The sequence below is a fragment of the Amycolatopsis ultiminotia genome (genome assembly GCF_039536925.1).
GTDB classification, from domain to species: Bacteria; Actinomycetota; Actinomycetes; order Mycobacteriales; family Pseudonocardiaceae; genus Amycolatopsis; species Amycolatopsis ultiminotia.
Genome location: NZ_BAAAZN010000012.1, coordinates 55567 through 112617, shown reverse-complemented (window position 1 = coordinate 112617; position 57051 = coordinate 55567). Strand labels below are relative to the sequence as shown.

The following is a 57051-nucleotide window of genomic DNA, read 5'->3' as shown; positions in this document are numbered from 1 at the left end:
GAACCGACGGACTTGTCCATCTTGCCGGTGGTGAGGTGCTGCAGGAATCCGACCGCGCCGGGGCCACCGACCTCGATCCGCTTGAGCGGCGTCATATCGTACATCGCCACCGCGGTACGGGTTTTCCACGCTTCCACCGCGACGATCGGCGAGTGGAACATCGCCGACCACGCGTCCCGCGAAGGCGCCTGCCACTCCGGGGGCAGGTCCTTGACCAGCCGGGCGTTCGCCTCGTACCAATGCGGCCGTTCCCACGCGTGCGCTTCGAGGAAGAACGCGCCGAGTTCCTTCTGCCGCGCGTGGAACGGGCTCACCCGCACGTCTCGCGGGGACAGCCTCGGCTGTTGCGGGTGCCGTACGTCGTAGATCTCCACGAAGTTCTGCTGCGATGTCTCCGACACGTACGCATCGGTCGTCTCGATCTCGTCGAACCGATGCACGTCGCAGCCGTGCAGCTCGGTGTCGCTGCGCCCGTCGACCAGCAGCTGCGCGACAGCGCGTGCGACGCCTGCCGAGTGCGTCACCCAGACCGCCTCGGCGATCCAGAAGCCGGCCACCTCCGGCGATTCACCGACCAGCGGGCCGCCGTCCGGCGTGAACGAGAAGACCCCGTTGAAGCCGGTCTCGATCTTCGCTTCACGAAGCGCGGGAAGCAGCGTCCGGCTGTGCTCCCACGAAGGCAGGAAGTCCTCTTCGGTGAAGGGCAGCATCGAGGGCATCGCGTCGTCGGTGACGTCGCCGGTCTCGGGCAGTTCGGACAGGCTGGCCGGCATCGGCCGGTGGGCGTAGGACCCGATGCCGATGCAGTCGTTGTGCTCGCGGTAGTACAGATCGTTGTCCTGGTGCCGCAGGATCGGCAGGCGTGCCTCGACGAGGTCGTCGTTGCGGCCGACCAGCTCGGCGATCTGGCCGGTGCGCACGTACTGGTGCGCCAGCGGCAGCAGCGGCACCTTCATCCCGGCCATCGCACCGGCCTCGCGGCCCCAGAACCCGGCGCAGGACACCACGATGTCCGCGTCGATCAGGTCGCCCGCATCGGTGCGCACCCCGGTCACCCGGCCGCCTTCCTGCCGCACCTCGGTGACGCGGGTCAGACCGCGGAACTCCGCACCGCGTGCCTCGGCACGCTGGATGAGCGCCTCGACCGCACGGGAGGCCTTCGCCAGCCCGTCGGTCGGCGTGTGGAACCCGCCCAGCACCTGGTCGCGATCGAGCAGCGGGTGCAGTTCCGCGCACCGGTCCGGGCCGACCACCTCGCCGGGCACGCCCCACGAGGTGGCCCAGCCCTGTTTGCGGTGCAGATCGGCGAGCCGTTCCGGGGTCGTGGCGATCTCGAGGCCGCCGACCTGGTTGAAGCACCAGGCACCGGCCACGTCGAGGCTCTTCAGCTTCTCCATGGTGTAGGTGGCGAACGCGGTCATCGTCTTCGACGGGCCGGTCTGGTAGACGAGCCCCGGCGCGTGTGAGGTCGAGCCACCGGTCAGCGGCAGCGGCCCCTGGTCGAGGACGGTGAGCCGGGTCCAGCCGCGCGCGGTGAGCTCGTCGGCGAGGTTGGCGCCGACGATGCCGGCCCCGATGACGACGACGCGGGGGGTGGTGCTCATGACGCTTCTCTCCTCTTCGGACAGTCCGGGAACCGGGCTCAGCCGGCCGGGCGGTACTCCTGTGCCGCGTCGAGAATCCATTCGGCGAGATATCCGGCGAACGACGGGCGCACGAACAGCCGCAGGTCCTGCTCGCCGAGCGCGAGCAGCAGTACCGCGGTCTGGCCGAGCGCCGTCTGCGCGGCCGAACCCGACGGGAACGCCGAAGAGCGCAGATCCAGCGAGCAGCCGAAGGACAGCAGGTCGCGGGCACGGGCGCCGCGCAGCCGGATCCCGGTGCGTTGCGCGGAAACGTCCACCGCCGCGCCGTCGTAGGCGGACACGATCCAGCCCAGCTCGCGTTCCAGCTCGTGCCCGGCGCTGTCCTCCGCGGTCACCAGCCATTCGTCGGGGCCGAGCCAGATGAGCTGACCGTCGGTGGTGTGCGTCCAGGTGTTCGGCACCAGCGGCAACGCGGTGCCCAGCGCCCGGCCGAACGCGTCGGCGCCGGGGCCGGGCGCTTCGAGACGCACGTCCACGGCGGCCACCGGCGGTTCGGGGGTGACGACCAGTCCGGCGGCTTCCCTGGACAGCTCTGCCAGTGCCGGTGCCCAGGTCTCCAGCGGATGCGTGGGGTAGAGAACCTCAGCCATCGCGGCGCGCTCCTTCCGGGTCGACGAGAACGGTTTCGCCGATCTCGGCCTCCACCAGCACCCCGTCCACCGGGACGTGCACGAGGTCGCCGACGCGGGCACGGCCGTTGCGCACCAGCGCCAGCGCGAACGGGCGGCCCAGTGCCGCGCTGCGGTAGCTGGAGGTGACGTGCCCGAGCATCGGCACCGGCGGTTCGGGCAGCCGTCCGTCGTCGCGGCGTTCGACGATCTGCGACCCTTCCGGCAGCCGCGTCCTGCGGTCGGTCGGCAGCAGCGACACCAGCTGCTTGCGCAGCGGATTGTGGTTCTCCGGACGGGAGAACGACCGCTTGCCGACGAAGTCTTCCTTCTTCTTCGACACCACCCAGCTCATCCCGAGATCGTGCGGTGTGACCGTGCCGTCGGTGTCCTGCCCGATGATCGGGTAGCCCTTCTCCGCGCGCAGCACGTGCATCGTCTCGGTGCCGTACGGCGTGATGCCGTAGCGCTCCCCCGCCGCCAGCAGGCGCTTCCACAGTGCGGGCGCGTACCACGAGCCGACGTTGACCTCCCAGGCCAGTTCGCCGGAGAACGAAATCCGCGCCAGCCGCACCGGAACGCCGTCGAGGGTGGTGTCCTGCCAGGACATGAACGGGAATGCCTCGTTGGTGACATCGACGTCCGGGAAGACCTCGCCGATCACGGCACGCGAACGCGGACCGGCCACCGGGAAGACCGACCACTGCTCGGTGACCGAAGCGAGGTGCACGCGCAGCTGCGGCCATTCGGTCTGCAGCCACTCCTCCATCCACTCCAGTACCGGGGCCGCGCCACCGGTCGTGGTGGTGACGAGGAACCGGTTCTCCGCAAGGCGCAGCACCGTGCCGTCGTCGAAGACCATACCGTCGTTGTGGCACAGCACGCCGTAGCGGACCCGGCCGACCTTCAGCGTGCTCATCATGTTGGTGTAGAGCCGGTCGAGGAACACCGCGGAATCCGGGCCCTGCACGTCGATCTTGCCCAGTGTGGATCCGTCGAGGATGCCGACGCCGCCGCGGACCGCGGCACATTCGCGCAACACCGCGGCGTCCATGTCCTCCCCGGCGTACGGGTAGTACCGGGGCCGTTTCCACTGCCCCACGTCCTCGAACACCGCGCCTCGCGCCAGGTGCCACGGCTCCAGCGCCGTGATCCGCTCCGGGTCGAACAGCGTGCCACGCTCACGGCCGGCCAAGGCGGCGAACGCCACCGGCGTGTACGGCGGGCGGAAGGTCGTAGTGCCCATTTCGGCGATGTCGTTTCCGAGCAGTTCCGCGGTGATCCCCGAGGCGAGGACACCGGAGGTCTTGCCCTGGTCGTGCGCGGTGCCGATGGTCGTGTAGCGCTTGACGTGCTCCACCGACCGCATTCCGGCACCGACCGCGCGCTCGATGTCGGCCACGGTGGCGTCCCGCTGGATGTCCACGAACTGCCGCGAGCGGTCGCCCTCGGTCCGCCAGAGGATCTTCGTCGGTGCACCCGCCGGTTCCGGACCGCTCGCCGGAGCTTCGGCACCGGCGCCGTCGCGCAGCACACCCGGCAGATCGAAGGTTCCGTTGGCAGCGCCGATCACGGTGATCCCGGGCAGGGTGCCCGCGGGCCGGAACGCCCCGAGCGCCGGGTCGTAGGCGAGCGCGCCCTTGATGTGGCTGAACAGGTGCGCCGCCGGATTCCAGCCGCCGGAGACCAGCAGCAGGTCCGCGGGGATCCGGATCGCGCCGTCCGGGGTGCGCGCCAGCACCGCGCGCACCCGGTCGGTGCCCTCGGTTCCGGTGACCACAGTGGACCGAAGCACGGACACCCCCGCAGCAAGGCAACGGGATTCCCCCGAGGCCGGCAGCTGGGCACGCGCATCGGCCACGGTCACCGCCGCCCCGGCACCCGCGAGGTCGGCCGCGGCCGGATAGGCCGCGTCGTCGGTCGTGAAGACCACGACCTCGCGCCCGGCCAGCACGCCGTACCGGTGCAGGAAGTCTCGTGCGGCCGAGGCGAGCATGATGCCCGGCCGGTCGTTGTCCGCGAACACGATCGGCCGTTCGATCGCCCCGGTCGCGATGACCACCTTGAGCGCCCGGACCCGGTGCACCCGCTGGCGGGCCCGGTTCGCCGGAGCCGCCGTGCCGAGGTGATCGGTGCGCCGCTCGAGCGCGAGCACGAACCCGTCGTCGTAGTGGCCGAACGCGGTGGTCCGCTGCAGGTGCAGCACCTGCGGGTTCCCGGCGAGTTCGGCGACCACGTCCGCGACGAACTCGCGCGCGGGCCGCCCGTCGAGAAGCTCGGTCCCGGTGAGCGTGCCGCCGGGCTCCGCCCGGTCGTCGACGAGCACCACGCTCTCCCCCGCCCGTGCCGCACTGCGCGCCGCCAGCAGACCCGCCGGGCCCGCGCCCACGACGAGGGTGTCGGTGTGCGTGTGCTTGCGGTCGTACCGCGCCGGATCGGGCGCGGCGGCGAGCCAGCCCTGCCCGTCGAGCCCGTGCGCGACGAGCCCGTCGGTCAGCTCGACCACCGACGCCTGCAGCATCGGTTCCGGGAACGGCTTCTCGATCTGCACCAGTCCGGTCGGATCGTCGGTCCACGCCGCGCCGATGCCACGCGGCCTGCCGAGCTGCACGCTCGTCCCCACCAGGTGCACACCGTTGGCCAGCAACGCCGAAGCCAGCGTGTCGCCGGGGTGACCGGTGCAGGTCCGGCCGTCGAAGGTGAAGGTGAGCGTGCGGCCGCGGTCGATCCGGCCGTACCCCGCGACGCGGCTCATGCGGATACCTCCTGCTGGCTCGGCTCCGAACCGGTGGCGGGTACCGGCCCGCCGATGCGGTAGGTCGCGAGGAATTCGTAGGTCCGGGTGTCCCGCACGGCGTTGAACCACCTGCGACACCCCGTCGCGTGGCTCCAGCGCTCGGTGAAGGGACCCTTCGGGTTGTCGCGGTAGAAGACGAACTCGGCCCATTCCTCGTCGGACAGTGCGGCCGGGTTCTCCGGGTAGGCGACGTCGGCCTGGCCGCCGTAGTGGAATTCGACCTCCTCGCGGGGGCCGCACCACGGGCAGTGGATCAGTTGCATGGTTGTCCTCGCTCGGGTCAGTGCGCGACGGCGGCGGCGCCGTGCTCGTCCACGAGCGCGCCGGTCGCGAAGCGGTCAAGGGCGAATGGAGCCACATACGGGTGCGGGGTGCCGTCCGCGATCGTCTGCGCGTAGCACCAGCCGATGCCGGGCGTCGCCTTGAACCCGCCGGTCCCCCAGCCGGAATTGACGAACACGTTCTCGTACGGGGTGTGCCCGACGATCGGGCTCGCGTCCGGGGTGACGTCCACGATGCCGGCCCACGAGCGCAGCAGGTGCGCACGGGCGAAGACCGGGAACAGCTCCACCGCCGCGGCCATCTGCCGTTCGATGATGTGGAACGCGCCGCGCTGGCCGTACCCGTTGTAGGAGTCGACGCCCGCACCCATCACGAGCTCGCCCTTGTGCGCCTGGGAAACGTAGACGTGCACGGCGTTGGACATCACGATCGTCGGATGTACCGGGCGCAGCAGCTCGGACACCAGCGCCTGCAACGGATGCGACTGCAGCGGAGTGCGGACGCCGAGCATGTCCAGCAACACCGACGTGTGCCCGGCGGCGCACAACGCGACCGTGCCCGCGCCGATTTCCCCGCGGGTCGTGCGCACGCCGGTGACCCGGCCACCGTCCACAGTGAACCCGGTGACCTCGCAGTCCTGGATCAGGTCGATCCCTGCCTGGTCCGCACTGCGGGCGAATCCCCACGCGACGTAGTCGTGCTTCGCGATGCCCGCGCGCGGCTGATATGTCGCGCCCTGCACCGGATAGCGGATTTCGCCGGAGATGTTGACGATCGGGCAGATCTCCTTGACCTGCTCGGGGGTCACCCACTCCGCGTCGACCCCGTTGAGCTTGTTGGCCTCCACCCGCCGGACCGAATCACGCACGTCCTGTTCGGTGTGCGCGAGGTTGAGCACCCCGCGCTGGGAGAACAGGATGGGGTAGCCGAGATCCTCTTCCAGGCCTTCCCACAGTTTCAGCGAGTGTTCGTAGATCGCCGCCGACTCGTCCCACAGGTAGTTCGAGCGGATCAACGTGGTGTTGCGGGCCATGTTGCCGCCCGCGAGCCAGCCCTTCTCCAGCACCGCGACGTTCGTGATGCCGTGGTTCTTCGCGAGGTAGTGCGCAGTGGCGAGGCCGTGCCCGCCGCCGCCGACGATCACCACGTCGTAGGTCTTCTTCGGTTCGGGATTGCGCCACAGGAAGTCCGGGTGCTCCGGCAGGTGCGCGCCGGGCCTGCTCACGCGACCACCCCCGGGTAGAGCGGGTGCCGCTCGGCCAGCGCCGTGACCCGCGTGGCGAGCTTGTCCAGTTCGTCCTCGCCCGCTGCCGGACGCAGCGCGAGCGCGATCACGTCGGCGACTTCCTCGAAATCGGCCTCGGTGAACCCGCGCGCGGCCAGCGCGGGTGTGCCGATCCGGATGCCGGACGACACCACCGGCGGCCGTGGGTCGAACGGGACGGCGTTGCGGTTGACCGTGATTCCCACCCGGTGCAGCCGGTCCTCGGCCTGCCGTCCGTCCAATGCGGACTCCCGCAGGTCCACCAGGACCAGGTGCACGTCGGTACCGCCGGAGACGAGGCCGACGTGGTCCTCCGGCAGCAGCCGGTCGGCGAGGATCCGCGCGCCGGCCAGGGTGCGCTCCTGGCGCTCCCGGAATTCCGGTTCGCCGGCGAGCTTGAACGCCACCGCCTTCGCCGCGATCACGTGTTCCAGCGGACCGCCCTGCAATCCGGGGAACACGCCGGAGTTCAGCTTCTTGCCCAGCTCCGCCTCGGCCAGCACCACGCCGCCACGCGGACCGCCGAGCGTCTTGTGCGTGGTGGAGGTGACCACGTGCGCGTACGGCACCGGGGATTCGTGCAGCCCGGCCGCCACCAGACCGGCGAAGTGCGCCATGTCCACCATCAGGTAGGCACCGACCTCGTCGGCGATCCGCCGGAAGTGCGCGAAGTCCAGCTGCCGCGGGTAGGCCGACCAGCCGGCGATGATCAGCTGCGGCCGGTGCTCGCGCGCGAGCCGCTCGACCTCGTCCATGTCGACCAGGTGATCGCTTTCCCGCACGTGATAGGGCACGGCCCGGAAGTACCTGCCGGAGAACGTACGGCGCATCCCGTGCGTCAGGTGCCCGCCGTGTGCCAGGTCCAGCCCGAGGAAGGTGTCGCCGGGGTCCAGCAGCGCCGAGAGGACCGCGGAGTTCGCCTGTGCGCCCGAATGCGGCTGCACGTTCGCGTACTCGGCGCCGAACAGCGCCTTGGCCCGGTCGATCGCGAGCTGTTCGATCTCGTCGACGTTCTCGCAGCCCCCGTAGTACCGGCGGCCGGGGTAGCCCTCGGCGTACTTGTTCGTCAGCACCGAACCCTGCGCCTGCAGCACGCTCAGCGGCGCGAAGTTCTCACTGGCGATCATCTCCAGCGTGCCGCGCTGCCGGGCCAGCTCCCGTCCGACCGCGGCGTGCACGGCCGGATCCGCCACCGCCAGCGGGGCGCCGAGCACCCGCGCGGCGACGGACGAATCGTGGTGGTCAACCGGTGCGGACATGCGGCCACCTTTCGTATACCTTTACCAGTAGACTGATATATCAGCTCCGTCGAGGTTAAGCGGCCGATCCCCGCGCCGTCAACCGCCGCCGGGAAACTCTTCGGGATCGCCTGCTGCAGCCGGGCGGGCGAGGCTGGCCGGAGGCCTGCCACCTGCGGGGTTTCCCACCATCTGGGTTTTGTCGTACCCCCTGGCTAGGGTCGTGCCGACAGCTCTGGAAGAAGGAGTGAGGACGTGCGCTGGACCGTGAGCATCAGAGTGGCCGTGCTGGTGGCGGTGGCCGCTCTCGGGCTGACCGCGTGCGGTGGCGGAGGCAATGACCAGCCCGCCGCGCCGAGCAAGGGCGGTGCGCCGATCGTGGTCGCCTCGTTCAACTTCACCGACAGCCAGATCCTGGCGGAGATCTACGCGGGCGCGCTGGAAGCCAAGGGCTACCCGATCACCCGCAAGCTCAACCTCGGCTCGCGGGAGCTGATCTACCCGTCGCTGAAATCGGGTGAGCTGCAGTTCGTCCCCGAATACCAGGGCTCCGCGATCACCACCGGCTTCGGCCAGGACGCGCAGAAGGACCCCGGGGGCGAGCACGACCAGCTGGCCAAGCTGTTCGAACCCGATGGCATCGGACTGCTGAACTACGCGCCCGCCGAGAACAAGGACGTCTACCTGGTGAAGGCCGATCTCGCCAAGGAGAAGGGCCTCGGCTCGATCAGCGACCTGAAGAAGCTCGACAAGGTCGTCCTCGCCGGTGCTCCGGAATGCGAGAAGCGGCTGTCCTGTTTCCAGGGTCTCAAACAGGTGTACCGGCTCACCAACGCCACGTTCCAGACCGTGCAGGAGGTCGGGCCGCGGGTGCAGCAGCTCGACTCCGGCGTGGCCACGGTGATCCCGGTGAACTCGGTCAGCCCGGTCGCAGGCGATGCGAAGTACGTGGCGCTCAAGGACGATCTCGGCATCGCGCCGACCGAGAACGTGGTACCCGCGGTGAGCCGGAAAGTGCTCGACGCGCGCGGACCGGACTTCGCGAACACGGTCAACGCGGTCAGCGCGAAGCTCACCACGGACGGTATGCGGGACCTGAACGCCCGGGTGGACTCCGACGGCGAGCCCGCCGCCGACGTGGCCAAGGACTGGCTTTCCCAGCAGGGTCTTGCCTGATTCGTTCCGGTCGAGGAGCCGCCTCCATGAGTGCGCAGGAATTGCACTTCAACGCTTTCGTCTGGCCCAACGGGTACCACGAGTCGGCCTGGCGGGTCGTCGACGACGACGTCCGGGGCGTCCTCGGGCTGCCCTACTACGCGGACCTCGCGCGCACCGCCGAACGCGGTCTGCTCGACACCGTCTTCCTCGCCGACAACATCGCGATCGCCGAGTACCGCACCACGCACCTGCCGCAGACGCAGTTCGACCCGATCTCGGTGCTCTCCGCGCTGGCCGGGGTGACCAGCCACATCGGACTGATCGGCACCGGGTCCACGACCTACAGCAAACCGTGGGACCTGGCGCGCCGGTTCGCCACGCTGGATCACCTCAGCGGCGGTCGCGCGGGCTGGAACATCGTCACCACCGTCACCCCGCTGGCCGCGGCGAACTACGGCGAACTCACCCATCCCGAGCACGCCGACCGGTACGCCCGCGCGCACGAATTCGTCGAGGTCGTCACGAAGGCGTGGGACAGCTGGGAAGACAACGCACTGGTCGGCGACCGCGAACGCGGAGTGTGGGCCGATCGCGGCAAACTGCACGCGCCCGGTTTCCACGGCCGGTACTACGACGTCGAGGGGATCCTGCCGTTCCCGCGTTCCCCGCAGGGCTGGCCAGTGCTCGTCCAGGCAGGGCAGTCGGCTGCCGGGATCGGCCTTGCCGCGCGGTATGCCGAGCTGGTGTTCTCCGGACCGCCGTCACTCGACGCCGCGGTGGCGTTCCGGGCCGATCTGCACGCCAGGGCCGCGGCCGCCGGACGCGACCCCGCCCGGGTGCTCGTCCTGCCGGCGCTGATGGTCACCCTCGGCGGCACCGAGGCGGAGGCCAAGGCCAAGGTGCGCCGGCTGGAGGAGCTGGCGAGCCCGGAGTTCCGCTGGCAGAACGTGTTGTACACGGCGGGCCTCGATCCCGACGGGTTCGACCCGGACCTCCCGCTGCCTGCCGAGCTGTGGACCGGGCAGGCCGCTCCGTCGAGCCGCGCGGAGCAGCTCTACACCGCCGCCCGCGCCCGGCCCGCGGCCTCGCTGCGCGAGATCACCGGCGAGCTCAAGAGCGGCGCGGGCCAGTACCACTTCGCCGGCACCCCCGAGCAGCTCGCCGACCACATCCTGACCTGGCAGGACGCCGGCGCGGTCGACGGGTTCACCATCATGGGCTCGACCCTGCCCTACGAGCTGGCCACTTTCGTCGACCACGTGGTGCCGATCCTGCAGCAGAAGGGCCGCTTCCGCACCGAATACTCCGGCTCGACGTTGCGCGAACACCTCGGCCTCCCCCGCCCCGCCACCGGCTGACCCACGGCAACGCCCGGCGATAGCAACGCTCGGTCCGGCCGGTCCGGCTTCCAACAGCCGGGCAGGGTCGCAGCGGCCGGGCAGGGTCGCAGCGGCCGGGCAGGGGCACAGCAGCCGGGCAGGGTCGCAGCGGCCGGGCAGGGTCGCAGCGGCCGGGCAGGGTCGCAGCGGCCGGGCGAGGTGGCAGCGGTCGGGTCGCAGCGGGCCGGCCGGGTGGAGGCCGTCGGCGGCCCGGCCGTGCGGCCGAAGCGGGGTTGTGGCGGTCAGCGCCCATTTCAGAACAGTCGGCGACCGGGCGAGGTTGTCCCGGCCCGCCCCCATTCAGAGCGCTCGGTAGTCGGCACCCGCGGGGCGGTGGTCGGCGCGGGTCGGGTCGGCGGGTCGGCGGCTCGGCACTCGTGGGGCGGTGGTCGGCGGGTGGTCGGCGGGTCGGGTCGAGTCGGCGGGTCGGGTCGAGTCGGCGGGTCGGCGGGTCGGCACTCGTGGATCGGTGGTCGGTGGTCGGCGGTCGGCGGTCGGGCGAGGTTGTGGTGATCCGTGCCCCGTCGGGCAGTGGGCTGAGGTTGCAGTCGCGCGGTGGGGGGTCTGCTGCTGTCGTTGGATCGCGGCATCGGGCCAGGTGCGTAGTCGCGCAACCTTCGGTAGCGCCAGCCTGCCGGACGCCGAGATTCACCGCGTGCGCATCCTCGACCTCAGGATCGTCCACCGCTGCGGGACCAGGTCGGCAACCCGGCGTCGGCCACCCGCCGAGCGATCGGTTCGGCCGCGCACTCACCTCCGCGACGGACCGGTCAGCTCCGTTCGCCGGCCGCACGAAGTGCAGTCAGGACGAGGACGCCGTCAGGAAAGCGTCGATCTCCGCCGCCGTCGGGGAAGTCGCAGGACCTTCCGTGCGGACGGACAGTGCCGCGGCGGCATTCGCCCGGACCGCGGCGGTCTCCAGATCCGCTCCCGCCAGCAACGCCGCCGCGAGCACTCCGCAGTGGGTGTCACCGGCTCCGTTGGTGTCTGTCGGGTGGACCGGAAAGCCCGGCACGCCCGCCGTTTTGCCGTTGCGGGCGAGCAGACAGCCGTCCGGGCCGTTGCGGACCACGGCCGCCGCGCCGGTTCGTTCCGACAGGGCGGAGGCGGCCGCCCCGGGATCGTCGCGCCCGGACAGTGAGCGCGCCTCGCGGGCGTTGCAACTCAGGATGTCCACAGTAGACAGTACCCGGTCGAGTACCCGGCCGTCGATCTCGCCGGCCAGCGGACCCGGATCGAACAGGACCCTCCCGCGCGATCCGGGCAGCCAGGCCAGCAACGCGGCCCGGTTCGACTCGTGCAGGAGGCTGTACCCGCTGACGTACACCACGTCCTGCGGTGTGGTCTCGACACCGGAAAGCCGTTCCGGCCGGAGCGCGCCCTCCGCGCCGGTCCCGGTGACGAAGGTGCGTTCCCCGCCGGCATCCACCAGCACCACACAGATCCCGGTGTCCGGCCCGTCTGCCGGCGGCTGCGCGACGGTGATGCCTTCCTCCTGCAGAGCCGCACGCACCTGGTCACCGAACCGGCCCGCACCGTGCGCGCCCGCGTAGACGACCGGTGCGCCGGACCGTGCCGCGGCAGCCATGACGTTGAACCCGCCACCCGGCGACAGCCCGAAACTCCCGGCCAGCACGTCCCCGCCGCGCGGGGGCAGCTCGCCGACCCGCATGACCAGGTCCACGATCACCTGGCCGGTGTGCACCAGCCGCCCGGTCACCGGTCCACCTTCCGAAGTCCGCCGAAGGCCGCGTACAACCCCGCTGCGACGACGAAGGTGAGCACCCAGCCGAGCCCGTTCTGCCCTGGCCAGCTGGCGGCGAACAACCCGGTGAACCACACGTCGTCGCCGGTGCCCGCGGTGGTGAACTGATACCCCACCACGATCGCGACCGCCCAGGCCAGCAGCGCCTGCCACCGGACACCGCCGCGGTACCAGTACCGCCCGGTCCTGCCCAGGTCCATCAGGCCGGCCGCGTCGTAGCGCCTCCGGCGCACCATGTCCGTCGCGAAAACGCCGACCCAGGCCGTGATCGGCACCGCGAGCAGGCTGATGAACGCGATGAACGGCCCGTAGAAGCCGTCCGCGATGAGCATGAAGTAGATCGCCCCGGCAGTGGTCACCACGACGTCCACGACCACCGCGTACACCCGCTTGATGCGGACCCCGAGCGTCAACGTGGTGAGCCCTGCGGAGTACACCGACAGGTGGTTGGACAGCAGCAGCCCGCCGAACGCGGCGATCAGGTACGGCACCGCCATCCACGACGGCAGCAGCCCGCGGATCGCGGCCACCGGGTCACCCGCCTCGGCCAGCGTCGGGTCACCCGCGGACAGCAGGCTGCCCAGGGAGATCAGCAGTACCAGCGGAATCCCCGCACCGGCGGCGGCCGACGCGACCAGCGAGCCGGCCCGCGCGGCCGGCGACTGGTAACGCGACATGTCCGCGGACGCGTTGGCCCAGCCGATCCCGGTGCCTGCCGCGATCGTGCCGATCCCGGCGATCATCGCCCCGGCCGGGGCCGCCGTGGCCGAGCCGACCGCGGTCCAGTCGACCGACATCACCAGCGGCACGGCGACGACGACGTTCAGCGCGCCGAACACCCACGTCGCCCATCGCTGCACGGCAACCAGCACCCGGTGTCCCAGCCCGGACACGAGCACGGTGAACGCGACGAACACGACGATGCACACGATGGTGAGCACCGGCTGTGCCTTCGCGTCCGAATCGGCACCGAACAGGATCGCGAACAACGACAACAACGCGAACGCGGCGGTGGTGGTGTTCACGGTTTCCCAGCCCAGCCGGGAAACCAGCGAGACCACGGTGGGTCCCGCGTTGCCGCGGACGCCGAAGACCGCACGGGACAGCGTCAGCCCCGGTGCACCGCCACGACGGCCTGCGACGGACACCGCGCCGACGATCGCGAACGAGCCCACGGCACCGGCCACCGCCACGATCGCCGCCTGCCAGAACGCGAGCTTCTGCACGGTGACCAGCGTCGCGCCGAGCGGGAGCCCGAGGATCGAGATGTTCGCGGCGAACCAGACCCAGAACAACTGCATCGGATGGCCGTGCCGCTCGTTCTCCGGAACGGGTTCGATGCCCCTGGTCTCCAGGGCGCCCTCCTCGGCGCGGACGGCAGCATCGCCGAACGCGGTGTCACTGCTCATGCGAGTTTTCCTTCCACTGGCGGCGAAGATCGAGCAACCCGTCGACGAGCGGCTCGAGCTCCAGCTCGTTCACCGCCCGCACCCGGGTCAGCAGATCCGCGGGCAGGCCGGACAATCCGTGCCGTGCCCCGAGGATCGCGCCGCACATCGCGGCGACCGTGTCGGTGTCCCCGCCGAGGCCCGCGGCCAGCCGGAGTGCCTCCACCGGCCGGTCCCCGAGTGCCTCGGCGAGCGCGAACGCCGCAACGACCGACTCCTGTGCGGCGACCGAGGTGCCGATCACCTCGGCCACCGCGTCGGCGAGTGCGGGCGTGTCCATGCCCCGCACCCATTCGCGGGCCCACCGGATCCGTGCGGCAATGTCGCCGCCGGCGCTCCAGTGCCCACGCGCGGCACCCGCCGCGGCCGCACGTTCCGCGTGGTCGAGTGCCGCGGGCAGATCCGCGCCGCCGATCCCGGCCGAAACCGCGGCCGCCACCGCCGCGGCGCCCGCAATACCGAGGTTCGTGTTGTGCGTGAGGGAACTCGCCGCGACGACCGCGTCGAGCAGCGGGCCGAGCCCGGGTGGCGTGGCGATCGCGACCGGGGTGATCCGCATCGCCGCCCCGTTCGTGGTGCCCGTCCGGCCTGCCTCGTCCGGCGAGACACCCGATTCGAGCAGCTCCACGGCACGTTTGGTGGACGGCCCCAGCAGGTCGGCCAGCCCGCGCCGGACCATCCCGCTTTCCCAGTCCAGCAAGGCTTTGGCGAACACGGTCGGTTCGATCCGGCCGGCGCCCTCGATCAGCAGCCGGGCGACCAGGACCGCCTGCTCGGTGTCGTCGGTGATCGAACCCGCCGGCAGCCCCGGGGAGATCGGCTGGACGGCGACGGCGTCGAGCAGCCGGTCGACGGTGCCGTACTGCGCGGTGATCTGCGCACGCGACATCGATTGTGTCGGCATGCCGAACGCGTCGCCGAGTGCGAGGCCGGAGAACGCGCCGAGCGCGCGGTCGCGGGCGCTCATCGGGCACCGAAGGTCAGGTGGAAGCGGAAGTGCGCCGGGTCCAGCAGGCTGATCACGTGCTCGACGAGCCCGCCCCGGGCATCCGTGCTGGTGCGGGTTGCCTGCAGGAACAGCTCACCCTCCCGGCGTTCGAGCACCTCCGCGGTTTCGGCGGTGAGCGCCTCGGTGCCGATCCACTGCTCGCCGCGCTCCGCCCGCAAACCGGCGGCGGCGAGGGTCGCGGTGAGGGAGTCGTTGCGCAGCCCGTGTTCCGGCAGATCGGCGAGCGAGCCGGCCGCCGGAAGGCAGGAGACCTCATAGGACACCGGACGTTCGCGGTCACGCCGGCGCCGGCGCACCGCGATGAACGCCGTGCCGCCGAACCGGCGGGCCAGGTCCTCGTCGGTCACCCGCTCGATGCTCAGCACCTCGGTGCGGACGGCGAATCCGGAGCTCGCGAACGCGGTGGCCCAGCCCGCCGACTGGTCCAGCCGCACGCCGTCGAAGGTGACGAACGAGCCGACACCGCTCTGCGTGGCGATCAGCTCCCGCCGTTGCAGCTCGGACAGCGCACTGCGCACCGTGCCGCGGCTGACCTGGTAACGCTCGGCCAGATCGTGCTCACCCGGCAACTGCTCCCCGCTGCCGAGTGCACCCGAATGGATCTGCTGCACGAGATCCGCCACGAGGCGGTCCCGCTTGCCGAAGTGCACCTGACCAGTCCTGTTCATACCTGTACAGTAGGCGTCCGGCCGATCCCGCACAAGCGCCCGACCCACTCGACCGACCTGCTCAGTCCTTCGCGGTCCCGCGCACCAGGGAACGTGTTCCCGGTGGCAGCTTCGCCGTCCCACCGCCGAGGAAGTGCAGTACCGCCGACTGCAGTGCGCGCACTGCCCGGGGTTGCTCGACATCCCGCCGGTAGGCCAGGCGCACCACCCGGCTCAGGCCCGGTTCGGTGAACTGCGTGCGGCGGAACCGGGCGCCCACCACCGTGCTCGGCACCACCGCCAGTCCGAGCCCCGCCTGGACCAGCTCGAGCACCGCGTCCATTTCCCCGCCTTCGATGGCGAACAGCGGGTCGAAACCTTCGGCGCGACAGGCATCCACGGTCGCCTCCCGCAGGTCGTAACCGCGGCGGAACATCACCAGCGGACGGTCCCGCAGCTCCGCGATCGGCATCCGGCCGCGCACCGGCGCCGCCGACGTCTTCGCCGAGATCACCACCAGCTCCTCCACGAACAGCGGGCGGCTCTCCAGCCGGGCGTCGTCGTGCACCCGGCTGTCCACGATCATCGCCAGGTCCAAGGTGCCTTCGGACAGTTCGGTCTGCAGGTCGCGCGAACCGCTTTCGTGCAGGACCAGCTCGATGCCCGGGTATTTCCGCCGGAACGCCGCGAGCATGGCAGGCAGCAGGCCGGTGCACAGGCTCGGCGTCGCGCCCAGCCGGACTCGGCCGCGGCCCAGTTCGTCCAGCTCGCGGATCGCGCGGTACGCGGTTTCGGTCTCGGCCAGGATCCGGCGGGCGATCGGCAGCAACGTCTCCCCCGCCTCGGTCAGCGTCACATTGCCCCGGATCCGGTGGAACAGCGCGGCGCCGACGTCCCGCTCCAGCGCCCGGATCTGTTGCGAGAGCGAGGGTTGCGCCACCCGCATGCGCTCCGCGGCACGGGTGAAGTGCCGGGTCTCGGCCACCGCGGTGAAGTAGGCCAGCTGCTGGAACTGCATACCCCAGACTAGCTCTTCCATAGCCAAATCCTCTGCCAACCAGAGAAATAATGTTTTTGCCCTCTCGTCCGGCCGGATCTACCGTCGGTTCTGTGGCACCCGGACTCACCGCGGCACGCAGGCCGCCCGCCCTCCTCGCGTTCTGGCGCTCGAGCATCGGCAAGAAGCTCGTGATGGCCGTGACCGGACTCGTGCTCGTCGCGTTCCTGTTCGTGCACATGGCAGGAAACCTGAAAATATTCTTCGGACCCGGGGATTTCGACCACTACGCCGGCTGGCTGCGCACGATCGGCGAACCAGTGCTGCACAACTCCTGGTACCTCTGGGCGCAACGCGCGGTCTTGCTGATCGCACTGGTGCTGCACATCACCGCCGCGGTCCAGCTGTCCAAACGGGACCGTCGCGCCCGGCCGGTGAAGTACGCGCACGGCCAGCGGCCGAGGGCGAGCTTCGCCACGCACACCATGCGCTGGGGCGGTGCGACGCTCGCGGTGTACGTGGTGTGGCACATCCTCGACCTCACCGTCGGGGTGGCGAACCAGGACTTCCGCGAGGGGCAGCCGTACCACAACGTGGTCGCCGATTTCCAGGTGTGGTGGGTGAACCTGATCTACTTCGTCGCACTGCTGATGCTCGGACTGCACATCAACCACGGCTTCTGGAGCGCGGCGCAGACCCTCGGGATCACCGGCGCGGCGCGGGGCCGGACACTGAAGACCGTCGGCACCGTGCTCGCGGTGGTGCTCACCGGCGGATTCCTGATCGTGCCGATCGCCGTGATGGCGGGATGGGTGGCCTGATATGCCCGACTACACCACCGGCGCGCCGATCGCCGACCGGAAGGCACCGGACGGCCCGATCGAGGATCGCTGGGACACCCGCCGGTTCGGCGCGAAACTGGTGAACCCGGCCAACCGCAGACGGCACCGGATCATCGTGGTGGGCACCGGTCTCGCCGGCGCCTCGGCCGGTGCCACGCTGGCCGAACAGGGCTACCACGTCGTGCAGTTCTGTTTCCAGGACTCGCCGCGGCGCGCGCATTCGGTGGCCGCGCAGGGCGGTATCAACGCCGCGAAGAACTACCGCAACGACGGGGATTCGGTCTACCGGCTCTTCTACGACACGGTGAAGGGCGGGGACTTCCGTTCCCGGGAGTCCAATGTGTACCGGCTGGCGCAGGTCTCCACGCAGATCATCGACCAGGCGGTGGCACAGGGCGTACCGTTCGCACGCGAGTACGGCGGGCTGCTCGACACCCGCTCGTTCGGCGGGGTGCAGGTCCAGCGCACCTTCTACGCACGCGGGCAGACCGGCCAGCAGCTGCTGCTCGGCGCGTACCAGGCGCTGTCACGGCAGATCGACGCCGGCGGCGTGGAAATGCACGCACGCACCGAGATGCTCGACCTCGTGGTGGCCGGTGGACGCGCCCGCGGGATCGTCGCACGGGACCTGGTGACCGGCGAGGTGCGCACGCACCTCGCGGACGCGGTGGTGCTCGCCACCGGCGGTTACGGCAACGTCTTCTTCTTGTCCACCAACGCCAAGGGCTCCAACGCCACAGCGATCTGGCGCGCGCACAAACGCGGCGCCTACTTCGCCAACCCGTGTTTCACCCAGATCCACCCGACCTGCATCCCGCGCTCCGGCGAACACCAGTCGAAACTGACGCTGATGAGTGAGTCGCTGCGCAATGACGGCCGGATCTGGGTCCCGAAGCAGCCGCGCGACGAACGCCGGCCGTCCGAGATCCCGGAGTCCGAAAGGGACTACTACCTGGAACGGAGGTACCCGAGTTTCGGCAATCTCGTGCCCCGTGACATCGCCTCGCGGGCGGCGAAGAACGTGTGCGACGCCGGGTACGGTGTCGGTCCCGGCGGGCTCGGCGTCTACCTCGACTTCGCGGACGCCATCGAGCGGCTCGGCCGTCCGGCGGTGGAAGCCAAGTACGGCAACCTGTTCGAGATGTACGAGCGGATCACCGCGGAAAACCCGTACGAGGTGCCGATGCGCATCTACCCGGCCATCCACTACACGATGGGCGGGCTGTGGGTCGATTACGACCTGCAGACCACCGTGCCGGGGCTGTTCGCGATCGGCGAGGCCAACTTCTCCGATCACGGCGCCAACCGGCTCGGCGCGTCCGCACTCATGCAGGGCCTTGCGGACGGGTACTTCGTGCTGCCCGCCACGCTCAACGACTACCTCGCCGGCGGTGGTTTCGAACCGCTCGACACCGCCGATGCGGCCGTGCGGTCGGTGGAAACCGAGGTACGCGAGCGCCTCGAACGGCTGCTGTCGGTGGACGGGACCCGCAGCGTGGACTCGTTCCACCGGGAGCTCGGGCATCTGCTGTGGGAGCACTGCGGAATGTCGCGGACCGCGGAAGGACTGCACAAGGCACTCGAGCGCATTCCGGAGCTGCGCGCCGAATTCTGGCGTGATGTCCGCGTGCCCGGCAGCGGCACCGAGCTGAACCAGGAACTGGAGAAGGCGGGCCGGGTCGCGGATTTCTTCGAGCTGGCCGAGCTGCTGCTGCTCGACGCACTCGTCCGCGACGAATCGTGCGGGGGCCACTTCCGCGAGGAGCACCAGAGCGACGGCGGCGAAGCCTTGCGCGACGACGAACACTTCTCCCACGTCGCGGCGTGGGAATACGGCGAACAACCGGTGCTGCACCGGGAAACCCTGACCTTCGACCACGTCCACCCGACCCAGCGGAGCTACACGTGAAACTCACCCTGCGCGTCTGGCGCCAGTCCGGCCCCGAGGACAGCGGGCGGCTCGTCGAATATCCGGTCGAGGACGTCAGTCCGGACATGTCCTTCCTCGAACTGCTCGACCTGCTCAACGAGCGGTTGATCGAGACCGGCGACGAACCGGTCGCCTTCGACCACGATTGCCGCGAGGGCATCTGCGGTTCGTGCGGCGTGGTGATCAACGGCCGCGCACACGGCCCCGAACGCACCACGACCTGTCAGCTGCACCTGCGGTCCTTTCGCGACGGCGACGTGCTCGACGTGGAACCGTGGCGGGCGCGGGGCTTCCCGGTCGTGAAGGACCTCGTGGTCGACCGGTCCGCCTTCGACCGGATCATCCAGGCCGGCGGCTACGTCACCGTCCCCACCGGCAGTGCACCGGAAGCACACGCGACCCCGGTCCCGAAACCGGACGCAGACCTCGCCTTCGACAACGCCACCTGCATCGGCTGCGGTGCCTGCGTGGCAGCCTGCCCCAACGGTTCGGCGATGCTGTTCACCTCGGCCAAGGTCACGCATCTGAACGCCCTTCCGCAAGGCGGGCCGGAACGCGCGCAACGGGTACTGGACATGGTGGACACGATGGACGCCGAGGACTTCGGCGGCTGCACCAACACCGGCGAATGCGTTGCCTCCTGCCCCAAGGGCATCCCACTGGCCAGTATCAACACCCTCAACCGCGAATTCCGCAAGGCCGCCCGCACCCGCCGCTGAGGACGCGATCAGCCATCCGCCGCGGCGCTCGGCCGGTCCGGCGCTGCGGGACCGTCGGCGGGGATGACCGGTACCGGTCGCCGCGGTCGCGGTGCCGCCGCTGCCGGGCGCCGACGTACGGCCAGGTACCGGCATCTCCCGGATGTGACGAGCACTCGGCCGGCAGGAGGTACGGCAGAACCTGGAAGATCCGGCTGTCGTCACCGTCCCGCAGGCCGTGCCGCGCCGCTCACTCCCATCGGAAGTACCGAGCGGCCAGCCCACCGGCCACGATCGCCCACCCCAGCAGCACGGCCAGGTGCACCAGCTGCGGCCAGTGTCCGGCGGCGGCGTCCTGCAACGATTGCACGCCGGCACCGAGCGGGGTGAAATCGCTGATCGTCCGCAGGACGGAGTTCATGCTGGCGCGGGGCACCCACAGCCCGGCGAAGAACATCAACGGGAAGAACACCAGTGTCCCGATGGCGCCGGCGCTCTTGCCGCTCGGCGCCACCGAGGCGACGAACAGGCCGATCGCGAACATCGCCAGCGCCGCCAGCAGATAGCCGACCAGGTACGCGAACAGCTGCCGGGGCAGGCCCACGTCGAAGGCGAACCGTCCGATGAGGAGCATGACCACCGCCGTGGCCGCGGACAGCATCGTGGCCATCAGCAGTTGCGCACCGAGCAGGACGCGCGGCTTGACCGGGGTGGTCCGCATCCGGCGCAGCACGCCTTTCTCCCGGTAGGAGGCGAACAGCTGGGACAGTCCGTTGAGGGCGAACAGGGACAGCCCCAGTGCCAGCACGATCGGCACGTAGAGACTGATCACCCCCGCACCGCCGAGAGAGGCCTGCGGTTCCCGCATCGACGGCACCAGCCCGAGGACCACGAGCAGGATCGGCGGGAACGCGAACGCGAAGAACACGAGCATCGGCTCGCGGAAGAACAGTTTCGTTTCGGTGACGGTCAGCCGGTACAGCGCGGACATGGAGGGTCTCCTCAGACGTCGATCGGGCGGCCGGTGAGCGCGACGAACGCGTCGTCCAGCGTGGTCTGCTCGGCCCGCAGATCGGCGACGACGATCTGGTTGCGGGCGAGCACGGCGGTCACGGCGAGCAGCAGGTTCCCGGTGCCGGTCACCACGAGCTGGCTGCCCGCGCGTTCGACCGAGTCCACCTCGGGCAGCGCAGTGAGCACCGCGTGGTCCAGCGGCGCGGACGGCCGGAACCGGATCCGTTGCCGTTCCTCGACCCGTGCGACCAGCCCGGCCGGGGTGTCGAGTGCGACGACGCGGCCGGAGTCGATCACCGCCAGCCGGTCGCAGAGCCGTTCCGCCTCCGCCATGAAGTGCGTGACGAGCAGGATCGTCACGCCGCGGTCGCGGATGGCCTCGATCAGGTCCCACACGTCGCGGCGGGCCTGCGGATCGAGGCCGGTGGTGAGCTCGTCGAGCACCGCCACCTTCGGATTGCCGAGCAATGCGAGTGCGATCGACAGCCGCTGCTTCTGCCCACCGGAGAGCTGCCGGAACTGCGTGCCGAGCTTGTCGCCGAGGCCGAGCATGCGGATCAGGTCCCGCCAGTCGGCCGGATCGCGGTAGAACGAGCTGTAGAGCTCCAGTGCCTCACCGACCTGCAGCTTGTCCTGCAGGTCGCTTTCCTGCAGCTGTGCCCCGAGCACCTGCCGCAGCTCGCTCTCGTCGCGCTGCGGGTCGAGGCCGCAGACGCGGATGTGCCCGCCGTCCGGGGTGCGCAACCCCTCCACGCACTCGACGGTCGTGGTCTTGCCTGCCCCGTTCGGGCCAAGGATGCCGAAGATCTCGCCCTGCTCGACGGCGAACCCCACCCCGTTGACCGCGGTGTGCTCGCCGTAGCGCTTGACGAGGTTGTCCACCTCGATGATTGCCATGCCGAAAGCCTGCCCGCGCGGCCGGGTGCGCCGGATCGACTGCCCGGCCAGTACCGCGGCGGTGGGTGGTGGATCCGCGCATCAACCGATCGGTGGAGCCACGGCACCGGACCCCGGAAAACCGGATGCCCCTGCCGGGCGGACCGGCTACGGTCTGCGGCCATGGGTGTCTTCGCACTGTTCCGGATCCGCCGCGCCTGAGCGGCGGGCTGCTCGCTCCGCCGCACTCCACGCCGTCCTCGCCGGGCGTTCGCCGTCCGGTTCGCTTTCTCTTGCCGCGGAGTGCTTTCACCCATGTCTGCCCACCCCTACGGTGGCCGTCACGAGCTCGGTCAGAACTTCCTGACCGATCCGGCCACCATCGCCACCGTCTGCTCGGCCGCCGCCCGCACCACCGGCCCCCTCGTGGAACTCGCCGCCGGTGACGGCGCGCTGACCGTGCCGCTGAGCCGGTCCGGCCGTCCGATCACCGCCGTCGAACTCGATCCGCGCCGTGCCCGCCGCCTCGACCGGCGCACCCCGGCCAACGTCGAGGTCGTGCAGGGCGATCTGCTGCGGCACCGGTTGCCCGGCGTCCGGCACACCGTCGTCGGGAACCTGCCGTTCCACCTCACCACCGTGACCCTGCGGCGGCTGCTCGGGCATCCGCACTGGGAACTGGCCGTGCTGCTGGTGCAGTGGGAAGTCGCCCGCCGCCGCGCCGGGATCGGCGGGGCCTCGCAACTGACCGCGGCCTGGTGGCCGTGGTACGCGTTCACCGTGCCGGCCAAGGTACCGGCCCACGCGTTCCGTCCGCGTCCGGACGTCGACGGCGGGATCCTGGTGATCACCCGCCGGACCGATCCGCTCGTCACCGACCGTGCGCCGTACCAGGAATTCGTCCGCCGCGTCTTCACCGGACGCGGCCACGGGCTCGCCGCGATCCTCCCCCGCACCGGAGGTATCGGCACGCGAGCCGCGCGGCGCTGGCTGGCCGCCGAAGGGCTGCGTCCGGCGACACTGCCGCGCGACCTCACCGCCGTGCAGTGGGCATCGCTCTGGGAACAGGTGTGCTGAGCGGTGGCCGCGTCCGGTCAGCCGTGCCGGCGGCCGGGAGGCCGGTACCCGTGGTCACTCCACTGGTGCAGGTAGGAGCTCATCGCGGAGCTGAACGCACCGCCGAGCGGGTCGTCGGCCGAGGTCGTGGGCCGGTGCGGTGCCCTGGTCGTGGTGCGGACCGTGGTGTCCTGCACCTCGTCGGTCGCCGGCGGCGGAGTGGGGCTCGCGCTGAGCGTCGCGAGAGCCGGCGGCGCCGGTCGGGCCGGCGCGGCAGAGGAGGACGACGTGGACGGCGGTGGTCCCACCGGTTGCTCGGCGGTCCCGCCCGGCGGCGAGGGCCACAGCGCCCAGGTCCCGAGCCCGCCGAGCACGACCACCGCAGCGGCGGCGAGGATCAGCGGCCGGGCCGGGCGACGGTCCGGCGGAGGAGCCGTTTCCCGTTGTGTGCCAGGGGGTCCGTCGAGCAGATCGTCGAGGCTGGGGTGCCCCGCGGCGGGCGCGCCGCCCTGTGCGGCCAGCTGCCCGGCGACGGACCCGTCGTCCAGCACCCCGCCGAACGCCCCGGCCGTCGCTGCCGGATCCGGGGCCGGGCGCGGTGCCCGCGGTGGTTCGGTGCCGTCGATCCGGGGCATTGGCGCGGTCTCGGATCTGCGCAGCAGTTCCGCGACCGACTCCAGGTCGCCGGTGCCGCCCGGCTCCGTGCGAGCCATCCAGACCTCCACCCCGCCGGGACGCCCCGCGGCACGACCGGCGGCAAGATCCTAGGGACCGGCCGCCGACCTTGTAAACCCGCCCCGGCGCGGAAACTCCGGCCGATCAGCGCAGCACGCGGAACCGCAGGTTCGTGGCCAGTGGAACCGCGCTCTGCGAGATGCGTTCGAGCGGTACCGGGGCGCCTTCCGGTCGTTCGAACAGCCGCACGCCTCCGCCGAGCAGGACCGGCGCCACGAAGACGGCCACCTCGTCCAGCAAGGCCGCGTCCACGCAGGCACGGGCCACCGCCGCACCGAGAACGTTCACCGACTTCTCCCCCGCAGCCGCCTTCGCCTCGGCGACGCCGTGTGCCAGGTCGGACACGAACGTCACGCCCGCGACCGGCTCGGCCGGCGGATGGCGGCTGAGCACGAACTGCGGCCCGTCCCAGCCGCCGCCGAACGCCTTGCCCTCGCCTTCGGTGCCGCGGTGCGGATCGTCACCGGTGAACGTGCGACGGCCGACCAGCAGCGCACCGATCTCGGTGACCAGGTCCTCCGCCTCCTGATTCGGCCCGATGTACCGGGTCAGCCACCCCATGTCCCCGCCCGGGCCGGCGATGAACCCGTCAAGCGACATCGTGGCCGAATACAGCAGCTTGCCCATGTCCTGCCCTTCCGGCCGGTGCCGCGCTCTCCCGGCTACCCCGCGCGTTCGGCGAGGAACACGAATTCCCGGTCCGGGCGATCGGGAGCGTCCCGCACGTCCCGGACACGGTAGCCCGCGGCACGCAAGCTCGTCTCGGCTTCCTCCCGGGACCGGAAGCGCAGGGTCGAGCCGGAAGTGAGGACGGCGCCGTCGGCGCGGAAGGTGTAGGTGAAGCGGAACGAGACGAGCGGCAGCCGCACCTCGGTGAGCTCGAGCCGTTGCTCCACCATGCCGATCCCCGGCACGTCCCGGACCTGTCCGGAGTTCCAGCCCGCCCAGGCGCGATCGGCCGGGCGGCGGGTCTCGAACACCAGATGGCCGCCGGGCCGAAGGGCCGCGTGGATGCCGCGGAGCGTGGCGGCCCATTCGTCGTCGGTGCGGAAGACCTGCGCCACGTTCCCGGTCAGCACCGCGAGATCGACCTCGAGCGCAGGCAACGTCGTGGCGTCGCCGTGCAGCCAGGTGACCCGCCGCGCGGTCCGGTCCTTCGCCTTCGCGACTTCCAGAGAAGCCTCGGCCGGGTCGACACCGACGACCGTACGCCCGGCTTCCGCGAGCAGGATCGCCAGACAACCCGTCCCGCACCCGACATCCAGCACCCGGCTCGCCCCCAGTTCGTCGGCGATGCGGAGGTAGGCAGCCAGATCGTCACGGTCTCCGTCGAACGCGTCGTAGATCCGGGCGAGCCTCGGGTTGGCGAAGATCGCGTCAGGCATCCGGCAACCCTATCCGCCGGGGCCCCGGAGGCCATGCCGACGGCGCCCCGGTACGGTGAGCGCACTCGAATGATCGCGCTCCCCGGAAGTACGCCGCAGCAGAGGGAGTTCACCCGCACATCCGGGCGGGGCGACGGAGGGGCGGCAGCCATTCCGCATACCCTCCGGAGGAGCGATCTCCATGAAAATCGGCATTGGCCTGCCCATCGGTGACGTCGGCACGGTGCTCGCCTTGGCCCGCCACGCGGACGCCGGCCCCTTCACCACGCTCGGCCTGCTCGACCGGCTCGTCTACGACAATCCCGAACCGCTGGTCACGCTCGCGGCCGTCGCGGGTGCCACCTCGCGCGTCCGCGTGCAGACCGAAGTGCTGCTGGTCCCGTTGCGCGATCCGGTGCTGCTGGCCAAGCAGGCCGCGACCCTGGACCGGATCTCGCACGGCCGGTTCACCCTCGGCATCGGCGTCGGTACGCGAGCGGACGACTACCGGGCTGCCGGGGTCGAATTCGCGAACCGCGGGCGCAGGCTCGACGAGCAACTGGCCTGCCTGCGCGATATCTGGGCCGGTGCTCCCGGTGCGGACCCGATCGGTCCCGCACCGGCGCGGGCGGGCGGCCCGGAAATCCTGTTCGGCGGCTTCAAAACCGCCGCGCTGCACCGCGTCGCGCGGTGGGGCGACGGGTTCCTCTGTGCCGCTCCCCTCGAGTGGGCCGGTCCGCTGATGCGCGCCGTCGAGCGGTCCTGGCACGAGGCCGGCCGCAGTGGCCGGCCCCGGCTGGTTGCCCAGGTCAACGTCGCGCTGGGCCCGGACCGCATGGTCACCGAGGCCAAGCACGCCATCCGCAGCTACTACGGCGAAGGCGAGTACGCCGATCAAGCCGCGGAGCGCACCCTCACCAGCCCACGACAGATCCGCGACGTCATCACCGCATTCGGCGATCTCGGCGTCGACGAGCTGATGCTCTACTGCTGGTCACCGGAACCGGAACAGGTGCACCGGCTCGCGGACGCAGTGGCTTGACGGGCCGGCCGAGGTGCCGGAAAACCGCTCAGCCGGACAACGCGCGCCAGGCTTCCCGCCGGACCCGCTGCTGCTCCGGGTCCGCCACCGGCGCGGCGGTCACGAGCCGGCGGGTGTAGTCCTCCCGCGGCGAGCCGAGCACCTCGGCCACCGGCCCCTCCTCGACGACGCGGCCGCGGTGCAGCACCACGACGCGGTCCGCGACCCGTTCCACCACGGCCAGGTCGTGACTGATGAACAGGCAGGCGAAGGCCAGCTCCCGCTGCAGATCGGCCAGCAGCTCCAGGACCGAGGCCTGCACCGACACGTCGAGCGCGCTCGTCGGCTCGTCCGCGATCAGCAGCCGCGGCCGCAACGCCAGCGCACGTGCGATGCCCACCCGCTGCCGCTGCCCGCCGGACAGCTCGTGCGGGTACCGGCCGGTCCAGTCCGGATCGAGCCGCACCGCCGACAGCAGTTCCGCCACCCGTTCCCGGTGCTCGCCGCGTTCGCCGTGCACCACCAGTGGTTCGGCGATACTGGCACCGATCGTCGCGCGGGGGTTCAGCGTGGACGCCGGGTTCTGGAACACGATGCCGATCTGCCGCCGGATTTCCCGCCGCTGCCGCGCATTCGCACCGAGCAGATGCACGCCGTCGATCCGGACGGTCCCTGCCGAGGGCACCACCAGCCCGGTGAGCACCGAGGAAATCGTGCTCTTGCCCGAACCGGATTCGCCGACCAGCCCGAGCACCTCGTCCGCGCCGATGGTCAGCGACACCCCGTCCACCGCGCGCACCGGCGGCGCGCCGCCGCCCACCCGGTAGGTCACCTCCAGATCGGTCACCTCGACCAGCGGTCCGGCCACCGGCCGCCGTTCGGACCCGGGGCCGGAACCCAGTGACAGCACCGAATCCAGCAGTTCCCTGGTGTAGTCGGCCTGCGGCGCGGCGAACAGCCCGGCCGCCGTGTTCTGCTCGACCACCCGGCCCTCGCGCAGCACCACGACCCGATCGGCGACGTCCGCGACCACCCCCATATCGTGCGTGACCAGCAGGATCGCGGTGCCCAGCCGATCGCGGAGGGACCGCAGCAGCTGCAGGATGCCCGCCTGCACGGTCACGTCGAGCGCGGTGGTCGGCTCGTCCGCGACGAGCAGCGCCGGTTCGTGCACCAGCGCGGCCGCGATCATCACCCGCTGCAGCTGGCCGCCGGACAGCTCGTGCGGATACGACCGCAGTACCCGCTTGGCGTCCAGTTCCACGATCTCCAGCAGTTCCCGCGCCCGCTCGCGGGCCTGTGCCCTGGAAACCTTCCGGTGCGCGCGGACCGCGTCGACGAGCTGCACCCCGATCCGGAAGACCGGGTTGAGCGCGCTCATCGGCTCCTGGAACACCACGCCGATCCGCCCGCCCCGCACCTCCCGCATCGCGGCAGCGTCCACAGTGTAGAGATCCCGCCCGTCGAGCATGGCCGAACCGGTCACCGTCGCGGTGTCCGGCAGCAGGCCCAGCAGCGACAGCGCGGTCACCGACTTGCCGGAACCGGATTCCCCGACGAGCGCCACAACCTCACCCGGTCCGACGTCGAAACCGGCTTCACGCACGGCCTCGACGTCGCCGAACCGGATCGAGACGTCGCGAAGGGACAGCAGCTGCTCGGACACGGGACTACTTCGCCAGTCCCATCTGGAGGTAGTTCGGGTACGCCGGGAACTCGCCGATCACGAAGTCGCCGACCTTGGCCCCGTGCAGGAACGAGTTGCGCGTGTAGATCAACGGGACCACCGGCGAGTCCTGCAGGATCCGGCGGTCCGCCTTGGCCCACAGCTTGCCCGCGGCCGCCTGGTCCACGGTGCCCTGCGCCTGCGCGATGAGCGCGTCGACCTCGGGCACCGAGTAGCGCGCCTCGTTGTACCCGCCGCCGCCGATCTCCGACGTGCCGAACAGCGGCTCGATGTTCGCGTTGGCACTGGGGAAGTCCGGCTGCCACGAGCCGAGGGTGAGGTCGTAGGCACCGTCGTTGCCGGTAACCAGGGTTTCCCACGCGTCCTCGTCCAGCGGGCGCAGCTTGGTCCGGATCCCGGCACGCTGCAGCGCAGCCTGCAGTGCCTGTGCCTTGTCCGCATCGTTGTTCCCGGTGGATACCGGGAAGTCCAGGTTGTCCAGCCCGTTCGGATAGCCCGCCTCGGCGAGCAGCTGCTTGGCCTTGGCCACGTCGCCGGTCGGCGGGGCCGGGTAGAGGTCGTACACCTCGCGCCCGGCGATGCCCTCGGTGATCAGTGTGGTCGCTATCGGGCCGGCCAGATCGGCGCTGCCCGCGGTGGCGATCTGGTAGGCGGTCTTGTCCACCGCGTACTGGAAAGCCTGGCGCACCTTGACGTTCGCCAGCGGGCCGCGTTTCGTGTTGAGCGCGAGGTAGGCCAGCGCGCCGGATTTCGAGGTGACCAGCTGGTTCTTCGCCGCCGGGTTGGTCCGGATCTGCGCGAGCTGGGCGGGATTCACGAAGGCCGCGCCGAAGGCGTAGGCATCGTTGCCCTGGCTGGCCAGCAGCCGCTGCGACATCACGCCGGTCTCCTGGCCCAGCTCGATCACCACCGCGTCCGGCAGGCCGGTGCGCGCCGGATCGGTCTTGGCGTCCCAGTTCGGGTTCCGGCTGAGCTTGATCTGCACGCCCTTGGTATTGGACGCCACCACGTACGGGCCGGAGGCGACCGGGTTCGAATCGTAGGACGCGTCGGTGCCCTTGCCCTTCGGCACCGGCGCGAACGCGGGCAGGCTGGCGATCCACGGCCAGTCGCCGTAGGGGCGGGCCAGGTGGAAGACGATCGTCTTCGGGTCCGGTGTCTCGATCGACGCCAGATCGCCGCTCTTGAACGGGCCCTGGTACGAGGTGCCGCCCGCCAGCAGCGTCTTGTGGTAACCGAGCCCGCCGGAGAACGCGGCGTCGAACGACCGCTCGATGCCGTACTTGATCTCCGCACTGGTGATCGGGCTGCCGTCGGCCATCTTGAGGCCGTCCTTGAGCGTGTAGGTCCACGTCTTGCCGTCCGCACTGGCGCGGCCGGTGTCGGTGGCCAGGTCCGGCACCACGGTGGCCGGGCCGTCCGCGGAGGTCTTCCACGCGGTGAGCCTGCGGTGGATCAGGCTGATCGTGGTGATCGCCAGGTTCTGGCTCTTCGCCGGGTCGAGCCGGATCGAGGTGAGGTCGTAGAGGATGTAGAGCGTGCCGCCCCGGGAAACGGTGACCGCCCCGCCCCCGCCGGACTGCTCGTTCGCATTGCATGCGGCGAGCAGCGCCCCCGCCCCGGACACGGTGGCGGTCAGCCCCACCGCTTTCAGGAAGTCCCTGCGATCCATCGTTGTTCCGTTCCCTTTCCTACGTGAGCCGGGCACGGGGATCGAGCACCCCGTAGAGCACGTCCACCACGAAGTTCGCGAGGACGACGAAAAACGCGGCGAACAGGCTGACGCCCATCAGCACCGGCAGGTCCACCTGGTGCACCGCGTCCACGAGCAGTCCGCCGAGCCCCGGCAGCGCGAACACCCGCTCGGTGATCACCGCCCCGCCGAGCAGTGCGCCGAGGTCCACCGCGAACACCGTGACCACCGGCAGCAGCACGTTGCGCAGCGCGTATTTGCCGATCACCGTCCGCTCGGGCAGCCCGAACGCGCGTGCGGTGCGGACGAAGTCCTCGCCGAGGACCTCCAGCATCTGGCCGCGGGAGAGCCGGGCGTACACCGCGGCGTTGATGAACGCCAGCACCAGCCACGGCAGCACCAGATGCCAGGCCCAGTCGAGCGGGCTCTGCGCGAACTGCACGTAACCGTTCACCGGCACCATGTCCAGCGTGAAACCGAAGAGCAGAATGCCGAGCAGCCCCACCAGATACGCCGGCGCGGACACCCCGGCGAGGGTGATCGTCATCGCCGCCCGGTCGGCGAACCGGCCACGGCGCAGTGCGGAGAACACGCCGGTCGCAACGCCGGCCACGAGCCAGATCACCGAGGCCCCGATGGCCAGCGACACGGTCACCGGCAGCCGGTCGCCGATCAGCGAGAGCACCGATTCGCTCTGCTGGAAGGAATAGCCGAAGCACGGCGCCGAGCAGACGATCGCGGTGACGCCGGTGCCGAACGTGCGACCGGTGAAGATGCCGCCGAGGAAGTCCAGGTACTGCTGCCCCCACGGTTTGTCGAAGCCCATGAACTGCCGGGCGAGCGCGAGGTTCTCCGGCGTGCACGGCTTGCCGCAGGACATCATCGCCGGATCCGTCGGCAGCAGGTAGAACACGGCGAACGTGGCGAAGCTGACCACGAGCAGCACGGCGATCATCCCGGCGAGCCGGACGCCGACGAAGCGGAGCGTGCGGTTCACCGGCGCACCGCCGTCTTCGGGTCGAGCGCGTCGCGCAGGCCGTCGCCGAGCATGTTGAACGCCAGCGTCGCGATGAACAGCGCGGCACCGGGGAAGATCAGGAACATCGGATCGGTCTGCACCCAGTTGATCGCGTCGCTGATGGACCGTCCCCAGCTCGGCGTCGGCGGCGGGATGCCGACGCCGAGGAAGGACAACGCGGCCTCCAGCCCGATGTTGGCCGGGATGCTCACGGTGGCCAGCACGATGATCGGAGCCCACAGGTTCGGCAACAGCTCGCGCCGGAACACGTGCCCGCCGCGGGCGCCGAGCGCTCGCGCGGCCCGTACGAAGTCGCGGTTGCGCAGGCTGAGCGTCTGCGCACGGACCACCCTGGCCACCCGCGGCCAGCCGAACAGGCCGATCACCGCGATCAGCAGCAGTGGCCGCGGGATCGCCGCGGGCGCCACCGCACCCACCGCGATCATGAAGATCAGCTGCGGGAACCCGAGCAGCACGTCGGTCACCCGGCTCACCACCGTGTCCCACCAGCCGCCCGCGTATCCCGCGCTGGCGCCGAGCAGCACCCCGAGCACCACCGAGACAACCGTCGCGGCAAGCCCGATCAGGAACGAGGTGCGTGCGCCATAGGCGACGACGGCGAACAGATCACGGCCGGTGAGCGGTTCGACGCCGAACCAGTGGCTGCCGCTGACCCCGCCGAGAACTCCGGCGCCGGTGCCGTCGGCCGGGTTCAGCAGATCCGTGTGGTAGGTGTAGGGATCCTGCCCTTCGAGCAGCGCCAGCAGTGGCGCGGCCAGGGCGGTCAGGATCACCAGCACGATGACGACGGCGCCGGCCTGGGCCCAGCGGTCGTGCCGCAGCGCGCGCCAGAGGGTCCGCGAGGCCGCCGGAGCGGCCGCCGGGACCGGGGCGCCGCCCGGCGACAGGATGTCGGACAACGGTTCCCTTGCGGTTCAGCAGAAGGTGACGACGAGACTGTAGAGAACACGAAGGTAATTCACCATCATGGCCTAACGCGTTCCGGATGGTGGGATACGCCTGGTCTGCCCCTTCCCTCCGCCGCGGCCGTCACCGGTCGTCTTCCGCGCTGGTCAGCGCCTTCTCGCAGGAACGTGGACCGGCTCCGCCAGCCTGGCATCGGCAGGCCACCCCGGCCACTCGTCCGTTCACCCGTCCGAGGGTGGCCGGGTCAGTTCTCCCTGACCACCGGCAGTCCCGCGCGCACCTGCCGGTACAGCCGCGGCCCGGTCGGATCGGGCAGGCTCGGCGCCGGCCGGAGCTCGGCCGGTCCGGTGGCGGTGAGATCGCGCAGCACGTGATACAGGTGCGTCAGCGCCCGCAGCACCGGGTCCTTCGCGCGGTCACCGGGTCCCGCCGGGGTGTAGGCGAACAACGCGACGTCCGCCCGTGCCAGTGGTTCGGCGGCCGCCGGCTGCGCAGCACCCGGCTTCCCGCCGGAGAGCTCTTCGACCGCCAGTGCCAGCGCGCTGCACGCGGCCACCGGTCCGTCCGGATGCCTCGCGCAGGTACCGCCGGGGCTGCGCACCGCCACCGCGAGCGCCCGTCCGTGTGTGGTGAGCGCGGCGTACAGGGAGAGCCGGTGCCGCAGCCGCGGCGAGGTGGTGCCGCCGAGGATCGGCCGGGTGAGCGGCCGGGCGACCAACGCCAGCTGGTAGAGCCGGTGGTCCAAGGTGCGGGCGAGCGCATCGAAATCCGCCTCCGTCGCGCTCGCGGTCCGGCCGAGCCGGGCCGCAACGGCCGAGAGCAGCTCTTCCAGCGCGCCGAGCAGGTTGTCCCGGGCCTGCCGCACAGTGTCCTTGGTGGACAGCGGGGTGACGAAGAGTGCCACCAGCAATCCCACCGCGGCACCCGCCGCGGTTTCCTCCAGCCGCAGCACGAGCAGGCCCGCGGAGAACTCGTGCAGTGCGCTGTAGAGCTGGCCGAGCATGATCGTGAGGAAGAAGATCATGCACGCGTAGGAGATCCGGATCAGGTAGAAGCCGAAGAACATGCAGCAGCAGATGGTGGCCAGCACCGCAGGCGTGCTGCCCGCGGTCAGTTCGGCCATCCCGATCGAAGCGAGCAGGCCGAGCAGGGTGCCGAGCACCCGGTTGAAGCCCTTGATGAACGTCTCGGTCCGGGTGGCCGTGCCGGTGAACATGATGAACGCGGCCAGCACCGCCCAGTAGTAGCGCGCCTCGGACAGCTCCTTGCCGACGATGATCGCCAACGCGCCCGCGAGAGCACCCTGTACTGCCTGGCGGGTGGTGAAGTCCAGGCGGGACAACGGGTTCCACCGGACGTGCCGGGCAGGCACGTCGCCTGCCGCGGCCGGGGAGCCGGGCAGGTTGCCGAACGCCAGCCCGACCGCCGGTTCGAAGTCGTCCACCGGTTCGGTGCCGCGCACCCCCGGCCGCGGTGCCCTGGCGAGCACCGGCACGAGGTCGAGTGCGGCAGTCGCGAAATGCCGCGCCGGCCACCACCCGCCCGAGGTGCCGCCCGCGCGCTCGGCCAGCCCGGCGAGCCGGTAGGCGACCTCGGCCGCTCCGCGGTCGTCGCCGCGGCCCAGCCGGTCGGCCACCTCCGCGGCCAGCACGCTCAGCCCGGAACCACTGCTGACCAGCGCGGACGCCCCGGTGGCCAGCTGATCGAGCAGATGGTGCGCCTCGACCATGGTGCGCCGCAGCATGGCCGCGGAAAGCCCGTCCGGCAACGCACCCGGCTGGGCGGACCAGCCCTCGACCATCAGTGCCGCCTCCGCGATCCCCGCCTGCCGGGCCTGCACCCGCCGGCGGAGCCGCGCCTCCTGCCGCGGGTCGCGGCTGGCCAGCAGCTCGGAACAGGCGCGGGCCAGCGCCCGTCCGCGCGCGTCGAACGCGTGCACCACCTGGCCGAGCGTGCGCGTCGTGTTCGTGCGCAGGAGGGTGATCGACAGCAGCAGCACCCACGCGGTGGCGACCACGATCGCGAGCAGCAACGACGGCAGGGTGCTCATCGTCGCGTGCAGGAACGAGGCGAAGAAGTAGCCGATCCAGGTCATGAACCCGTAGAAGAAGAACGCCGGCCCGAACCGCCGCACGAAGACTGCGAGGAACATCACCACCACGAACACCACGAGCATCAGCGCGGGGTGCGTGCTCACCGCCGCCCCGGGCACCATCCCGGCGCCGAACGCGACCGGGAAGAACACCGCGGTCTTCGCCTTCGCCCACGGCCCGCCGTCGGTGAGCGCCATCGAGCCCATCATCGCCACGACGGCACCGACCAGCATCCCGGTCAGCAGACCGGTCGGGCTCGCCCCGGTGGCCTTGGCCAGCAGGTATTCCACGCCCAGCACGCTGCCCAGCGACACCGTCACCGACACGGCCGAGCGCAGCCTGCTCAACCCCGGGTCCGACGCGACGATCCGGTCCCGGATCTCCCTGCCTCTGGGCAGCACTGCATCCGCCTTCCGCTGCGTTGGTGGTGATCACCTGTACGATACCGATAATTAGCGGTGTCATACAGGTATCTCGGAGGACCGGATCATGGAGCGGACCTTCCACGCGGGTGAACTCGCGGATCGGCTGGCCGGCACGGGGGATCCGCTGGACGTCCTGGAGCTCGCCACCGCGGTGCTGGTGCGCAACTTCGAGCTGCTGCGCCGCCGCGGTGGCGTGTACTCGGAACTGGACCAGTCCGAGTACCTCATCCTGCGCATCCTCGACGGCCTCGGCTCGGCCGACATCGGCACGTTGGCCGGTGCACTGGGGCTCGACCCGTCCACCGCGGGCCGTCAGGTGTCGGCGCTGCTCGGCAAGGGGCTGGTCGAACGGGGCGCGGCGGCCGACGACCGGCGGCGCAGCATCATCACCCCGACCGAACAGGGCCGGGAACGCATGCACCTCACGCGCAGCCGCCGCCGCTCCTCGATGGCCGATCTCATGGGCGACTGGGACGCCGCCGACCAGCAGTCCTTCGCCGGGCTGCTGACCCGGTACAACCGTGCGGTCGCCGCGCGTTACCTCGCCGGTTCGCGCTGAACGGTCACCCCCGGGTGAGACCCGCGTGCGCCTCCCGCAGTGCGCGCTTGACGATCTTGCCACTCGGGTTCTTCGGCAGCGCGTCCACGAACACCACGTACTTCGGGCACTTGAAGCCGGCAAGGTGCGCCCGCGCGTGCGCGAGCACCGCCTGCTCGGTCAGCGTCACGTCCGCCCGCGGCACGATCGCCGCGGTCACCGCCTCGATCCAGTGCGGATGGGACACGCCGAAGACCGCTACTTCGGCCACGCCCTCGAGCAGGTAGAGCGCTTCTTCGACTTCCCGGCTGGCAACGTTCTCGCCGCCGGTCTTGATCATGTCCTTCTTCCGGTCCACCACCGACAGGTAGCCCTCGTCGTCGAGCACACCCAGGTCACCGGAGTGGAACCAGCCGCCCTCGAACGCCGCGGCGGTCTTCTCCTCGTCCTCGTAGTACCCGAGCGTCGCATGCGGGCTGCGGTGCACGATCTCGCCGATCTCACCGGGCGGCAGCGCACGGCCCTGCTCGTCGACGATCCGCGTCTCCACGTTCAGCGCCGCACGGCCGGCCGACCCGGCTTTCGGCAGCTGTTCGTGCGGTCGCAGGATGGTCGCCAGCGGCGCCATCTCGGTCTGCCCGTAGAAGTTCCAGAACTCGACGTCCGGCAGCCGTCGCGCCAGCTCGCGCAGCACCTCCGCGGGCATCGGCGAAGCACCGTAATACCCCTTGCGGAGGCTGGAGAGGTCGGTTTCGCCGAACGCCGGATGCCGCAGCAGGGAGATCCACACTGTCGGCGGTGCGAACAGCTTCGTCGCCCGCTCCCGCGCCACCGCGGCGAGCAGCTCGGCCGGATCCGGACCGGGCAGGATCACGCTCGTCGCACCGAGGTAGACGTCGACCGAGAAGAAGCAGTCGAGCTGCGCGCAGTGGTACAGCGGCAGCGAATGCACCTCGATGTCGTCGCCGGACATGCTGCCGTCGAGCGCGCACGAGACGTACTGCCCGATCAACGACCGGCTGGACAGCAGCACGCCCTTGGGCCGGGACTCGGTGCCGGAGGTGTACATCAGGCGAAGCGGATCGTCGTCGGCGACGAGCACGTCGGGGGCGGACTCGTCGCCCGGTTCGTCGATCCAGTCCGTGACACTTTCCCAGTTCTCGCCGGTGCCGCCGATCCTCGCCCGCAGCACGGCGGTCTTGCCCGCCCGCTCCAGTGCGGCCGCCGCGGTGCCCAGCAGTGCTTCCTCCGCCACGAGCCCGGAAACCCCGGCGTGACCGAGGATGAAGGCGATCTCCTCGGCGCCGAGCATGAAGTTCACCGGGACCAGGACCACCCCGAGTTTCGCGGTGGCGAACACCAGCACCGCGTACTCCCAGCAGTTGCGACTCAGCAATGCGAGCCGGTCGCCCTTGCCGAGACCGCGCCCGGTCAGCCGGTGCGCGCACCGGTTCACCGCGGCGTCGAACTCGCGGTAGGTGACCCGCCGCTGTCCCGCCACGACCGCGAGCTTGTCCGGATGCCGCAACGCCGTGCGCCGCAGGAGATCCCCGACCGCGTGCTGCCGGGCATGCTGGACGGCTTCAGCGGTCTCTGCGCGGAACGAGCTCGGCATAGCGGGAGTCTCATGCACCCGCGCGACACGCGCAACCTCCGGTCTCCGCCGGATCGGTAGGCTGCTGCGCGGACACCTCGGGGGCAGATCGTGGACGAGCAGACCGAAGCGCCGACGCTGGACCGGCCGGACATCACCGGCAGGCTGCCGCGGTACCGGCTCGTGCGCCAGCTCGCCGCGACGCAGATGAGCGAGGTCTTCGAGGCGGTCGACACCGGTACCGGCAAGGCGGTGGCGCTGAAGGTCGTCGGTCCGCAGTTCCTGCAGGTGCCCGGTTCCCGCGAACGGTTCGAGCGGGAGAGCCGGATTGCCAGGGACCTGGTGCACCCGAACGTCGTCAGGACGCTTGACGCCGGGCTCAGCGCCGACGGCACTTTCGGCCACCTCGCCATGGAGTACGTGCGCGGCACGAACCTCTCCCGGCTGCTCGGCACGCACCGGACGCTGCCGTTCGCAACCACCGTCACGATCGGCCGCGGGGTGGCCGCCGCGCTCGATGCCGCGCACCGCAGCCGGCTCGTGCACCGTGACGTGAAGCCGGGCAACATCCTCGTCGAGGAGCACACCGGGCATCCGTACCTGTGCGATTTCGGCATCGCCCGCCGGCTCGACCGCACGAAGCTCACCGCCAGCGGGGTGTTCGTCGGCACGGTCAGCTACGCCGCGCCGGAACAGCGGGACGGGAAACCGGCCGGTCCGGCGGCCGACGTGTACTCACTGGCCTGTGTGCTCTACGAATGCCTCTCCGGAGCGCCGCCCTACCACGTCGCCCTGGAGCACCCGGGTGCCGACGTGCTCGGCCGGGCATTGGACCCGGACCCGGCAGCGCGGCATCCGACGTGCGGCGCGTTGCTCGACGACCTGGTGGCCGCCACCGCGGCCGCCGAGCGCACCGACCGTCGCCGCAGGAGGTGGCTGCGTGCGGGCATTCCCGCCGTGGCGGTCGTGGTGGTCGGCCTGCTCGTCGCATGGCTGAGCACCGGTGGGCTTTCCGGCCCGGACGATGCCACGCTGGCGCGGCTGCCCACGGCCCTTCGCGACGACTGCGGGACGGCCGGCTCCCCCGCCGCCGGCGCGACCGCCACGATCACCTGCCACGACGCCACCGGCCGTGCCGCGACCACCGCCGTCTACGCCGAACCGAAACAGGCCGCCGACGCATATGCCGCACGCCTCTCTCCGTCTGGGGTCACCGCGAACCACGGTGACTGTGCATCAGGCAGCGGCGCCGAACACCGTTACCCGGCAACCGGTCCGGCCCGCGGACGGGTATTCTGCCAAGTCCGCGATGGACAGTCCACAGTGGTCTGGACAGACGATGCCGCGCGCACCGTGACCACGGCTGAAGCACCGGAAAGCGAGGACGCTGCGCTACGCCGTGCGTGGGCAGCGTGGACCGCCGCCCCGGCGTTCCCGACTGCGGACGAACAGGCGCTCACGCAAGTGGCCGCGGGAACCGCCTGTCACCGCAGTGCGCCGGCCGAACTCGGCGACTACCCCGGTGCCGTCGCCGGCCTCACCTGCACCCCGCGCGGCGCTGGTGCGCGAGAGGTCTCGTACTTCCGCTTCGCGGACCGGCCCAGCCTGCGCACCACGTTCGAAGGGCTTGTCAGCACCGCGAAAGCACCCAGCGGGAGCGGCTGCCCCGGAGCGCCGTTCCTCGGCACGACGCGGTTCGACTGGCTCAGCGTCGATCTCGGGCAGGTGCTCTGCCACCCCGGTCCGGACGGCACCGTCGCCATCGACTGGAGCATCGAGGCGTTCGGCATGATCGGCCACGTCACCGGCACCACCGCGGACCAGACCGGCGCGTGGTGGAGCGACTGGCATCTCGCCCCGCTCGGCCGGATCGTGAACGAGGTCAACACGCACGCCTCCCCCGCGTTCCCGAACCAGGCCGAAAAGGCGCTGCTGCAGCACGTTCCTGCCGCGTCCCGGCTCAACTGCGTGCGCCCGTCGGCGGGCCGGCAGTGGCAGGATCTCGGGGCAGTGGCCCCGGTCGCCGCGGTCGCCTGCGGGCGTACCAGCGGTGCCGGCCTCGTCGTGTACTACCAGCTGCCGGACCCGGCGACGATGAACCAGGTGTTCAACAGCTCCGGCGACAGTACGCAGGCGTGCACCGACCAGCCGAAGGACTTCTCCGCCGACCGGCCCTACACGCGCGGCGGCCGGACCGGGCGCCTCGCCTGCGGCACGGTCGACCCCGGCGGCGAGCGCTACCTGCAGTGGACCGACGACCAGACCGGCATCGAGGCCTTTGCGCATCGGGGCACCGAGCCGTTCGCGATGATCGACTGGTGGACCCACGACGCCGGTCCGGTCTGACGCAGGTGCCGGCTCAGCCCTGTACCGTGCCGCCGACCGAGGAACTCAGCTCGGTGTTGCCCGAGCCCGAGCCTGCCGCACCGGTGTGCACCGATTCCTTGCCGTCGAACACCGAGTACAGCTCGATGCTGTTCGCGCCCGAGCCGGAGTAGGAGATCTCCAGCGTCCACTGGTGCGCCTTGCCGTCGGCAGGCACGGTGATCGACTGCCGCCACGGCAGCTTCACCGAGCCGGTCTGCTTCGTGGTGCCGTCGACGGTATACACGATCTGCTTGAGCGCGCCGCTGCCGTCGGCGTTCAGCACGAGCGTGTGCGGCTGGCGGTCGGGAACCGCTTCGGAAACCGGGGCCGCGGACGACGACCGCGGGGGGGAGGACGGCGCGGGCCCGGTGTCCGGCCCCGAGGAGCATCCGGCGAGGACCGCCAGCAGAGCCACCGGCGCGACGGACAACCGGACACTGGTGCGAAAATTCATGCGCGAACGGTACCGGCCCCGGTGCGGGACCGGTCCCCCGATCGGAGAGGATCCGCGTTGACCGTCTTCCCCGCCGCCGAGTCCGCGCCGCCGAGCCCGACCCCGCCGGGCGCGCTCGCGGTACGGAGCCTGTCCGCCACCAAGACCGTGCTGCCGGCCGAACACGCCCGGTTGCCGTTCGGCCGCGATCCCGGCACGGACGGGGTGCCGGTCGGCCCCGACGACCGGCGGGTCAGCCGCGAGCACGGCTCGTTCACCTACCGCAACGGCTCGTGGTGGCTGCTCAACAGCGGCCAGACGCCGATCGAGTACGCCGCGACCCGGCGGCTGCACGCGGACGACGAACCGGTGCCGATGCCGCCGGGACGCACGATCCTGCTGCTCGTGGTCGGCACCGGCGGGCGGAAGCATCCGCTCGAGGTGTACGTCGCGGGCGCCGACCGTGACCGGCCGCCACCGGCCGCAGGCCCGACACTGCCCGCCCAGGTGTGGCGCCTCTCCGAGCGCGAACGACTCGTGCTGACGCTGCTCGGTCAGCAGTTCCTGCGCCGCGAGCACCGCCCGCAGCCGATGAGCCGCGGCCACGTCGCCGCCCTCATGGCCGAGCTGGAACCCGGCGAGGGATGGGACGAGAAGAAGGTCGACCGGGTCATCACCCCGGTCCGCAACCGCCTCTCCGCCGCAGGCGTGGCCGGACTCAAACGCGAAGAGGTCCCCGAACCGATCGGGAACTCCCTGAACCACAACCTGCTCACCGAGCTGACGATCCGCACCGCCACCCTCACCCGAGCCGACCTGGACCACGCAGAGAACCTCGACTGACGCACCACAACCCGGCCCGCCCCGGATTGGCGCGGCCCGGCCCGGCTCGGCGCGGCTCGGCTCGGCTCGGCGCGGCTCGGCCCGGCCCGGCGAGGCTCCCGGCCCGGCCCAGTTTGGCTGCCCGGCTTCGTCCGACCCGGCTCCCCGCCCCGGCCCGACTTGGCAGCGGGCCTGGCCCGGCTCGATTCGGCGCGGTTCGGCCCCGCGAGGCCTGGACCGGTTCGCCATGGCTCGGCGCGGCGGCGCGGCCTGGTCCCGTTTGGCTCGCCGCGGCAGCTTGCCAGGCCCGGCGCGGTTGGCTCGCCGCCCCGCCCCGGCCCGGCGGGTCTGGTCGGCGGCCCGATCCACCGGCTCGGACCGGCACGGCCGCGTGCCGGTGGCTCGGCGGTCTGGTTCGGCGAGCCCGTCCGGTGGTGGTCAGCCTTCCTTGGCCCACACCCGGACGGCCACCGCCACGGCGATGCCTGCCGCGCCGAGTGCGATGCCTGCGGCCGGGAGACCGGCTGCGATCAGGCCGAGTGCGGCGACGCCGAACAGTGCCACCTCCAGGATGAAGCGGGTCGGCTCCGGTGCGCGGCGTTTCGCCCGGGGTGCGATCACGAACGTCCAGATCACCGCGGCCAGTGCCGGCCACAGCACCGCGGCCAGCACGTCCAGCAGCACGTTCCCGCCGAGCCGGGCGCCTGCGACCGCGAGCCCGGCCAGCAGCGCCAGCTCTGTGCAGAACCGGACGGCGAGGACGAGTCCGGGGAAGCCGCGCAAAGTGGGTGAAGAGGTGCTCACCCCGGCAGCGTAACGGCAGTGCCGCCGGCGCCCGGACCGTGGCGGGCTTTTGCCCGGCGTGGGTTCACTGGTGCCCCATCCGCTGGGGGACCGAGAGACGAGACCCCGAAACGCGTACCAGTACTGGTCGTGTTCGCCACGGCCAGCGCGCTTTGCGTGAGCACGCCCGCGCTGGCCGCGGACGGCACCGTGCATGCCGCTGACCGTCCGCACCGCACCGGCCGCGACCCCTCCGACGACGACTGATGCGACCGCATCAACGCACAGAACTACGGCTTCACCGCCAGTGGCTCGACGACCGCCTACGCGCACTGGACGCAGATCCCCGCTCAGTGCCAGCACCCCGGCGACCGGAAAGCCCCCGCCAGACGGCCTGGGGCGTTGTCCGGTCCCGGTGTTTCACTGTGCGCAACCGGGCGGACCAGCCCGTACCACCGGACCACCGGCCCGTGAGGTCTTCGCCAACCGCCCGCGCTGCCCGCGAACCGCCGCCCTGCGCCGGGTTTCCGCACTCCACCAAGCTTTCCCCGGCGGTGCGGGTAATCGTCCGGACACCCAGCGTCAATTCTCCGGCCTCGTTCACAACATCTTGGCAACCGCCTTGACACCGGCTGTGGTCCGGACCACTCTCTCCACATTGGTCTACACCATTTGTCACTGAACGGCCGGGGCGGCCGGGCACCGAAAGGACGAGACAAGTGAAGCGCTGGCTCAAGCTGGCGGCGGGGGCCGCCGCCATCACGCTCGCGACGGCCGGCTGCGCCGGTTCCGGCGGGGGTGACGACGCCTCCGGTTCGGGGGGCGGACAGGGCAGCACGCTGACGGTCTGGCTGATGACCGGCTCCGCGCCGGACAGCCTTACCACGGCGCTGGACAAGGAGTTCGAGGCGGCCCACCCCGGAGTCAAGGTGGACTTCCAGATCCAGCAGTGGAACGGCATCCAGCAGAAGCTGACCACCGCACTGGCGAGCGACACGCCGCCGGACGTGATCGAGGTCGGCAACACGCAGACGCCCGCGTTCGCATCGCAGGGCGTGCTGGCCGACCTCTCCGGCGACGTGCAGAGCCTCAACGGCGCACAGTGGCTGGCCGGGCTCAAGGCTTCCGGCGAGTACGAGGGCAAGACCTACGGCGTGCCGTTCTACGCCGCGAGCCGCGAAGTCGTCTACCGCAAGGACATGTTCGAGCAGGCCGGCATCACCAAGCCGCCGGCCTCGAACCAGGAGTGGCTCGACGCGATCGCGAAGCTGAAGGCGAAGTTCGGCAGCGACCCGGAGTTTCAGCCGCTGTACCTGCCGGGCCAGAACTGGTACGCGCTGCTGTCGTTCATCTGGGACAATGGCGGCGACATCGCCAAGGCCGAGGGCCCGAACTTCAAGTCCACCCTCGACAGCGCGGGCGCGAAGGCCGGTCTCGACTTCTACAAGCAGCTCGTGGCGGCCTCCGGGACCACTGCACCGAAGGACAACGACGAGGCCAATCCGCAGCAGGCGGGCATCTACGGCGGCGGCAAGGTCGCGATGTTCGTCGGCACCCCGAGCGAGCTGCCGACCGCGGCGGAGACCGATCCCGGTATCACCGCCAAGACCGGCGCGTTCCCGATCCCGTCCAGGACCGCGGGCAAGAGCGCGCCGGTGTTCCTCGGCGGCTCGAACCTCGTCGTGCCGGTCAACAGCAAGAACACCGATCTGGCCAAGGACTACCTGAAGCTGCTGACCAGCGCCAAGTACATGACGCAGCTGGCCGCCGCGGGTGCCGTGCCGGGTACGTCCACCGACGTCAGTGCACTGTCCAAGGACCCGCTCGGCGCGGTGATGGCGCAGACCTCGAAGAACGGCCGTGCGGTGCCGGCCAGCCCGAAGTGGGGTGAAGTCGAGTCCGGCCAGAACCCGCTCAAGGACATGCTCACCGCGTACCTGACCGGGAAGAAGAACCTGGACCAGGCCACGGCCGACGCGAACACCGCCCTCGACAAGATCATCGGCGGATGACCGCGACGAAGGACGCGCTGCTGCCGGCGGGGACCACCCCGCCGGCATCGGCACGCGTCGGCCCCGCGAAACGGCGCTGGAGCGCCGAACGGATCACCCCGTACGTACTGCTCCTGCCCGCCGTCGCCGCGGTGCTGGTACTGCTCGGGTGGCCGACCGTGCAGATGCTCGGGATCAGTGTGCGCCAGCTCGACCTGCGCGAACTGGTGACCGGCAAGACCGTCTGGGTCGGGCTGAAGAACTACACCGACGTGCTGACCGATCCGGAGTTCTGGACGGTCGCGGTCCGCACGGTCGGGTTCACCGCCCTGCTGGTGGCCGCGACGCTGCTCGTCGCACTGCTGATCGCGGTGCTCATGCGCCACCTCAACCCGGTGCTGCGGATCTGCGTGCAGGTCTCGCTGGTGCTCGCCTGGGCGGTGCCGGTGATCGCGACGACCACGGTGTTCCAGTGGATCTTCGACCAGCAGTACGGGATCCTGAACAAGACGCTCGACAGACTGGGCTTCCACTCGTTCATCGGCTACTCCTGGTTCTCCACCGGCACGAGCACGCTCGTCGTGATCGGGTTGCTGGTGCTGTGGCAGGCCGTGCCGTTCGTGGCGTTCACGCTCTACGCCGGGCTGATCGGCGTGCCGCGCGAGCAGTACGAGGCGGCCGGGATCGACGGTGCCGGACCGTGGCAGACCTTCCGTGCGGTCAGCTGGCCCGCGATCCGGCCGATCCTGACCATGGTCACGTTCCTGTCCGTGCTGTGGGACTTCAACATGTTCGGCCAGGTCTGGGCGATCCGCCAGGGCGGACCGGACGGCGCCAGCACCACGCTGGCGATCCTGCAGTACCTCAAGGGTATCGCGGGCAGCCACTTCGGCTCGGCCGCCGCGATCGCCACCATCATGCTGGTGCTGCTGCTGGCCGTCACCGCCCGGTACGTGCAGCTGCTGGTCCGGACCAAGGACGGGGAGATCACGTGAGGAAGTCCCGGACCCAGCGGGTCACGCTCTCGGTGGCAGGTGTGCTGGTCGCGCTGGTGTTCCTGTTCCCGACGTACTGGATGTTCACCACCGCGCTCAAGACACCGGGCGAAATCCTGTCGCCGAAGTTCGACCTGTTCCCGTCGTCGGCGACGCTGGCGAACTTCGCCTCGGCACTCACCAAACCCGGCTTCGTCACCTACCTCGGCAACAGCCTGATCGTCACGCTCGGCGCGGTGCTCGCGGCACTCGTCGTCGGGGTGCTGGCGGCGATCCCGCTCGCGCGGTTCCGCTTCCGCGGCCGCAAGGGATTCCTGTTGCTGATCCTGGTCGCGCAGCTGGCCCCGCTCTCGGCGTTGTTCATCCCGATGTATCTGCTGATGCGCGATCTCGGACTGCTGAACACGTTGCCGTCGCTGCTGCTGGTCTACTTCGCCACGTCGCTGCCGTTCACCGTGTGGATGCTCTACGGGTTCGTCAACGGGATCCCGTACGACCTCGAAGAGGCCGCGATGATCGACGGCTGCAGCCGCACCGGCGCGTTCCGCCGGGTCACGCTGCCACTGCTCGGCCCCGGTCTGGTCACCACGTCGGTGTTCAGCTTCATCACCGCGTGGAACGAGTTCCTGTTCGCGCTGGTGTTCATGCGGGACCAGTCGAAGCAGACGCTGCCGGTGTGGCTGTCCTCGTTCCGCACCGCGTTTTCCGTGGACTGGGGCGGGGTGATGGCGGCCTCGGTGGTCTACGCGATCCCCGCGCTGGTGTTCTTCCTGATCGTGCAACGGAAACTCGTGTCCGGGATGACCGCGGGCGCGGTGAAGGGGTAGCCGATGGTGGATCTGCGCAGGTGGGCCGAAGCCGTGCTGCTGCCCGGTTTCGCCGGGACGACCGCGCCGGACTGGCTGCGCCGCAGGCTCTCCGGCGGCCTCGGCGGGGTGATCCTGTTCGGCCGCAACGTGGTGGACGACGAGCAGGTGGCGACACTGACCTCCGCGCTGCGCGCGGAACGCGACGACGTGGTGGTCGGGATCGACGAGGAGGGCGGCGACGTCACCCGGCTCGACGTCGCCACCGGCTCGTTCGTCCCCGGCCCGCTCGCGCTCGGCGCGGCGGGCGACCCCGAGCTGACCACCTCGGTCGCCGCGGCGCTGGGCGAACGGCTGGCAGCGTGCGGGGTCACGGTGAACCTGGCACCGTGTGCCGACCTGACGCTGGCGGCGGAAGACCCGATCATCGGTGTGCGAGCCTTCGGTTCCGATCCTGCCGTCGCAGCCCCGCACGTCGCCGCGTACGTGACCGGGCTCCAGAAGTACGGCGTGGCCGCATGCGCCAAGCACTTCCCCGGACACGGCGCGGCGACAGAGGATTCCCACGTCGCGCTGCCGGTGCTGCCCCGTACGCCGGACGAACTGCGCTCGATCGAACTGGTCCCCTTCGCCGCTGCGGTCCAGGCGGGCGTCCGCGCGGTCATGTCCGGTCACCTCGTGGTCCAGGCCTGGGGCGAGCAACCGGCGACGCTGAACCGGACCGCGCTGACCGACGTGTTGCGCGGAGAACTGGGCTTCACCGGCGCAGTGATCACAGACGCGCTGGAGATGGGCGCCGTCTCCGGCTCCTACGGGCGGCATGACGGCCTGGGTGACGCAGCAGTGCAGGCTCTCGTGGCCGGTGCAGACGCGCTGTGCATCGGCGGAGCAGCGTTCGATGCCTCGGCACTGGATCGGATCACCGCGACCATCGTCGCAGCGGTCGAAGAGGGCCGCCTTGCCGAAGAGCGACTCGCCGATGCGGCCGCCCGGACGGCATCGCTCGGCACCTCCCCCGCCGCCGCGCCGTTGCGGCCGGTGGACCGCACCTTGGGGCTCGAGGCCGCGCGCGCCGCACTGCGCATCACCGGCACGCCCCGGCTCACCGGCCCGCCGCTGGTCGTCGACGTGCACACCGACCCGACCATCGCGGCCGGGCCGATGCCGTGGGGCCTCGGCCCGCACCTCACCGAACTGGTGCCGGGAACCCGGGTACTGACCGTCGGGCCGTCCGACGCCGACGCCGTGCTGGCGGAGGCTCGCTCGTGGCGCAGCGTCGTGGTCGTCACCCGGGAGGCACACCGGCATCCGGCGGTACGGGACTTCCTCGCCCGGCTGTCCACTCTGGACTACATCAGGGTGGAAACCGGCGTGCCCGGACCGGATTCCGGTGCGCAGCCGAGGATCGACACGTTCAGCGGTTCCTCCGTGAGTCTCCGGGCGGCGGCGGAACACCTGGCCTGAGCAGCGACCGGCGGCGGCTCAGGCCCGGGGGTCCACCTGGATCTTCGGGCCCGCCGTCGCCCCGGACGGACGGTGCCCGGACAGGATCGCGGCCACCTCGTCGAGTCCGACCGTTGCCGCGACCAGCGGGCGGGGGTCGACGTCTCCGGCCGCGTAGGCCTCCACCGTGGCGGACAGGCCGGGCGACGCGCTCAGCACGCCGACCGCGGTCACGTCCTTGAGCACCGCGTTCCTCGTGTCGATCGGGCTCGGCCGTCCGGCGAGCCCGATGCAGACGATCCGGCCTGCGGGTTCGACGAGGTCCAGTGCCCGAGCGGGCGAGCCCGGATCGTTCGTCGCATCGACGACCGCGTCGAACGGGGGTTCCGGCGGCTCGGTCCCGGCCGGGAAGCCGAGTGCGCGGGCGAAGTCCACCGACCGCGCGGTGGCGCCGACCAGATGCACCTCGCAGCCGGCCGCACGCAGGAACTGCGCGGTCAGCAGGCCGATCGTGCCGGGGCCGAGCACCAGCACGCGTTCCCCGGCCGCCGCGCGCGCCGCCCGGCAGGCGTTGCCGCCCGGTTCGACCAGCGCGCCGAGTGCGGGTTCGAGCCCGGCGGGCAGTTCGTGCAGCGACCTGACCGGGACCGCGACTCGTTCCGCCAGTGCGCCGGCCCGGCCACCGCGGATGCCGACCTCCTGCCGCTGTGCGCACACGTGCTGGCGCCCGCCCCGACAGCGGCGGCACCGGCCGCAGCCGAGCATGGTGTCCCCGGTGACGCGGCGCCCCACCCAGGCCGGATGCACCCCGAGACCGGTCTCGGACACCGTGCCGCACCATTCGTGGCCGAGCCGCATCGGGTAGCGCGCATGCCCGTCGGCCAGGTACTGCATCTCGCCGGTGAAGAACTCGGCGTCCGTGCCGCAGACCCCGGCACACTCCACGTCGACCACGACCTCGCCGATCGCGGCGACCGGTTCCGGCACGTCCGCCACCTCGGCGGCGCCGGGCGCGGTCACCACGAACGCCTTCACCGGCGTGCCCTTCGCATGGGCCTGATGGTAGCCGTGCTCAGCCCTGCCGCAGGTGCTCCGCGGTCGCCGGATCGGCCGGGTAGAACGATTCGATCACCAGCTCCGCGACGGTCACGTCCAGTGGCGTGCCGAAGGTCGCGACGGTGCTGAAGAAGCTCAGCTCGGTGCCCCGGTGCCGGTAGCGCAGCGGCACGAAGATGTCGCCGGGGCCGGGGATTTCGACCTCCGGCACGGGCTGCGCGCACGGGTAGCCGCGCAGTTCGGTCAGCAGGTCGGACAGCACCGGGTCGGCGGTCTGCTCGACCTGGCGGCGCAACCGGCCGAGCAGGTGCGCCCGCCACTCCCCCAGATTCAGCACGTACGGCGCCATGCCGTCCGGATGCAGGGTGACGCGCAGGACGTTGACCGGGCCGGTGAGCAGATCCGGCGACACACCCTCGGTGAGCAGTGCGAGGCTCCGGTTCGCGTCCACGAGGTTCCAGGACCGGTCGACGACCGCCGCCGGATACGGATCGTGTCCGGCGAGCAGCCGCCGGACCGCGTCGCGGACCAGGGCCATCTCCGGCGCGGCCAGTTCCGACTCACCGTAGGCCGGCGCGTATCCGGCGGCGAGCAGCAGCCGGTTGCGTTCCCGCAGGGGCAGGTCGAGGTGCTCGCCGAGGCGCAGCACCATCTCCCGGCTGGGCCGGGAACGACCGGTCTCCACGAAGCTCAGGTGCCGGGTCGAGATGTCCGCGGAGATCGCGAGGGCGAGCTGGCTGATCCGGCGTCGGTCACGCCATTCCCGCACCAGCTCGCCGACCGGGGCCCGCACCGTTGTCGTCACGTCGCAAGACGCTACGACCTCTGCTGCCGGATGACCATTACCCCGCGGGTAATCGGCCGCGGTTACCTTCCGGGTAATCGACCCGGCGCACCCGTCGTGGTCAGGATTGCCGTCGAATTCGTTGCCCGCCAACGCAAAGGAGCACTCCGGTGTCCGACGTGACGACGACCGTCCGGCAGTACCTCGCCGTGTGGAACGAGACCGACCCGCACCGGCGGCGCGCCAGGATCGCCGACCTGTTCGATCCGGCCGCCACCTACACCGACCCGTTGGGCGAGGCCACCGGCCACGACGCCATCGACGGTTTCATCGGCGGCGCGCAGGCCCGGTTCGCCGGGATGGCCTTCACCCTGCCTGCCCCGCCGGACGCACACCACCACCTCGCCCGCTTCCACTGGCACCTCACCGTTGCGGACGCGACCGAACCGGTCGCCGTCGGCTTCGACGTGGTCGAACTGGCCGACGGCCGGATCACGAAAGTGCACGGATTCCTGGACAAGCTCCCCGCCTGACCACGACCGGGGTGGCGGCCGGCCGGCGCACCGCCCGGTAGCCACCCCACCGGGCGCCCGGCGGCCCCTCCGCCCGGTCTCCACTCCCCGGTGCGCCGCGACCACTCCGCACGCCCGCAAGGCCGGCCCCTGGCACGAGCTCGCGCACCGGACTGCGCGGGTTGCGCACGCGCCGGTCCAGACCAGTGTCACCGGCTGATTTCCCGTTCGCACAGCGGGTTTCCATCGGGAACCGGCATGCGACCACGGTGGTCTCGACCACTGCCGCGAGGGTTCAGACCACCGTCACCGGGCGGCGTGCCGCGGCCAAGCCGTCCCCGGCGAGCGGAGTGCTCGAGCCGGGGTCCTCCCCGCTCTGTCCGTGCCCCGTGGGGCGCCTGAGAGTTTCACCCGCGTGGATAAGCCGGGCTTGCACCGTCGGCGGTGCCGGTGGGTGGTTTCCCGCCGGAACGCTTTCCAGAGGCGTCTCGTCCGCGCGGTCCGGGGTGCCTGAGAGGTTCCGGGGAGGACTTGCTCCTTCGGCGCCGAGCTCGTGGATGGCGGGCTCGGTCTCTCCCGCGCGGGTTCGTCGACCGCACGGTCAGTCTAGCCGTGCGGTGCTCAGCCGGTGCGGCGGGCGTTGCGGCGCTGGGTCAGCTCGTCCGGCACGTCCGCCTCGACGACGCCACCGTCGGCACGTTCGGCCGGGAACTCGTGGATGGTGCCGCTGATCTCCTGCATCGCACCGCTCACCGCGATGCCGAACACGCCCTGTCCGCCCTGCAGCAGATCCACGATCTCCTCCGGCGAGGTGCACTCGTACACCGTGGTGCCGTCGGAGAACAACGTCACCCTGGCCAGGTCCCTGACCCCGCGCAGACGCAGGTGCTCGACCGCGACCCGGATGTTCTGCAGCGACACCCCGGTGTCCAGCAGCCGCTTCACGACCTTGAGGACCAGGATGTCCTTGAACGAGTACAGCCGCTGCGATCCCGAACCGTGTGCGGTCCGGATGCTCGGCCCGATGAGCTTCGTACGTGCCCAGTAGTCCAGCTGCCGATAGGTGATCCCGGCGATCTGGCAGGCCGCGGGTCCGCGGTAGCCGACCAGTTCGTCGGGCAGCGAGGCGTCCGGGAACAGCTCGCCCTGCTCGCCGTCCGCGGCACGAACAGGCGGCCTCTCCGGACTACCAGCCTCGACCACGCAAGCCTCCCCTCGCCCGACCCGGCGGCCGGCGAACCACAGCCGGCCGGGCCCAGGAGCGGGATCGACCGGGGAGCACCGCCACGACCAGACGCAATCGGCGAATCACATCGTGGCGATTTACCGCCTTCGACGGTAAGGCCGCGCCGCGGGCCGGTCAACGCGACGCGCGGCTGACCTCAAGCCCGTGTGGAGAGTTGGCCCGTTCGCCGTACCGGTGGCACGTTTTACTCAGTCATGTTAGTTTTTACTCATGCAAGTAACTCCGGATACCCAGGCCGAGCTCGGCCTCAGCATCACCGAAGCCACCACGAGGGCACAGATCGTCGGGGCGACGATCGCGACGATCGCCGACCACGGATACCCGCGTACCACCTTCGCGCGGATCAAGGAGCGGGCCGGGCTGAGCAGCACCCGGCTGATCTCGTACCACTTCACGAACAAGGCCGGGCTGATGCAGGCCGTGCTGAGCACCGTGACCGAGATCAAGACGCAGTACCTGCAGCAGCGCAGCACCGGCATCGACCCCGGCGATCGCGCGGCGAACCTGCGCGCGTACCTGGAGACGTCCGTGGCCTTCCTGCGCGACTACCCCGAATGCGTGCGGGTACTGCTCGAAATGGCCGCGCACTCCGACGATCGCGACGGCTGGGCGATGGCAGGGGTGACGCTCACCCAGATGCGGACCGGGTTCGTGCAGCGGCAGCTGGACCAGGGCCGGCGCGAGGGGGCGTTCGGCGACATCGCACCGGAGGTGGTCGCGCTGGCGATCGCACAGGCGGTGGACGGCGTCGCGGCGGCCTACGCGGCCGATCCGTCGATCGATCTGGACCGCTACGGACGTGAGCTGGCCGATCTGTTCGAGCGCGCGACAGCGCCGCAGTAGGCGCCGGACGAAACGGCGGAAAGCGGAACCGGATGCCGGTGCAGCCCGGTGCGCGCGCAGCTGTCGTCCACGCTCACCGCGGGCTCACGTGTCGGCGCCGCGGAAATCCTCGGGAGACACCGAATCGAGGAACTCGCGGAACTTCTCGACCTCGTCCTCCTGCTCGTCCGGGATGATCAGGCCCGCTTCCTCCAGCACCGCGTCCACGGCGTGGATGGGGACCCCGATCCGCAGCGCGAGCGCGACCGAATCGCTGGGGCGCGCGGACACCCGGATGTCGCCGTCGAAGACCAGTTCCGCGAAGAACGTGCCTTCTTTGAGATCGGTGATCACGACCTGTTCCAGCTCCCGGCCGAGTGCGCCGATGACCTCTTTGAGCAAATCGTGGGTGAGTGGCCGGGCAGGCCGGACTCCCTGCTGCTCGAGGGCGATCGCGGTGGCCTCGACCGAGCCGATCCAGATCGGCAGGTACCGCTCGCCCTCGGTCTCCCGCAGCAACAAGATCGGCTGATTCGCGGGCAGTTCCACCCGCACACCGACGACGCGCATCTCGCTCATCGGGCTTCGCCTCCCTCTCGTGCACACGGGCTGCAGCGCTTGCGACGTACTCGCGCCGTTGGTTTCGACGCTACCCGTCATCCGGGCGCTGTGCTCGCTAGTGGCGGACATTCTCGGTTCGCGGCGCCGCAAACCGTCTCTCACGGTACGGCATACGGGCGCGAACATTCAGGCATTGACATGCACCGTGAAGTGGTTCTCACGCTGCGGAACCCGCGTTCAGCCGCCGGTGACCCCCCGGATCCCGGCCTTCACCAGCAGCGTGTGCAGGGTGACCGACAGCGCGGCCAGCTCGCGGACCACCTCGTCCGCCCGCGCTTTCGCGTCCTCGTCACGATGCCGGTACACCGGGGTCACGATCTGCTCCAGCAGGCCGACCTCGCGATCGGCCGCGGCGCGGAACGCACGCAGATGTCTCGGCTCGATACCGAATTCGGTCAGCGCCCGCGCGGTGCGCGCGATCAGCACCGCCTCCGGCCCGAAGAACCCGGCCGAACCGGGACGAAGCAGGCCGTACTGGCACAGCTGCGCCAGCGTGGCCTCGTCGATCCCGGCACGCTCCAGCAGGTCCTCCTGGGTGAGCCGGGTGTCCGGCCCGGCCTCGAAATCCGCGGCGGCGGGCAACCCGGCCGCGCTCGGATCGCCCAGCGGCACGAGCCGGCGCGGCAGCCGCGGCGCCGCCGGGACCGGTGCGTCCGGCTCGGTCCCGGCGTCCGCGGCGTCGAGCTGTTCCTTGATGACCTTCAGCGGGAGGTAGTGGTCGCGCTGCGCGGACAGCACGAACCGCAGCCGCTCCACGTCCGCCGGGGTGAACTGGCGGTATCCCGAGGGAGTGCGGCCTGGCCGGACGAGGCCTTCGGCCTCCAGGAACCGGATCTTGGAGATGGTGACATCGGGGAAGTCGCCGCGCAGCTGCGCGAGCACCGCCCCGATGCTCATCCCGTCGCGCCGGGCCTGGAAACGACCGGGCTGCCCGGCCGCCGTCACTGTGCCCCCTGGCCCCCGTGCCCCGGGCCGGTCAGGAAGACCAGGCGGAACTTGCCGATCTGCACCTCGTCGCCGCCGGCGAGCACGGCCTGGTCGACCGGCTCGCGGTTGACGTAGGTGCCGTTGAGGCTGCCGACGTCGATCACGACGAACTCGCCGCCCTCACGCCGGAATTCGGCGTGCCGGCGGGAGACCGTGACGTCGTCGAGGAAGATGTCGCTGTCCGGATGCCGTCCCGCGCTCGTGGTGTCGCGGTCCAGCAGGAAGCGCGAACCCGCGTTGGGGCCGCGCTTGACGACCAGCAGTGCGGAGCCCGGCGGCAGGGCGTCGACGCCCTGTACCGGTGCCTCCGCGGCCGGCCCGGACTCCTGGCCTTCGACATCGGCCAGGAAGTCGGCCCGGAAGACAGAGGTCCGCTCCGGAGACTGCTCCGGGGGAACGCCGGGCCCGTCGTTCGTGCTCACCTGGGCTCTCCTCTACACAAGATGTTGTCATCGACCGAGAACGTCGGCTGTCAACGTACCGTGCCTGATCGGTCCGGGACCCCGCGGCTCCCCCGAACCGATCAGCCCTGCACGAGGGCCCGGTACGCCTCGGCCTCGAGCAGTGCTTCCGGGCTCGCGGGATCGTCGAGGCGGAGCTGCACCAGCCAGCCCTCGCCGTAGGGATCGGAGTTGATCAGCTCGGGCGATTCGGCGACCGCGTCGTTGACCGCGACGATCTCGCCGTCCACCGGCGCGAACAGCTCGGACACGCTCTTGGTCGACTCGACCTCGCCGAACACCTCGCCCGCCGCGACCCGCCTGCCGATCTCCGGCAGGTCGACGAACACCACGTCACCGAGCTGGTCCTGGGCGTACTCGGTGATGCCCACCCGCACCAGCGAGCCGTCGCGGCCGGCGACCCACTCGTGCTCCTCGGTGTAGCGCAGCTCTTCCGGAGTGGTCAACGCCCTCCCCTTCCTGGTACCGGACTGTTCGCGGGCAATCTTCCCTCACCGGGTGCGCAGCGCGCGCACCACCTGGACCACGTACAACGCGCCTGACCACACGTAGAGCACGCCGCCCCAGATCATGAACGCGTAGGCGATCGGACGGGCGACCGCGGCCACCGTGGAGCCGCCCTGGGTGAGCAGCAGGAACGGGAACGCATACATCAGCACGAAGGTCGCGCCCTTGCCGATGTAGGTCACCTCCGGCGGGGCGAACCCGGCGCGGCGCAGCACGAGCACGCAGATCCCGAGCACCAGTTCCCGCAGCAGGAGCGGGACCACGACCCACCACGGGATGATCTCGCGCAGCAGGAAGGCGATCAGCGTGGCGAGGATGTAGAGCCGGTCCGCGGCCGGATCGAGCAGCCGGCCGAGCCTCGACATCTGGTCGAGCCAGCGCGCCAGCTTGCCGTCGAGCCAGTCGGTGAGCGCGGAGAAGATCAGCAGCGCGAGCGCCCAGCCGTCCTCCTTCGGACCGAGCAGCAGCCAGAGGAACACCGGCACGCCGGCCAGCCGCAGCAGGGAAAGCAGGTTGGGGATGGTGCCCGCCTGCCGCCACAGGGACGGCTCGGTCTTGGGCTCGGGCGCCGTGGTCACCCGCTCAGCCTAGAGCGGCCGGTCCGGCGCCCGGACGCAGCCACGTCCGGCCGGCGGCCACGCCCCGCTGAGCCCACCCCCGGCGAGCACTCAGCGCTCGAAGAAGTCGAGCACGGCCTCTTTGAACCGCCTGCCGGACACCGCGTTGAAGTGGTTGCGCCGCCCGAGCGAGACGAACGGCGCGTTCAGCGCCGCGGCGAACTCGGGCGCGTCCGCGGCCACCTCGTCACTGTCGCCCGCCGCGAACAGCACCGGGCACGGCGGCGTGCCCTCGATGCGGTGTCCCGCGATGCCCTCGGCGCAGGCTTCGAGACCCTGTCCGGACAGCGCGGCCTGTACGCGGGCCAGCTCCGCCCGACCGGCCGGTGCGCCGCCGATCCCGCCCAGAGCCAGCCTGCCGATCCGCCCCGGCGCGAGTCCGGCCAGTTCCCAGCCCACCAGGCCGCCCATCGAGTAGGCGACTGCGTCCACTTCGGACAGACCGGCCTCGTCGAGCACGCTCAGGACGTCACGCGCCAGCCCGTCCGGCGAGTATCCGGATGCGGGCCGCCCGCTCTGCCCGTGTCCACGCAGGTCGACCAGGACGTGGCCACGGTCCTGCACGGCGCGCACCCACCCGGTGCGCACCCAGGTGCGGTCGCTGTCGGAGGCGAACCCGTGGACGAACAGCACCGGCCGCGGGCCGGCCGCGGTGTCGTACCAGATCTTGGTGCCGTCGGCCGCGGTGGCGAACACGGCTCAGTCCTCCGGCAGGGTCAGCCGAACCCGGCGCGCGGGCTTCTTCTCTTCCGGCACGGTGCCGACGATTCCGGCCTGCTCGTCGGCCACGGTGAAGGTGACGAGCGGTTCGCCGACGCCCAGTTCCTCGTCTTCGCCGACGTGCAGCCGCGTGACCCGACCGGACTGCGGGGACGGGATCTCCACGGCCGATTTGGTCGTCTCCAGCTCGACGAGCGGGGTGCTGCGCTCCACCCAGTCGCCCTCGGCCACCAGCCACTCCAGCACGCGCGCGCTGATCAGGCCCTCGCCGAGATCGGGAAGGGGAAAGGTCGCTTCAGCCACGGCGGTACTCCAAGGTGGTCTGGACGGCAGTCAGGACGCGGTCGGCACTGGGGAGGTACTCGTCCTCGAGCGCACCGGACGGGTACGGCACGTCGTAGCCTGCGACGCGCTGCACCGGGGCGCGCAGCTCGGCGAAGCAGCGTTCGGTGATCAGCGCGGACACCTCGGCGCCGAGTCCGGCGGTCAGCGGCGCCTCGTGCACCACCACGGCGCGTCGGGTGCGGGCCACCGATCCGGCGAGCCCGGTGGCGTCGATCGGCTTGAGCCACCGCAGGTCCACCACTTCGAGTTCGACTCCGTCTTCGGCGGCGAGCTCGGCGACCTGAACACAACGCGCGACCATCGCACCCCACGCGACCAGCGTCGCGTGCTTGCCGGGACGCACGACCCGGCTGCGGCCGACCGGCAGCGTCTCGGCCGGTGCGGTGGGATCGAACGCCTCGCGGTGCCAGTACCGCGACTTCGGTTCGAGGAAGATCACCGGGTCCGGATCGGCGATCGCCTGCCGGAGCAGGTGGTAGCCCTCGGCGGGCGTGGCCGGCGAGACCACCTTCAACCCGGGTACGTGCGCGAACAGCGCCTCGAGGCTCTCGCCGTGGTGTTCCGGGGCCTTGATGCCGCCGAAACTGGGCAGGCGCAAGGTGATCGGCATCGCGTGCACGCCCCGGCTGCGGTAGTGCATGCGGGCGACCTGGTTGACGATCTGGTCGATCGCGGGATAGCTGAACCCGTCGAACTGGATTTCCGGCACCGGCCGCCATCCGGCCATCGCCAGCCCGACCGCCATGCCCATGATCCCGGACTCGGCCAGCGGCGTGTCGAACACGCGCTGCTCACCGAACTTGCTGCGCAGCCCGTCGGTCACCCGGAAAACGCCGCCGAGGACGCCGACGTCCTGCCCGAAGACCAGCACCCGGTCGTCGTCCTCGCACGCGTGGCACAACGCGAGGTTCAGCGCCTGCTGCAAGGAGAACTCAGGCATCGAGGGACTCCTTCCACGCTCGCTGCTGCGCCAGCAACGCCGCCGTGGGCTCGCGATAGACGAACGAGAACAGTTCCTCGGCCGGTCGCGGCGTGAGCGCCTGCAACCCCTCCCGGACCCGCTCGACCACCTCGGCCGCGTACTGCTCGGCCTCGGCGAGGTCGGCTTCCGGCAGCCGGCGCGCGGCGCGGGTGATCGGGTCGCGCCCGGTCCAGGCCTGCTCGTCCTCCAGGCTGCGGTAACGACCGGGATCGTCCGAAGTGGAGTGTGGTCCGAGGCGGTAGGTCATCGCCTCGATCACCGTCGCCCCGCCGCCGTCGCGGGCCCGGTCGAGCGCGGCACGCGTCGCCTCGAACACCGCCTCCACGTCGTTGCCGTCGACACGGACGCCTTCGATGCCGTAGCCGCTCGCGCGGGCGGCCACGGAACCACCCGCCACCTGCCGTGCGGCCGGCAGGGAGATCGCCCAGCCGTTGTTCTGGCAGAAGAACACCACCGGCAGCCGGTAAACGCCGGCGAAGTTCATCGCCTCGTGGATGTCGCCCTGCGAGCTTGCGCCGTCGCCGAAGTAGGTGATGGCCGCGCCACCGGTCTCGTCGAGCTTCGCGCCCATCGCCCAGCCCACGGCGTGCGTGACCGGTCCCCCGACGACCGCGTTGAACGGCGCGAGCCGCGAGGCCTGCGAGTCGTACATCCCGCCGTGCCAGATGTTCAGGTGCGTCGACAGGTACCCCACGAGGTCGACGCCCATCGCGACCGCCACCCCGAGCTCCCGGTAGGTGGGGAAGGCGAAGTCCCTGGCCGGGTCCAGTGCGGCGGCGCTGCCCACCTGGGCGGCTTCCTGCCCCTTCGCCGGCGCGTACGCGGGGAGCACGCCCTGGCGCTGGAGCGCGATCGCGTCCTCGTCGATCCGCCGCGCGAGCACCATCAGGCGGTGCAGCCGGCGAAACTCCCAGTCGTCCATGACCGAAGCTTCCGCAGACCGGGCGGTACTGTGCAAGTGTCGCTCTTTGTGCTGGACACTATGCGCGATCCGGCACGTGCGCGCCGGGCGCGACTGCACAATCTGTCCAGTGCGACGGCCGTGCCGGTCTCAGTGCGCACAGCCGCCCCGGGAGGACTCGCCGGGGCGGCCCGAGCCGTCAGCTCGCGCGGCGGTGGCTCCAGCCGCGGCGCCGGAGTTCGGCAATGCTCAGGGTGTGCGGGCGGCCACGGTCGTCGCAGCCGACCCAGCGGGGCCTGCCCCGGCCGGATTCCAGGACGTACGGTCGGCCGCTGGACCAGACGACGCTGCACGGTGCGGTGGGTGGATCGGTCGGCTGCGGGGTGCGGGCGGCTTCGGTGCTCATGCTGTGTGCGGCTCGTGCTTCCTGACGTGGCGGGCACGTCGGTGGCGGGTTTCGGGGACACGGGCGCAGCGAGTGCGTCCACCCGGTATTTCGGCGGCGGACCGGCTCGCGTTAACGAACCGGGCGGAGATTCCTCCGATCGATTCATGATGGCAGCACTGTGTTTCACGATGTGAACCCTGGGTTAACCGTCCATAGTGGACCCACCGGGACCCACCGGGACGCGCCGGTGCCGCGCCGGTCCCGGCCGCCGGGGCGCTGACGGGCCAGAATGGCTTCGAGAACCCTGGCGAAAGGACTCCGGTGCGCCTGTCGAAGACCGTATCCGGCGCGTGGTGCGCGGCAGTACTGCTGTTGCCGGTTTTCACCGCCTGTTCGGGGGATCCAGCTCCGCAGCCGGCGCCGTCCCCGGTACCGTCCGCAACCACCACCGCAGCCACACCGAGCACGCACACACCTCCCCCGCTGCCACCTCCGCCACCACAGACCACGGCGAAACCCACCGCCCGCCCGACGACCGCGAAGCCGTCCGCCGCGGCTGCTCCGGGCACCTGTGGCACGGTGACCGCGGCCAGCGGTCTCACCCTCTACGTCTACGACAGCCAGACCGGCGGCGTTTCGTGCGGCGAAGCACTGACCGTGGTCAAGCACTTCCACGCAGCCATCGCAGGACGCCAGGGTTCCGGCTCGAACGA

Annotated in this window: 54 protein-coding genes and 1 riboswitch (2 of these 55 cut by a window edge); of the genes, 17 read left to right on the top strand and 37 right to left on the bottom strand. The window is 71.0% G+C overall.

Annotated features, from left to right (window positions below; genetic code table 11):
- The 6 genes in view from ABD793_RS26005 to ABD793_RS25980 are tightly spaced (at most 38 nt apart) and all read right to left on the bottom strand, a layout consistent with a single transcriptional unit that may run on beyond the window.
- Positions 1–1604, bottom strand: partial view of a GcvT family protein gene (locus tag ABD793_RS26005; RefSeq protein ID WP_344864489.1) — the 5' portion only. Its footprint begins 865 nt before the window's first position; the window shows 1604 of its 2469 coding nt (coding positions 1–1604); it begins with the start codon at positions 1602–1604; its stop codon lies beyond the left edge, outside the window.
- A gap of 38 nt (positions 1605–1642) precedes the next feature.
- Positions 1643–2236 carry a sarcosine oxidase subunit gamma gene (locus ABD793_RS26000; protein ID WP_344864487.1) on the bottom strand — a complete coding sequence of 198 codons (594 nt, stop codon included), beginning with the start codon at positions 2234–2236 and terminating at the stop codon, positions 1643–1645.
- The gene (locus tag ABD793_RS25995; protein ID WP_344864485.1) at positions 2229–5009 is read right to left on the bottom strand and encodes a 2Fe-2S iron-sulfur cluster-binding protein; all 2781 of its coding nucleotides are present in this window, start codon (positions 5007–5009) and stop codon (positions 2229–2231) included. Before ABD793_RS25995 ends, ABD793_RS26000 begins: the two co-directional genes overlap by 8 nt.
- On the bottom strand, positions 5006–5314 hold the full coding sequence (locus ABD793_RS25990; protein ID WP_344864483.1) for a sarcosine oxidase subunit delta: 309 nt from the start codon (positions 5312–5314) through the stop codon (positions 5006–5008). Before ABD793_RS25990 ends, ABD793_RS25995 begins: the two co-directional genes overlap by 4 nt.
- Positions 5315–5331: 17 nt before the next feature.
- Positions 5332–6558 (bottom strand): sarcosine oxidase subunit beta family protein, encoded by a 1227-nt coding sequence (locus ABD793_RS25985; RefSeq protein WP_344864481.1) that lies wholly within the window; start codon positions 6556–6558, stop codon positions 5332–5334.
- On the bottom strand, positions 6555–7856 hold the full coding sequence (locus tag ABD793_RS25980) for a serine hydroxymethyltransferase (RefSeq protein ID WP_344864479.1): 1302 nt from the start codon (positions 7854–7856) through the stop codon (positions 6555–6557). Before ABD793_RS25980 ends, ABD793_RS25985 begins: the two co-directional genes overlap by 4 nt.
- Before the next feature lie 234 nt (positions 7857–8090).
- Here ABD793_RS25980 and ABD793_RS25975 point away from each other — a divergent pair, with 234 nt between their 5' ends.
- Together ABD793_RS25975 and ABD793_RS25970 are read left to right on the top strand one after the other, a co-directional pair.
- A complete protein-coding gene (locus tag ABD793_RS25975) occupies positions 8091–9011 on the top strand; it encodes an ABC transporter substrate-binding protein (protein WP_344864477.1) in 921 nt (306 codons plus the stop codon).
- Between the two features lie 26 nt (positions 9012–9037).
- Positions 9038–10351, top strand: a complete 1314-nt coding sequence (locus tag ABD793_RS25970) for an NtaA/DmoA family FMN-dependent monooxygenase (RefSeq protein WP_344864475.1) — start codon at positions 9038–9040, stop codon at positions 10349–10351.
- Between the two features lie 823 nt (positions 10352–11174).
- Here the strand turns inward: ABD793_RS25970 and ABD793_RS25965 are convergent.
- From ABD793_RS25965 to ABD793_RS25945, 5 genes are all read right to left on the bottom strand, one after another.
- The gene (locus ABD793_RS25965) at positions 11175–12092 is read right to left on the bottom strand and encodes a PfkB family carbohydrate kinase (RefSeq protein WP_344864473.1); all 918 of its coding nucleotides are present in this window, start codon (positions 12090–12092) and stop codon (positions 11175–11177) included.
- Positions 12089–13546 (bottom strand): purine-cytosine permease family protein, encoded by a 1458-nt coding sequence (locus ABD793_RS25960; RefSeq protein WP_344864471.1) that lies wholly within the window; start codon positions 13544–13546, stop codon positions 12089–12091. The genes ABD793_RS25965 and ABD793_RS25960 overlap by 4 nt, the downstream gene beginning before the upstream one ends.
- Positions 13536–14552: an ADP-ribosylglycohydrolase family protein gene (locus tag ABD793_RS25955; RefSeq protein WP_344864469.1), complete on the bottom strand. Its 1017-nt coding sequence runs from the start codon at positions 14550–14552 to the stop codon at positions 13536–13538. The genes ABD793_RS25960 and ABD793_RS25955 overlap by 11 nt, the downstream gene beginning before the upstream one ends.
- Positions 14549–15262 (bottom strand): GntR family transcriptional regulator, encoded by a 714-nt coding sequence (locus tag ABD793_RS25950; RefSeq protein ID WP_344864467.1) that lies wholly within the window; start codon positions 15260–15262, stop codon positions 14549–14551. The genes ABD793_RS25955 and ABD793_RS25950 overlap by 4 nt, the downstream gene beginning before the upstream one ends.
- Positions 15263–15323: 61 nt before the next feature.
- On the bottom strand, positions 15324–16259 hold the full coding sequence (locus ABD793_RS25945; protein WP_344864830.1) for a LysR family transcriptional regulator: 936 nt from the start codon (positions 16257–16259) through the stop codon (positions 15324–15326).
- Between the two features lie 92 nt (positions 16260–16351).
- On the opposite strand from ABD793_RS25945, the gene ABD793_RS25940 reads away from it, so the two are divergent.
- Genes ABD793_RS25940 through ABD793_RS25930 form a run of 3 tightly spaced genes read left to right on the top strand, consistent with a single transcriptional unit; the run spans position 16352 to position 19729 of the window.
- Positions 16352–17059: a succinate dehydrogenase cytochrome b subunit gene (locus tag ABD793_RS25940; protein ID WP_344864465.1), complete on the top strand. Its 708-nt coding sequence runs from the start codon at positions 16352–16354 to the stop codon at positions 17057–17059.
- A 1-nt stretch (position 17060) separates the two neighbouring features.
- Positions 17061–18989 (top strand): fumarate reductase/succinate dehydrogenase flavoprotein subunit, encoded by a 1929-nt coding sequence (locus ABD793_RS25935; RefSeq protein ID WP_344864463.1) that lies wholly within the window; start codon positions 17061–17063, stop codon positions 18987–18989.
- Positions 18986–19729: a succinate dehydrogenase/fumarate reductase iron-sulfur subunit gene (locus tag ABD793_RS25930; RefSeq protein WP_344864461.1), complete on the top strand. Its 744-nt coding sequence runs from the start codon at positions 18986–18988 to the stop codon at positions 19727–19729. Before ABD793_RS25935 ends, ABD793_RS25930 begins: the two co-directional genes overlap by 4 nt.
- A 229-nt stretch (positions 19730–19958) precedes the next feature.
- Here the strand turns inward: ABD793_RS25930 and ABD793_RS25925 are convergent, their stop codons facing one another.
- Both ABD793_RS25925 and ABD793_RS25920 read right to left on the bottom strand, forming a co-directional pair.
- Complete coding sequence (locus ABD793_RS25925; protein ID WP_344864459.1) at positions 19959–20699, bottom strand: ABC transporter permease; 741 nt, start codon at positions 20697–20699, stop codon at positions 19959–19961.
- Between the two features lie 11 nt (positions 20700–20710).
- Positions 20711–21619 carry an ABC transporter ATP-binding protein gene (locus ABD793_RS25920; protein WP_344864456.1) on the bottom strand — a complete coding sequence of 303 codons (909 nt, stop codon included), beginning with the start codon at positions 21617–21619 and terminating at the stop codon, positions 20711–20713.
- Positions 21620–21913: 294 nt separating this feature from the next.
- Here ABD793_RS25920 and erm point away from each other — a divergent pair, with 294 nt between their 5' ends.
- Complete coding sequence (gene erm / locus ABD793_RS25915) at positions 21914–22675, top strand: 23S ribosomal RNA methyltransferase Erm (protein WP_344864454.1); 762 nt, start codon at positions 21914–21916, stop codon at positions 22673–22675.
- Positions 22676–22692: 17 nt separating this feature from the next.
- Here erm and ABD793_RS25910 read toward each other — a convergent pair whose 3' ends face one another.
- From ABD793_RS25910 to ABD793_RS25900, 3 genes are all read right to left on the bottom strand, one after another.
- Entirely contained in the window at positions 22693–23367 is a 675-nt protein-coding gene (locus ABD793_RS25910) for a hypothetical protein (RefSeq protein WP_344864452.1), read from the bottom strand.
- A gap of 106 nt (positions 23368–23473) precedes the next feature.
- The gene (locus ABD793_RS25905) at positions 23474–24016 is read right to left on the bottom strand and encodes a dihydrofolate reductase family protein (protein ID WP_344864450.1); all 543 of its coding nucleotides are present in this window, start codon (positions 24014–24016) and stop codon (positions 23474–23476) included.
- 35 nt (positions 24017–24051) lie between these two features.
- Complete coding sequence (locus ABD793_RS25900; protein ID WP_344864448.1) at positions 24052–24774, bottom strand: class I SAM-dependent methyltransferase; 723 nt, start codon at positions 24772–24774, stop codon at positions 24052–24054.
- 181 nt (positions 24775–24955) lie between these two features.
- Between ABD793_RS25900 and ABD793_RS25895 the strand changes: the two genes are divergently transcribed.
- Complete coding sequence (locus tag ABD793_RS25895) at positions 24956–25795, top strand: LLM class flavin-dependent oxidoreductase (protein WP_344864446.1); 840 nt, start codon at positions 24956–24958, stop codon at positions 25793–25795.
- A 28-nt stretch (positions 25796–25823) separates the two neighbouring features.
- Here the strand turns inward: ABD793_RS25895 and ABD793_RS25890 are convergent, their stop codons facing one another.
- The 5 genes from ABD793_RS25890 to ABD793_RS25870 form a co-directional block, all read right to left on the bottom strand.
- Entirely contained in the window at positions 25824–27440 is a 1617-nt protein-coding gene (locus ABD793_RS25890; RefSeq protein ID WP_344864444.1) for a dipeptide ABC transporter ATP-binding protein, read from the bottom strand.
- A gap of 4 nt (positions 27441–27444) precedes the next feature.
- On the bottom strand, positions 27445–29133 hold the full coding sequence (locus tag ABD793_RS25885) for an ABC transporter substrate-binding protein (RefSeq protein ID WP_344864442.1): 1689 nt from the start codon (positions 29131–29133) through the stop codon (positions 27445–27447).
- Between the two features lie 19 nt (positions 29134–29152).
- A complete protein-coding gene (locus ABD793_RS25880) occupies positions 29153–30151 on the bottom strand; it encodes an ABC transporter permease (protein ID WP_344864440.1) in 999 nt (332 codons plus the stop codon).
- Complete coding sequence (locus tag ABD793_RS25875; protein WP_344864438.1) at positions 30148–31092, bottom strand: ABC transporter permease; 945 nt, start codon at positions 31090–31092, stop codon at positions 30148–30150. Before ABD793_RS25875 ends, ABD793_RS25880 begins: the two co-directional genes overlap by 4 nt.
- A 251-nt stretch (positions 31093–31343) precedes the next feature.
- Complete coding sequence (locus tag ABD793_RS25870; protein ID WP_344864436.1) at positions 31344–33593, bottom strand: FUSC family protein; 2250 nt, start codon at positions 33591–33593, stop codon at positions 31344–31346.
- Positions 33594–33681: 88 nt separating this feature from the next.
- Between ABD793_RS25870 and ABD793_RS25865 the strand changes: the two genes are divergently transcribed.
- A complete protein-coding gene (locus tag ABD793_RS25865; protein ID WP_344864434.1) occupies positions 33682–34176 on the top strand; it encodes a MarR family winged helix-turn-helix transcriptional regulator in 495 nt (164 codons plus the stop codon).
- A gap of 4 nt (positions 34177–34180) precedes the next feature.
- Here ABD793_RS25865 and ABD793_RS25860 read toward each other — a convergent pair whose 3' ends face one another.
- Positions 34181–35770: a fatty acyl-CoA synthetase gene (locus ABD793_RS25860; RefSeq protein WP_344864432.1), complete on the bottom strand. Its 1590-nt coding sequence runs from the start codon at positions 35768–35770 to the stop codon at positions 34181–34183.
- 90 nt (positions 35771–35860) lie between these two features.
- On the opposite strand from ABD793_RS25860, the gene ABD793_RS25855 reads away from it, so the two are divergent.
- A complete protein-coding gene (locus ABD793_RS25855; RefSeq protein WP_344864430.1) occupies positions 35861–38095 on the top strand; it encodes a serine/threonine-protein kinase in 2235 nt (744 codons plus the stop codon).
- Between the two features lie 13 nt (positions 38096–38108).
- On the opposite strand, the gene ABD793_RS25850 is transcribed toward ABD793_RS25855, so the two are convergent.
- Positions 38109–38570 (bottom strand): hypothetical protein, encoded by a 462-nt coding sequence (locus ABD793_RS25850; RefSeq protein WP_344864429.1) that lies wholly within the window; start codon positions 38568–38570, stop codon positions 38109–38111.
- Between the two features lie 57 nt (positions 38571–38627).
- On the opposite strand from ABD793_RS25850, the gene ABD793_RS25845 reads away from it, so the two are divergent.
- A complete protein-coding gene (locus tag ABD793_RS25845) occupies positions 38628–39392 on the top strand; it encodes an FHA domain-containing protein (RefSeq protein ID WP_344864427.1) in 765 nt (254 codons plus the stop codon).
- A 417-nt stretch (positions 39393–39809) separates the two neighbouring features.
- Here ABD793_RS25845 and ABD793_RS25840 read toward each other — a convergent pair whose 3' ends face one another.
- Positions 39810–40175 carry a YrdB family protein gene (locus ABD793_RS25840; RefSeq protein WP_344864425.1) on the bottom strand — a complete coding sequence of 122 codons (366 nt, stop codon included), beginning with the start codon at positions 40173–40175 and terminating at the stop codon, positions 39810–39812.
- Between the two features lie 698 nt (positions 40176–40873).
- Here ABD793_RS25840 and ABD793_RS25835 point away from each other — a divergent pair.
- The 4 genes from ABD793_RS25835 to ABD793_RS25820 are packed head-to-tail and all read left to right on the top strand — an operon-like array spanning position 40874 to position 45410.
- Complete coding sequence (locus ABD793_RS25835; protein WP_344864422.1) at positions 40874–42166, top strand: sugar ABC transporter substrate-binding protein; 1293 nt, start codon at positions 40874–40876, stop codon at positions 42164–42166.
- Positions 42163–43140: a carbohydrate ABC transporter permease gene (locus ABD793_RS25830; RefSeq protein ID WP_344864420.1), complete on the top strand. Its 978-nt coding sequence runs from the start codon at positions 42163–42165 to the stop codon at positions 43138–43140. The genes ABD793_RS25835 and ABD793_RS25830 overlap by 4 nt, the downstream gene beginning before the upstream one ends.
- Positions 43137–43967, top strand: coding sequence for a carbohydrate ABC transporter permease (locus tag ABD793_RS25825; RefSeq protein ID WP_344864418.1), 831 nt, complete (start codon positions 43137–43139; stop codon positions 43965–43967). Before ABD793_RS25830 ends, ABD793_RS25825 begins: the two co-directional genes overlap by 4 nt.
- Positions 43968–43970: 3 nt before the next feature.
- A complete protein-coding gene (locus tag ABD793_RS25820; protein WP_344864416.1) occupies positions 43971–45410 on the top strand; it encodes a glycoside hydrolase family 3 protein in 1440 nt (479 codons plus the stop codon).
- An 18-nt stretch (positions 45411–45428) separates the two neighbouring features.
- Here the strand turns inward: ABD793_RS25820 and ABD793_RS25815 are convergent, their stop codons facing one another.
- Together ABD793_RS25815 and ABD793_RS25810 are read right to left on the bottom strand one after the other, a co-directional pair.
- Entirely contained in the window at positions 45429–46424 is a 996-nt protein-coding gene (locus ABD793_RS25815) for a zinc-dependent alcohol dehydrogenase (protein WP_344864414.1), read from the bottom strand.
- A gap of 37 nt (positions 46425–46461) precedes the next feature.
- Positions 46462–47250, bottom strand: a complete 789-nt coding sequence (locus ABD793_RS25810; RefSeq protein WP_344864412.1) for a helix-turn-helix domain-containing protein — start codon at positions 47248–47250, stop codon at positions 46462–46464.
- A 149-nt stretch (positions 47251–47399) separates the two neighbouring features.
- Here ABD793_RS25810 and ABD793_RS25805 point away from each other — a divergent pair, with 149 nt between their 5' ends.
- Positions 47400–47762 carry a nuclear transport factor 2 family protein gene (locus ABD793_RS25805; protein WP_344864410.1) on the top strand — a complete coding sequence of 121 codons (363 nt, stop codon included), beginning with the start codon at positions 47400–47402 and terminating at the stop codon, positions 47760–47762.
- A 466-nt stretch (positions 47763–48228) separates the two neighbouring features.
- Positions 48229–48330, bottom strand: a riboswitch (glycine riboswitch).
- Between the two features lie 32 nt (positions 48331–48362).
- Here ABD793_RS25805 and ABD793_RS25800 read toward each other — a convergent pair.
- Positions 48363–48944, bottom strand: a complete 582-nt coding sequence (locus ABD793_RS25800; RefSeq protein ID WP_344864408.1) for a MerR family transcriptional regulator — start codon at positions 48942–48944, stop codon at positions 48363–48365.
- A gap of 253 nt (positions 48945–49197) precedes the next feature.
- Here ABD793_RS25800 and ABD793_RS25795 point away from each other — a divergent pair, with 253 nt between their 5' ends.
- A complete protein-coding gene (locus ABD793_RS25795; RefSeq protein WP_344864406.1) occupies positions 49198–49830 on the top strand; it encodes a TetR/AcrR family transcriptional regulator in 633 nt (210 codons plus the stop codon).
- 84 nt (positions 49831–49914) lie between these two features.
- On the opposite strand, the gene ABD793_RS25790 is transcribed toward ABD793_RS25795, so the two are convergent.
- The 10 genes from ABD793_RS25790 to ABD793_RS25745 all read right to left on the bottom strand — a co-directional run bounded on the left by ABD793_RS25790 (position 49915) and on the right by ABD793_RS25745 (position 56356).
- Complete coding sequence (locus ABD793_RS25790; RefSeq protein ID WP_009078856.1) at positions 49915–50388, bottom strand: bifunctional nuclease family protein; 474 nt, start codon at positions 50386–50388, stop codon at positions 49915–49917.
- Between the two features lie 219 nt (positions 50389–50607).
- Positions 50608–51375, bottom strand: coding sequence for a transcriptional regulator FtsR (gene ftsR / locus ABD793_RS25785; RefSeq protein ID WP_344864403.1), 768 nt, complete (start codon positions 51373–51375; stop codon positions 50608–50610).
- A complete protein-coding gene (gene garA / locus ABD793_RS25780) occupies positions 51372–51839 on the bottom strand; it encodes a glycogen accumulation regulator GarA (protein ID WP_184777820.1) in 468 nt (155 codons plus the stop codon). Before garA ends, ftsR begins: the two co-directional genes overlap by 4 nt.
- Positions 51840–51940: 101 nt before the next feature.
- Entirely contained in the window at positions 51941–52324 is a 384-nt protein-coding gene (gcvH, locus tag ABD793_RS25775) for a glycine cleavage system protein GcvH (protein WP_344864399.1), read from the bottom strand.
- A gap of 45 nt (positions 52325–52369) precedes the next feature.
- Entirely contained in the window at positions 52370–52963 is a 594-nt protein-coding gene (clsA, locus tag ABD793_RS25770) for a cardiolipin synthase ClsA (protein ID WP_344864397.1), read from the bottom strand.
- A gap of 90 nt (positions 52964–53053) precedes the next feature.
- On the bottom strand, positions 53054–53698 hold the full coding sequence (locus tag ABD793_RS25765) for an alpha/beta fold hydrolase (RefSeq protein ID WP_344864395.1): 645 nt from the start codon (positions 53696–53698) through the stop codon (positions 53054–53056).
- Positions 53699–53701: 3 nt separating this feature from the next.
- Positions 53702–54025, bottom strand: coding sequence for a biotin/lipoyl-containing protein (locus ABD793_RS25760; RefSeq protein ID WP_344864393.1), 324 nt, complete (start codon positions 54023–54025; stop codon positions 53702–53704).
- Positions 54018–55007: an alpha-ketoacid dehydrogenase subunit beta gene (locus tag ABD793_RS25755; protein WP_344864391.1), complete on the bottom strand. Its 990-nt coding sequence runs from the start codon at positions 55005–55007 to the stop codon at positions 54018–54020. The genes ABD793_RS25760 and ABD793_RS25755 overlap by 8 nt, the downstream gene beginning before the upstream one ends.
- Positions 55000–55971: a thiamine pyrophosphate-dependent enzyme gene (locus ABD793_RS25750; protein ID WP_344864389.1), complete on the bottom strand. Its 972-nt coding sequence runs from the start codon at positions 55969–55971 to the stop codon at positions 55000–55002. Before ABD793_RS25750 ends, ABD793_RS25755 begins: the two co-directional genes overlap by 8 nt.
- Before the next feature lie 178 nt (positions 55972–56149).
- Positions 56150–56356 carry a hypothetical protein gene (locus ABD793_RS25745; protein WP_344864387.1) on the bottom strand — a complete coding sequence of 69 codons (207 nt, stop codon included), beginning with the start codon at positions 56354–56356 and terminating at the stop codon, positions 56150–56152.
- Positions 56357–56917: 561 nt separating this feature from the next.
- Here ABD793_RS25745 and ABD793_RS25740 point away from each other — a divergent pair.
- Positions 56918–57051, top strand: the 5' portion of a protein-coding gene (locus tag ABD793_RS25740) for a hypothetical protein (RefSeq protein ID WP_344864385.1). 121 nt of this gene lie beyond the right edge of the window; only the first 134 of its 255 coding nucleotides appear in the window; it begins with the start codon at positions 56918–56920; its stop codon lies off the right edge, out of view.

Bases quoted from the DNA above. Each gene is read 5' to 3' on its own strand.
- ABD793_RS25990 (WP_344864483.1), bottom strand. From the start codon at position 5,314: ATGCAACTGATCCACTGCCCGTGGTGCGGCCCCCGCGAGGAGGTCGAA.
- ABD793_RS25895 (WP_344864446.1), top strand. From the start codon at position 24,956: ATGAAAATCGGCATTGGCCTGCCCATCGGTGACGTCGGCACGGTGCTC.
- ABD793_RS25945 (WP_344864830.1), bottom strand. From the start codon at position 16,259: ATGCAGTTCCAGCAGCTGGCCTACTTCACCGCGGTGGCCGAGACCCGG.
- ABD793_RS25955 (WP_344864469.1), bottom strand. From the start codon at position 14,552: ATGAGCGCCCGCGACCGCGCGCTCGGCGCGTTCTCCGGCCTCGCACTC.
- ABD793_RS25830 (WP_344864420.1), top strand. From the start codon at position 42,163: ATGACCGCGACGAAGGACGCGCTGCTGCCGGCGGGGACCACCCCGCCG.
- ABD793_RS25970 (WP_344864475.1), top strand. From the start codon at position 9,038: ATGAGTGCGCAGGAATTGCACTTCAACGCTTTCGTCTGGCCCAACGGG.
- ABD793_RS25925 (WP_344864459.1), bottom strand. From the start codon at position 20,699: ATGTCCGCGCTGTACCGGCTGACCGTCACCGAAACGAAACTGTTCTTC.
- ABD793_RS25790 (WP_009078856.1), bottom strand. From the start codon at position 50,388: ATGAGCGAGATGCGCGTCGTCGGTGTGCGGGTGGAACTGCCCGCGAAT.
- ABD793_RS25885 (WP_344864442.1), bottom strand. From the start codon at position 29,133: ATGGATCGCAGGGACTTCCTGAAAGCGGTGGGGCTGACCGCCACCGTG.
- ABD793_RS25905 (WP_344864450.1), bottom strand. From the start codon at position 24,016: ATGGGCAAGCTGCTGTATTCGGCCACGATGTCGCTTGACGGGTTCATC.
- ABD793_RS25865 (WP_344864434.1), top strand. From the start codon at position 33,682: ATGGAGCGGACCTTCCACGCGGGTGAACTCGCGGATCGGCTGGCCGGC.
- ABD793_RS25980 (WP_344864479.1), bottom strand. From the start codon at position 7,856: ATGTCCGCACCGGTTGACCACCACGATTCGTCCGTCGCCGCGCGGGTG.
- ABD793_RS25900 (WP_344864448.1), bottom strand. From the start codon at position 24,774: ATGCCTGACGCGATCTTCGCCAACCCGAGGCTCGCCCGGATCTACGAC.
- ABD793_RS25850 (WP_344864429.1), bottom strand. From the start codon at position 38,570: ATGAATTTTCGCACCAGTGTCCGGTTGTCCGTCGCGCCGGTGGCTCTG.
- ABD793_RS25910 (WP_344864452.1), bottom strand. From the start codon at position 23,367: ATGGCTCGCACGGAGCCGGGCGGCACCGGCGACCTGGAGTCGGTCGCG.
- ABD793_RS25995 (WP_344864485.1), bottom strand. From the start codon at position 5,009: ATGAGCCGCGTCGCGGGGTACGGCCGGATCGACCGCGGCCGCACGCTC.
- ABD793_RS25935 (WP_344864463.1), top strand. From the start codon at position 17,061: ATGCCCGACTACACCACCGGCGCGCCGATCGCCGACCGGAAGGCACCG.
- ABD793_RS25920 (WP_344864456.1), bottom strand. From the start codon at position 21,619: ATGGCAATCATCGAGGTGGACAACCTCGTCAAGCGCTACGGCGAGCAC.
- ABD793_RS25960 (WP_344864471.1), bottom strand. From the start codon at position 13,546: ATGAGCAGTGACACCGCGTTCGGCGATGCTGCCGTCCGCGCCGAGGAG.
- ABD793_RS25755 (WP_344864391.1), bottom strand. From the start codon at position 55,007: ATGCCTGAGTTCTCCTTGCAGCAGGCGCTGAACCTCGCGTTGTGCCAC.
- ABD793_RS25750 (WP_344864389.1), bottom strand. From the start codon at position 55,971: ATGGACGACTGGGAGTTTCGCCGGCTGCACCGCCTGATGGTGCTCGCG.
- ABD793_RS26000 (WP_344864487.1), bottom strand. From the start codon at position 2,236: ATGGCTGAGGTTCTCTACCCCACGCATCCGCTGGAGACCTGGGCACCG.
- ABD793_RS25820 (WP_344864416.1), top strand. From the start codon at position 43,971: ATGGTGGATCTGCGCAGGTGGGCCGAAGCCGTGCTGCTGCCCGGTTTC.
- ABD793_RS25795 (WP_344864406.1), top strand. From the start codon at position 49,198: ATGCAAGTAACTCCGGATACCCAGGCCGAGCTCGGCCTCAGCATCACC.
- ABD793_RS25860 (WP_344864432.1), bottom strand. From the start codon at position 35,770: ATGCCGAGCTCGTTCCGCGCAGAGACCGCTGAAGCCGTCCAGCATGCC.
- ABD793_RS25950 (WP_344864467.1), bottom strand. From the start codon at position 15,262: ATGAACAGGACTGGTCAGGTGCACTTCGGCAAGCGGGACCGCCTCGTG.
- erm (WP_344864454.1), top strand. From the start codon at position 21,914: ATGTCTGCCCACCCCTACGGTGGCCGTCACGAGCTCGGTCAGAACTTC.
- ABD793_RS25745 (WP_344864387.1), bottom strand. From the start codon at position 56,356: ATGAGCACCGAAGCCGCCCGCACCCCGCAGCCGACCGATCCACCCACC.